Below are 55,393 nucleotides of genomic sequence, written 5' to 3' on the forward strand. Positions count from 1 at the left end.
CGCTGTCCGCCGGGTCCCGGCTCCTGGTCGTCGACCCGGGCAAGGCGCAGGAGGTGCCGCTCGGCGCCGTGCCCGACCTCGTCACCGGCCACGGCACTCGGGGCGAGGGCCGGCCACGGGCGGCAGCCCGGTGGACCGGCGTCTCGACAACCTCACCAGCGGTACCAGCGGCCGCGTCCACCGCCGGTGCCGGCGGAGCGCATGACGAAGCCGAGCAGCCAGATCACCAGAACGGCCACGGCGACCCACCACAGGACCTTGATGGCGAATCCCGCCCCGAAAAGGATCAGGGCGAGCAGGAGAACGAGGAGCAGAGGAACCATAGTTATCAACCTCCAACGGTACGGGTGCCCCGTAATTCGTCTTCCACGCTTTCGAGTTCCCGCACCTGTCGTCTTCAGCCCTGTGCGGCATGGCGCATTGTGCTCATTCGAGGGGTGCATTCATCTGTGGCCGTTCCACGGATGTTTGGGGCCGTGACAGCGGGTACCCGCAGGAACAAGGCCCATGACCGATAGAGGCCCAATGACTGACCCAAAAGAATCGACAGACACACCCGACGAGCCCGCCCTCACGGCACCGCAGGTTCTGCGCGCGGCCCACGAACAGTTCGCCGAACTGACGGGCCGGTGCCCCGAAGGCGTCTCCCGGTTCGAGAGGACCGAGGAGGGCTGGCTGCTGGAGGCCGAGGTGGTGGAGGTCGCCCGCGTCCCCGAGACGATGAGCGTCATGGCGCTCTACGAGGTGACCCTCGACCCCCGGGGCCTGCTCACCGGCTACCGCCGTGTGCGGCGCTACGAGCGCGGCAGGACCGATTCCCGCTGACGCCCGGCAGACCGCGCGGGCCCGTCCGGGCCGTCGGACGACGAGGGGAAGCTGTCCGAAATGAGCGTTGTCCCTGTACAGCAGGGCGGTGGCGCAGGCGGCACCAGCGGCCTGTACGACGTCCTGGAACTGGTTCTCGACCGCGGCCTGGTGATCGACGCGTTCGTGCGCGTCTCGCTCGTCGGCATCGAGATCCTGAAGATCGACGTACGTGTGGTGGTCGCCAGCGTCGACACCTATCTGCGCTTCGCCGAGGCCTGCAACCGCCTCGACCTGGAGGCCGGCCCGCACCGCAGCGCCGGCCTGCCCGACCTCGTCGGCGAGGTGACCGAGAGCGGCGCCCGCGGCAGGACCAAGGGCGCGCTCTCCGGAGCCGCGCAGACCGTCTCCGACGCGATCCACCAGGTGCGCGGCAAGGGCGAGGGCCAGACCAGCGGCGCCCGTCGCTCCACCGCCCCCGCCAAGAAGAAGGGGGAGGAGGAATGAGCACCTACGTCTACGGCATCACCCGGGCCGGCCGGCGCGAACTGCCCCAGGGGCTCACCGGCATCGGCGACCCGCCGTGCCCGGTCCGTACGGTGGACGGCGCGGGCCTGAGGGCGGTGGTCAGCGACTGCCCGCAGGAGCTGCGGCCCAAGCGCCGGGACCTGCTCGCCCACCAGCACGTCGTCACCGAGATCGGCCGGCGCGCGCCCGTACTGCCCATGCGCTTCGGCAGCGTCTCCGACAGCGACGAGGCGGTGCACCACGTGCTGTGCGAGCACTCCGGGCGGTACGAGGAGCAGCTGGAACAGCTCACCGGCCGCGTCGAGTACAACGTCAAGGCCGTGCACCGCGAGGACGCCGTGCTGCATCTGGTCCTCGCCGAGGACGCCGGGCTGCGCACGCTCGCCGAGGCCAACAGGGCCGCGGGCGGCGGCTCCTACGAACAGCGCCTGCACTTCGGGGAGACGGTCGCCCGGCGCGTGCGCGACCGTGAGGACCGCGACGCGGAGCTGGTGCGCGAGACGCTGGCGCCGCTGGCGGAGAAGGCCCGGACCGGGCCCGAACACGCCGGCTGCTTCCTGAACCTGTCCTTCCTCGTCGACGAGTCCGCCGCCGGGCGCCTGCTCACCGAGACCGGCAGGCTCGAGAAGGAACTCCCGCACCTGGCGCTGACCGTGCACGGTCCGCTGCCGCCCTACAGCTTCGTCGAATGATCGGCTTCGTCGGCTGGGTGCTCCGCCGCGTGCTCACCGAGGCGGAGCGCCTGTACTACGACCCCTCCCTGGTGCGGGGAGAACTCAAGGCGCTGGAGGAGGAGCTGACGGCGGGCCGGATCGGCGAGGAGGAGTTCGACCGGCGCGAGGACGCCCTCCTCGACCGCCTGGACGCGATACGACGACGGACCGACGGGAGCGGGGCGATATGAACGGCGGCTTCGGCGGCGGTATCAGCGAGCGAATGGCGCCGGTACGACCCGACGGTTCGGCCAACCTCGCCGACATCCTGGAGCGGGTGCTCGACAAGGGCGTGGTGATCGCCGGGGATATCCGGGTCAACCTGCTCGACATCGAACTACTCACCATCAAATTGCGCCTGCTCGTCGTCTCCGTCGACAAGGCGAAGGAAATGGGCATCGACTGGTGGGAGAACGACCCCGCCCTCTCCTCCGGCGCCCGAAGGAACCACGTGGACGGCCGGAAAGACAGCGGCGAATTGCCCGCGCCGGCCGCCCCGCAGGAAGAACCGCAGAAGAAAGGGAAGGAGGAGACCCGGTGAATGCCGCACCACAGACGTATCTGTACGCCTACGCCGTCACCCGTGACTCCGCCACGGTCACCGATGCCCTCGCAGACGCCCTCGAAACCGTCACCGGCGTCGCGGGCGAACCCGTGCGCGCCGTACCCCACCTGGGCCTGGTGGCGCTGGCCGGGGCCGTACCGGCGGCGGACTACGCCGAGGCGGAGCTGTCCGCGCACCTGGAGGACCTGCACTGGCTGGAGAAGGTCGCGCGCTCGCACCAAAGGGTGATCGACAGCGTGACCGCCGCCGGACCGTGCGTCCTGCCCCTGCGGCTGGCCACCGTCTTCCATGACGAGGCGGGCGTCCGCACCATGCTGGCGAACAGGAAGGCGCTGCTCTGCTCGGCCCTCGACCGTCTGGAGGGGCGGACCGAATGGGGCGTCAAGGTCTACGCCCTCAACCCCGAGGCGCCGCCCCCGGCGTCCGCCGCCCCCCGCCCCACGACCCCGCGCGCCGCCCCGTCCGGCCGCGACTACCTCCGGCGCCGCGTGGCCGAACGGCACGCGCACGAGGAGGGGGCGCGCCGGGTGGACGAGGCCGCGCGCGGCCTCCACGCCACCCTCGCCGCCCTGGCCGAGGAGACCCGCCTCTACCCGCCCCAGGACCCCGGGCTCTCCCGGCACCCGGGCCGCAACGTCCTCAACGCCGCCTACCTCGTGCGGCGCGACGGCGCCCCGCACTTCGCCTCGGCCGTCACCGGACTCGCCGAGCGCATCCCCGGCGACGGCATCCACGTGGAACTGACCGGACCGTGGGCCCCGTACTCCTTCGTCGGCGCGGGCGCCTCCCCCGGGGAGGCCACGTGACCGGCGCCGGGGACCGGCTCCCGGCCCGCGGCCCTGCCCTGGTCGACCTGCTCGACCGGCTGCTGGCGGGCGGCGTCGTGCTCACCGGCGACCTCACCCTGCGCATCGCCGACGTCGACCTCGTACGCATCGACCTGCACGCCCTCATCAGCTCGATCGATGCCGGCGTCGCCGCACCACGGCAGGAGGAGGCGGCATGACGCGGCGCATGGAACTGGACCGCGACACCGTCGAGCGCGACCTGGTCAGGCTGGTGCTCACCGTTGTCGAGCTGCTGCGCCAGCTGATGGAACGACAGGCCCTGCGCCGCGTCGAACAGGGCACCCTCACCGAGGAGCAGGAGGAGCGGATCGGCCTGACCCTGATGCTGCTCGCCGAGCGCATGCGGGAGCTGTGCGCCCGCTACGGCCTGGAGCCGGAGGATCTCAACCTCGACCTCGGGCCGCTCGGGCCGCTGCTGTGAGGCCGGCGGCGACACGAGGGCCGCGCCACCGCCGGCGCGGGTCTCACAGTTCCCAGCCGTACGTCGGCGAGGTCCGGGGCTGCGGTGCCGCGCCCCTCGCCTCGACGTCCTGCTCGGCGGTCCGCAGGAGCCGGCTGCCGAGGTCGCGCAGGGCCCGCCCCGCCGCGAACTCGTCGCCGATCACCGGCGCGTCCTCGTCCCCCGGGGCGCGCCGCGCGGCTCCCGTGGCGGTGAGCGAGGTGGTCCCGGTGTCGAGGACCGCCCGTGCCTCCGTCCTTCCGCCGTCGTCCTCGACGAGCTGAAGGCGGACCTTCCACTCCGTTGTGTGTGGCATCGCTCCTCCTGGGGCGGCCGTGCGTCCGGGTGCGGCGCCTAGTGCGTCAGGTGCACCGGCTCGTGCATGACCTCCTGGATCTCGTCGCCCGCCTTGTCGAGCAGCTGCTCGGCGAGGCCGTTCAGGGCGCGGGCGGCCGCGACCTCCTCGCCGACGCGCTGCTGGCGCCGGTCGGCGGGGTTGCGGTTGGCGGTGCCCTGGGAGCTCAGCTTCGAGCCGTCGTGCATGCGCAGCCGCACGTCCGCCTGGGTGGTGGCGTCGATCTCGCGGAACTCCATTTCGATGGTGCAGTCGACGATCTTCTCCATGGTGATCACCTACAGCCTGTCGATCGGTCAGCCTGCGGGGGTGGACGCCGCCAGATGGGCGGTGAACCAGTCGCGGGCGAGGTCCGAGACGGTGTCCAGCGTGCCCGGCTCCTCGAAGAGGTGGGTGGCGCCCGGCACGACGGCCAGCCGGTTCTCGCAGCGCAGTCGCTCCGCCGCCTGCCGGTTGAGGTCGAGGACGGTCTCGTCGTTGCCGCCCACGATGAGCAGGGTGGGGGCGGTGACCTCGGCCAGCCGGGGGCCGGCGAGGTCGGGGCGCCCGCCCCGGGAGACCACGGCGGCGACGGCGTCGTCCGTGCCGCCCGCGGCCGCCGCGTCGGCGGCGGCCCACAGGGCGGCGGCGGCACCCGTGCTCGCGCCGAAGTAGCAGACGGGCACGGTCTCACGGCGGCGCAGCCACCGCGTCACCTCGGTCAGCCGGCGGGCCAGGGGCTCGACGGCGAAGACGTTGGCCCGGTCGTTCTCCTCCAGCGGGGTGAGGAGGTCGAACAGGAGCGTGCCCAGCCCCGCCTCGTTCAGGGCCCGGGCGACGGCGCGGTTGCGGGGGCTGAGGCGGCTGCTGCCGCTGCCGTGGGCGAAGACCACGAGCCCGGGGGAGCCGGCCGGCACGGCCAGATCACCGGCGAGGACGGTCCGGCCGCCGTCCACGGGGATCTTCAGGGCGCCCGAGTGCGCCTCGCCGCCGCCGCTGCGGTGCTCGTCGGCGTTGCGGCGCAGCAGCTCCACGACCTCCTCGTCGGAGGTCTGGGAGAAGTCGCGGTACCACTCGCCGACCGCCGAGAAGAGGGCCGGGGTGCTCAGGCAGATGAGTTCGTCCACTTGCGTGCGGAACTCCGCCGCCGCGTCCGGGGGTGCCACCGGCACGGCGAGCACCACGCGCGCGGCGCCCTGGGCCCTGGCCACCTGGCAGGCGGCCGCCGCCGTGGCGCCGGTCGCTATGCCGTCGTCGACGACGACGGCCGTACGGCCCTTGAGCGGGATCCGGGGCTGCCCGGCGCGGAACGTCTCCGCGCGGCGTGCGAGCTCCGCCTCCTCGCTGCGCTCGACCTCGGCCAGATCGTCCTGGTCGACCCGGCTCATGCGCACGATGTCGTCGCGGATGACCCGTACCCCGCCCTCACCGATGGCGCCGAACCCCAGCTCGCGGTGGTACGGCACGCCCAGCTTGCGGACGAGGATCACGTCGAGGGGGGCGTCGAGCGCCCGGGCGACCTCGAAGGCCACCGGCACACCGCCGCGGGGCAGGCCGAGGACCACCGGATGCTCGCCGCGCAGATGCCCCAGCCGCTCGGCCAGGCGCCGACCGGCGTCGACTCGGTCGATGAACCGCATGATCCACCTCTGGCCCCGGGGCCCGGCTCCGGAGTGCCCCGGGGAGACCGGGGAAGCCGTGATTGCAAGGGGAAGCCGTAGTTCCAATATGACGGGATACGGGGGGATAGTCCACAGATGGCCTCCCCCGCGGCCGCGCCCCGCGGGATCCGGGCGGCGGGCCCCTCCGGACGGGCGGATTGGTTGACTGGTGTCGTGAACTGCATCTTCTGCGCCATCGCGGCGGGCGAGGCGCCCGGCCACCGGGTCCTGGAGGACGAGAGCACGGTGGCCTTCCTGGACGCCCGGCCGCTCTTCCCCGGGCATGTGCTGGTCGTGCCCAGGCTGCACGCCGAGACGCTCACCGACCTGCCGTCCGCCGAGGTGGGGCCGTTCTTCACCCGGGTCCAGCGGATCGCGGGCGCCGTGGAGCGGGGCATGGGGGCCGCCGGTTCGTTCGTCGCCGCCAACAACCGGATCAGCCAGTCCGTGCCGCACTTCCACGTGCACGTGGTGCCGCGCAACCACAAGGACGGGCTCCGCGGCTTCTTCTGGCCGCGCGGCCGCTACGCCTCGGACGAGGAGGCCGCGGCCGTCGCCGCGCGGGTCCGGGCCGCCCTGGCCGACGGACCGCAGGTCTAGACCGGCGGCATCCGACTGCACTTCGCGCGCCCTCCGGTGAGGCGCCCCGCGGCCCCGGGCAGACATCCGGTCATGCCCTTGCTCGTGGGAACCTCCGGGTGGCAGTACAAGGACTGGCGCGGCGACCTCTACCCCTCCGACGTGCCGCAACGGCTCTGGCTGGAGGAGTACGCCGGCCACTTCGCGACCGTGGAGAACAACAACGCCTTCTACCGGCTGCCCACGCCCGAGACGTTCGCCGACTGGCACGACCGCACCCCCGAGGGCTTCGTCATGGCCGTCAAGGCCAGCCGCTACCTCACCCACATCAAGCGGCTGCGCGACCCCGAGGAGCCCGTCCACCGGCTGCTGCGGCACGCCGCCGGCCTGGGGGACCGGCTGGGGCCCGTCCTGCTGCAGCTGCCGCCCACGCTGCGGGCCGACGCGGCCCTGCTGGACGCCGCGCTCGCCTGCTTCCCGCCCGGGGTGCGGGTGGCCGTCGAACCCCGCCACGCCTCCTGGTGGACGGACGAGGTCCGCGGTGTACTGGAGCACCGCCGCGCCGCACTGTGCTGGGCGGACCACGACTCGCGGCCCGTGACCCCGCTGTGGCGCACGGCCGACTGGGGCTACGTGCGCTTCCACGCCGGCCGGGCCCGGCCGTGGCCGCGCTACGGCCGCCAGGCGCTCACCACCTGGGCCCACCGGGTCGCCGACACCTGGCCCGACCGGGCGCGGGTGTACGCCTACTTCAACAACGACCCCGGCGGCGCGGCGGTCCACGACGCGGCCGCCTTCGCCCGCGCCGCGGGCCGGCTGGGACGCACCGTGAGCCGGACGCCGTCCCCGCGCGGCTGAGCCCTGCCGGCCTGCCACGGCCTGCGGCGCCCTGTCGTGAGTGCCAGGCTGGGAAGGGGTGGCAGCAGGGATGCGGGAACCGCCGTCACGGCAGGAAACGCGAGTGAAGGAGCAGCAGATGCCCAGGGGATCCAGCCCGAAGCGCGAGCGGCAGTACGAGCACATCAAGGACAGCGCCCGCGAGCGCGGCGAGAGCGAGAAGCGCGCCAAGGAGATCGCGGGCCGGACCGTCAACAAGGAGCGGGCCCGCGCCGGCGAGTCCAAGACCGCCAGCCGCACCTCGCTGCAGGACATGTCCTCCTCCCGGCGCGGCGGTCAGCGCTCGCACTCCGGCGCCCAGGGACCGACGAAGGACCAGCTGTACAACGAGGCCAGGCAGAAGAACATCCACGGCCGCTCCGACATGACGAAGGCGGAGCTGAAGAAGGCACTGGGCCGGGACTGAGCGCCCGCCGGCCCCCGCCTTCCCGGGGTTCGTTGTAGGAACCGCACAGGACCGCCCCCTCAGCGCTGAACAGGCCCCCACCAGCGCCGACGACGCGCCATCGGTGAGGATGAGCGGGTGCCCGAACTCCTGAACCCCGCGGACCCCGGCTTCGCGCGCGACCCGTACCCCTACTACGCGCGCCTGCGCTCCCAGGGCCCCGCGGCACGGGTGCCCCTGGCCAACGGCACGCACGCCTGGCTCGTCACCGGCTACGAGCAGGCCCGCGCCGTCCTCGCCGACCCGCGGTTCTCGAACGTACCGGCGGCCGGTGCGGGGCGCCCCAAGCCGGACTCCCCGGCCCAGCGCGCCCGTGGCTGCCTCGCCCGCCACATGCTCAACTCCGACGCCCCCGACCACGTCCGGCTGCGCCGGCTGACCACCGCCGCCTTCACCCCGCGCCGCGTCGACGCGCTGCGGCCGCGCATCGAGCGGCTGACCGACGAGCTGCTGGCGCCGCTGGCGTCCCGGGCGGCGGCCGGGGAGCCGGTCGACCTGGTGGACGCCTTCGCGTTCCCGCTGCCCGTACTCGTGATCGGCGAGGTGCTGGGCGTGCCGGAGGCCGACCGGGCGGACCTGCGCGAGTGGACCTACCGGGTCGGCTCGCCCACCGACGCGCTGGAGCGCGGCGCCGTCGACGAGGCGTGGACCCGGCTGCACGCCTACTTCACCGCCCTCATCGCCCACAAGCGCCGCGAGCCGGGCGAGGACCTCTTCAGCGCCCTGGTGCACGACGCGGGGGAAGCCACCGAGGGGGGACTGGACGACGGCGAACTGCTCGCCATGGCGTTCCTGCTGCTCTTCGCCGGCTACGAGACGACCATGAACCTGCTCGCCTCGGCCGCCCTGCTGCTGCTCACCCACCCCGACGAGCTCGCCGCCGCCCGCCGCGGCGGCGAGCGGCACTGGGAAGCCGTCGTCGAGGAGACGCTGCGGCACGCGAGCCCCCTGGAGGGGACGACCTGGCGGCGCACCACCGAGCGCGTCGACCTCGGCGGCGGCGCGGTCATACCGGCCGAGGACTCCGTCCTCGTCGTCCTGGCCGCCGCCAACCGCGACCCCGGCCGCTTCCCGTCCCCCGACGCCTTCCACCCCGCCCGCTACCTGGCGGGTGCCGAGCGCCCCGCCCCGCACCTGGCGTTCGGCCACGGCCCGCACTTCTGCCTCGGCTCCCGCCTGGCCCGCCTGGAGGCGGCCGTCGCCCTGCCGCGCCTGTTCGCCGCCCTCCCCGCACTGCGCCTCGCCGCCGATCCCGCCACCCTTCCCTACCGCCCGGGCCTGCTCGTGCGCGGCCCCCGCCGGCTGCCCGTGCGCTGACGCCGGCGGCCGCCGAACGGGGGAAGGTGAATCGCGCCCGGGCGGCGGCTGCCGGAAGGTGGGTGTGTGAAGGCCGCCCAGACCCCGCAGGAGCCCCCCGACGACCACGTCGTCGTCCTCTTCGGCGCCACCGGTGACCTCGCCCGGCGCAAGCTGCTCCCGGGGCTGTACCGCCTGGACCGGGCGGGCCTGATGCCGCGCCGGTTCCGGATCGTCGGCTCGGCACCGGCCGCGTCCGCCCTCACCGACGAGGAGTTCCGCGCCCACGCCAGGGACGCCGTCCGCGAGTTCGGCACGGGCGAGGCCACCGGCCCGCAGTGGGAGGCGTTCGAGGCCACGCTGAGCTTCGGCGCCGCCGACCCCGAGGACCCGCAGCCGCTGCTCGACGCCGTGGGCGCGGCGGAACGGGCCGTCGGCGGCGGCCCGCGCCGGCTGTGCCACCTCGCCGTGCCGCCCAGCGCCTTCGCCTCCGTCGTCGCGATGCTCGGCCGGACGGGCCTCGCGGACGGCGCCCGCGTCATCATCGAGAAGCCGTTCGGCACCGACCTGGCCTCCGCGCGCGCCCTCAACGAGACCGTCCACGCCGTCTTCGACGAGTCGCGGGTCTTCCGCATCGACCACTTCCTGGGCAAGGAGTCCGTCGACAACATCCTCGCCCTCCGCTTCGCCAACGGCCTCTTCGAACCCGTCTGGAACCGCGAGCACATCAGCCACGTCCAGATCGACGTCCCCGAGACCATCGGCATCGAGGGCCGCGCCGGCTTCTTCGAAGAGACCGGCACGTTCCGGGACATGGTCGTCACCCACCTCTTCCAGGTCCTGGGCTTCGTGGCCATGGAGCCGCCCGCCTCGCTCGGCGCCCAGGACCTGCGCGAGGAGAAGACCCGCGTCTTCCGGGCGATGGAGCCCCTCGACCCCGCCCACGTCGTCCGCGGCCAGTACGCCGGCTACCGGGCCGAGCCCGGCGTCGACCCGCACTCCGACACCGAGACCTTCGTCGCGCTGCGCACCGGGATCGACAACCCCCGCTGGGCCGGCGTGCCCTTCCACCTGCGCTCCGGCAAGTCCCTCGGGCAGCGCCGCCAGGTCGTCTCGCTGCACTTCAGACGGCCGCCCCTGGAGCTGTTCCCCGACCGCCCCCGCACCGGCCCCGCCGCGCACGGCAACGCGCTGGTGGTCGACTTCGACGACCCCGGCTGGATCGCCGCCCGCTTCCTGGTGAAGGAACCCGGCCCCGCCATGCGCCTGTGCCCCGCCAGGATGGACTTCCGGTACGCCGACTCCTTCCGGCAACAGCACGGGCTGGAGGGCTACGAACGCCTCATCCTGGACGCCATGCTCGGCGACCAGGCCCTCTTCACCCGCGCGGACGGCATCGAACGGCTCTGGGAGGTCTCCGACCCGCTGCTGCGCAACCCGCGCCCCGTGCAGCCGTACGCCGCCGGGTCGTGGGGCCCCGCAGCCGCCGAGGAGCTCATCGCGCCGCACCACTGGTACCTGCCGGACATGGCTGCCGATGATCCGGGAAGTGGGACACCATGACGCATCTCGGCCTTCCCGACGGCATTCGCGCCTGCCTGTTCGACATGGACGGCGTGCTGACCCAGACGGCCACCGTGCACGCGGCCGCCTGGAAGGAGACGTTCGACGCCTTCCTCCGGCGCCGCGACGGCGCGGACTTCCGGCCGTTCGACGCCGTCGCCGACTACGACGCGTACGTCGACGGAATGCCCCGCGCCGACGGGGTGCGCTCCTTCCTCGCCTCGCGCGGCATCCACCTGCCCGAGGGGGACGACGACGATCCACCGGAGCGGGACACCGTGCACGGCCTGGGCAACGCCAAGAACGCGCTCGTCCTGCAGAAGATCAAGGAGCTGGGGGTGCGGGCCTACCCCGGCTCGGTCCGCTACGCCGAGGCCGCACGGGCCGCCGGGCTGCGCCGCGCGGTGGTCTCCTCCAGCGCCAACTGCCACGACGTGCTGGTCGCGGCGGGCATCGAAGGCCTCCTCGAGGTGCGCGTCGACGGGGTGGTCGCGGCCGAGCGGCACCTGGCGGGCAAGCCCGCCCCGGACACCTTCCTCGCCGCCGCCCACGCCCTGGGCGTACCGCCCGACCGGGCCGCGGTGTTCGAGGACGCCCTGGCCGGCATGGAGGCGGGACGGGCCGGGAGGTTCGGCTTTGTCGTCGGGGTGAACCGGGCCGATCAGGCCGAGGCCCTGCGCCGGCACGGGGCGGACGTCGTCGTGGACGATCTCGCCGAGCTGCTGGAGGACGCCCCGTGATCACCCACCCGGCCTACCGCGTCGAGCCCTGGTGCCTGCGCGAGACGGAGCTCAACCTCGACGTGCTCTCCCAGAGCGAATCCGTCTTCGCGCTGTCCAACGGCCACGTCGGCTGGCGCGGCAACCTCGACGAGGGGGAGCCGCACGGCCTGCCCGGCTCCTACCTCAACGGCGTGTACGAGTTCCGGCCGCTGCCCTACGCGGAGGCCGGCTACGGCTACCCCGAGTCCGGCCAGACCGTCATCAACATCACCAACGGCAAGCTCATCCGCCTCCTGGTCGACGACGAGCCCTTCGACCTGCGCTACGGCAAGCTGCACAAGCACGAGCGGGTCCTGGACTTCCGCACCGGCCTGCTCCACCGCACCGCGGAGTGGACCTCGCCGAGCGGCCGCAGCGTACGGGTCCGCTCGAGCAGGCTGGTCTCCTTCTCCCAGCGCGCGGTGGCCGCCGTCGCCTACGAGGTCGAGTCGCTGGACGGCGACGTGCGCATCGTCATCCAGTCCGAGCTGGTCGCCAATGAACAGCTGCCCCGGACCGGGGGCGATCCCCGGGCGGCCGCGCTGCTGGAGTCGCCGCTGGCCAGCGAGGAGCACGCCGCGTACGGCCCGCGGATCCGGCTGCTGCACCGCACCCACCACAGCGGACTGCGCATGGGGGTGTCGGCGGCGCACGCGGTGGACGGCGGCGAGAAGACCGAGATGTCCTCCGAGAGCAGCGAGGACCTGGCCCGCTTCACCATCACCTCGCGGCTGTGCTCGGGCCAGCGGCTGCGGGTGGAGAAGTTCGTCGCGCACGGCTGGTCGGCGATGCGCTCGACGCCGGCCGTGCACGACCAGGTGGACGCGGCCCTGGCGGGGGCGGTCAGCACCGGCTGGGACGGCCTGGTCGACGAGCAGCGCCAGTACCTCGACGGGTTCTGGGCCCGGGCGGACGTGGAGGTGGACGGCGACGCGGAGATCCAGCAGGCCGCGCGGTTCGCCCTCTTCCACGTGCTGCAGGCCGGCGCCCGTGGAGAGGCCCGCGCCCTGCCGGCCAAGGGGCTGACCGGTCCGGGGTACGACGGCCACTGCTTCTGGGACACCGAGACGTTCGTCCTGCCCGTGCTGACCTACACCGCGCCCCAGGCGGTGGAGCAGGCCCTGCGCTGGCGGTACAACACCCTGCCCGCCGCCCGGGAACGCGCCCGGCAGCTGGGTCTGCAGGGCGCCGCCTTTCCCTGGCGGACCATCAACGGCGACGAGTGCTCCGGCTACTGGCCGGCCGGGACGGCGGCGTTCCACATCAACGCCGACATCGCCGACGCGGTCGTCCGCTACGTCCGCGCCACCTGCGACGACACCTTCGAGCGCGAGGTCGGGCTGCCGCTGCTGGTGGAGACCGCCCGGCTGTGGCGCTCCCTGGGCCACCACGACCACCACGGCGACTTCCACATCGACGGGGTGACCGGCCCGGACGAGTACAGCGCCATCTCGGACGACAACGTCTATACGAACCTGATGGCACAGCACAATCTGCGGGCCGCCGCGGCCATGGCCGAACGCCACCCGGAGCTCGCCGCGGCGCTCGACGTCGACGACGAGGAGACCGCCGCGTGGCGGGACGCGGCGACGCGCATGACCCTGCCCTACAACGAAGAGTTGCAGGTGCACGAGCAGTCCCAGGGCTTCACCCGCCACCAGCTGTGGGACTTCGCCCGCACCGGGGACGACCAGTACCCCCTGCTGCTGAACTTCCCCTACTTCGACCTCTACCGCAAACAGGTCGTCAAGCAGGCCGACCTCGTCCTCGCCATGTGCCTGCGCGGGGACGCCTTCACCGCCGAGGAGAAGGCCCGCAACTTCGCCTACTACGAACAGCTGACCGTGCGCGACTCCTCGCTGTCCGCCTGCGGCCAGGCCGTGATGGCCGCGGAGGTCGGCCACACCCGGCTGGCCTACGACTACTTGGGCGAGGCGGCGATGATGGACCTCTCCGACCTGGAGGGCAACACCCGCGACGGCATTCACATCGCCTCCCTCGCCGGCACCTGGTTCGCCCTGGTCATCGGCTTCGGCGGCATGCGCGAGGACGACGGCCTGATCGGCTTCACCCCCCGGCTCCCCGAGCAGCTGGGGCGGCTGGCGTTCACGGTCCAGTTCCGGGAGCAGCGGCTGCGGGTGGAGATCACCGGCCGGACGGCGAAGTACACCCTGCTGGACGGCGAGGTCCTGGAGATCCGGCACTGCGGCGAGCGGCTGAAGGTCACGGCCGGTTCGCCCGAGTCCCGCCAGGTCCCCGCCATCACCGCCGGCCACGCCCCCGACCAGCCGGCCGGCCGCGGCCCGTCGCGCCGGGGCCACACAGCCGGGCACGTGGAGGAGGCGGTCCGCTGAGGCGACCCTGCCGGGGAGGCGCGGGGGAGAGGGTGCGAGGATCGGTCGCCGCATCCGCCCGCGTCCCCGACAGGTGAGTACATGCCCCCGATCAACGTCCTGGCCCTGTGCGGAAGTCTGCGCGAGGGCTCGCTCAACTCCGCGGTGGCGCACACGGCCGCGGGCCTGTGCAGGCCCCCGGTCTCCCTGACGGTCCACGAGGGGCTGGGCGGCCTCCCCTTCTTCAACCCCGATGTGGAGCGGGACTGTCCGCCGCCGGAGGTGCTGGACTTCCGCGCGCGGCTCGCGGCCGCGGACGCCGTGCTCATCACGAGCCCCGAATACGCGCACGGCACGTCGGGCGTCCTGAAGAACGCCCTGGAGTGGGTGGTCGGCGGCGGCGAACTCGTGGACAAGCCCGTCGCCGTCGTCACGGCCTCTCCCTCGATGACCGGCGGGGACCGGGCCCAGGCGTGGCTGCGCGAGACCCTGGAGGTCATGAGCGCCCGGGTACTGCCGGCCGGACTGCGGATCGCCTGCGCCGGCGCCAAGATCACCGATGGCCGGGTGACGGACGAGGCGACCCTGGCCGAGCTCGGGACGCTCGTGGCGGAGCTGGCCCGGGCCGGTGCCGAGGCGCCCGCCGGGCTCAGTCGCGGTTGTTGAACCAGCCCCTGCGCCAGCCGTAGCCGCTGCTGCGCAGCCGCCGCTGCGCCTTGTGCAGCAGCGGGTGCCGGTCCCGCTGCTCGCTGGCGGCCCGGTCGAGCTCCTCCGCCAGGCGCTCGGTCCGCTTCTCCACGTCCAGTTCGTCCAGGATCCGGTCCATCTCGGCCAGCAGCGCCCCGTGCAGCTGCCACTGGCGCGGGTGCCGCCGGACGGACTCCAGCAGCAGGTGGGCCGCGCGGTCGCGGCTGGCCCGGCCGGCGGCGAGCTCCCGCACGAGCCGGTCCTCGGCCTCCTCGGCGTTGGCGCTCACCTGCGTGGTGATCAGCACGGCGAAGCTCTCGACGGCGCGCGCGAGGTGGCGGAAGACGTCCTGCAGGGACTCGGCCACCTCGTCGGGGAACATCGGTTCCTGCGTGCGTTCCTTGGCGAGGTCGGTCAGGGTGCGGCAGATCACCCGCAGGACCACCGCCGCGATCTCCAGCGCGTCGAGTCCGGTGCGCAGGACGACCCGGAAGAGCAGGCCCTCCTTGACCCGGGGATTGAGCCGGAGGCTGTCCTCGGCCTGCCGCAGCGAGGCGTCGACCTGGACGATGTCGTGGTCCAGCCGGCGCGCCTCGTGCAGCCGTGCCGCCGCCTCCGCGACCGGCGTGTGGCCGCACACCTCGTCGCCGACGCGCTGCAGCAGCTGCCCCATGCGGCGCGAGAGGTGCTCGATGGCCTGGCTCGCGGGCTGGACCCACACCGGAGGGACGAACAGCACGTCGAAGAGCAGCCCGACGATCGCGCCGATCAGGGTCTCCAGGACCCGGTCCCAGGCCGTTTCCGCCACCCGGGTCACCCCGAGCACGAGCATGGCGCTGATCGCCACCTCGGGGACGAATTCACCCGCGCGGACGAAGCGCCCGATGACCAGGGAAGCGAGGATGATCAACCCCAGGCTCCACCACGTGAGCCCCACCATGGCGCTGAACCCGATGGCGATCAGGACCCCCGCCACCACGGAATTGACTCTGCGGATGCCGGTGGTGAGGGTCGAGTAGAGCGTGACCTGGACGACGAGGAGCGCGGTCAGCGGCGCCGTGAGCGGCGCCGGCTCGTTGCTCAGCTGGAGGGCCACCACATAGGAGATCACCGCGGCCAGCGTGGAGCGGACCGCCTGCACCACGGCGGGTTCCCGGTGGCGTCGTACCAGGGTCGTCAGAGGGTCGGTGATATCGGGCACCTTGTGCCTCTTCCCGTACCAGGAGTTTCAATCACCTCATAGGTTTCAGGCATGATCGATCATGAAGTGGTACGGGTGTTCACCGGTCCGCACGGCACGGGCGGCAACCCGCTCGGCATCGTCGGGGACGGCGGCGCCGTCCCCGACGGGCCGGCCCGTCAGCGGCTGGCGGCGGAACTGGGCTTCAGCGAGACGGTGTTCGTCGACGACGCCTCCCACGGCGGCGTGGACATCTACACCCCCAGCGCCCGGCTGCCGTTCGCCGGCCATCCGCTGGTCGGCCTCGCGTCGTGGCTGCGCCGGCAGGGGCGGCCCGTGAGCGTGCTGCGCCCGCCGGCGGGCGAGGTGCCTACGTGGCAGGAGGGGGAGACGACCTGGATACGGGGCCGGGCGGAGTGGGCCACCGGCCGGCGCACCGAGCAGTACGCCACGGTCGCCGAGGTCGAGGCGCTGCCCGCGCCGCCGCCGGGGGAGGGCTGGCTGTACGCCTGGGCCTGGGAGGACGAGGCGGCGGGACGGGTACGGGCCCGGGGCTTTCCACGGCGGGGCGACGCCATCGTCGAGGACGAGGCCACCGGCGCCGCGGCCATCGTGCTGACCGCCCGGCTCGGCCGTTCCCTGACCATCCGCCAGGGGGTGGGCTCGCGGATCCTGACGCGCTTCCACACCGACGGCACGGTCGACCTCGGCGGCCGCGTGGAGGCGGTGACGACGGCCCGCTGAACCGGCCGCGGCCAGGACGCCGCCGACCCGGCCGCACGGCGAACGAGCCCCCACGGTCCGCGTCGAGGAGGAAACCGAAGACCGAGGGGGCATTGAAACGGGGCGGACAGCGCCACTCGATCGTGCCGTCCACCCCCACGAGCGCCACGGTGTGCAGATCACCGATGACGCCGTGGTCCTCGAGCGGCGGGCAGGGGCCCTGCCGGGGGAGGGGTGCCGTGCTCCATGGCTGTCGTCTCCACGCTAAGCCCGCACGATCACCCCCACCACCCGGGGCCCGGCCGCTACTCCTCGGCGCCGGCGGTCAGCCGCAGGCGCACCTCCAGCTCGTGCTCGCCGGGCACCGTGCCCAGGCTCTCCACCCCGAAGGCCGCCGCCAACTCCTCCCTGACCTGGCGCACGGGATCGGCCGCCCCGAAGAGGTCGGCGGTGACGGCCATCACCGGCTGCGTACGGACGGCCTCCGGCTGCGGGTTACGGGTGCGCGCGTCGACGACCATGGACCAGATCGTGGGCCCCGCACCGGGGGCCGCGGCCCGGGTCTCGCTGCGGGCCGGACCGGTGCCTTCCGGGAAGGCCGCCTCCAGCGCCGCGAACACCGCGTGCGCGTCCTCATGGCCGCATCCCGTCAGATGCACACTGACATGGTCCGCACTCTCGGCCCCGCTCATCACCCGGTGCTCCTCTGCCGTCAGGGGGCGCTGCCGCGCCGGCTCTCGATCCGACGGTACGCACGTGCCGCGTCCCCGGCGCGACGGCGAGGGCCATCCGTGGACCGGGGCACCCCCCCCGGCCGGACGCCGCCGGGAGCGGCCCCGACCGTTCGGGAGCGGTCTTGACCGCCGGGGAAGCGCAGTGGACCCTCAAGTGGAGTGCGGAGCAAGGGAGTTGACGCCCGGGCCCCGCGCTCGCTGCCCGTACGCCCCGTCGACGGCCGCCGGAGAGGACACCCGATGAGGATCGCGTTCATGGGCTACGGCGAGATGGGTGCCGCGGTACTGGCCGGGATCGCCGCCGAACACGAGCCGACCGTGGTCGTCACCCACCCGGCCCGCTTCGGCGGCCTGCACGAACCGCACGTGGCCAAGCTCGCCGTCGAGCTGGGGCTGCCCCTGGTGGAAGCCCGCGACGCGGGCGAGGCGCAGGTGGTCGCGGCGGTCCGCGGCGCCCGCCCCGACGTGCTGATGTCCGCGAACTGGCGGACCGTCATACCCGAGGCCGTCCTGGCGGTCCCCGCGCTGCACCCGCTCAACGTCCACGACGCGCTGCTCCCCGGCTACGCCGGCTTCGGCGCGGTCAACTGGGCGATCCGCAACGGCGAGCGCGAGACCGGCCTGACCGTGCACGTGATGGAGCCCGAGCTGGACACCGGGCCCGTCCTGTGGCAGGTGACCGTGCCCATCGCCCCGCAGGACACCGCGACCACCGTCCAGCGGCGCCTGCTGGACGCGTACCCCGAGGCCGTGCTGACCGCCCTGGCCCGCGCGGAGGCGGGGATCAAGCCGGTGCCGCAGCACGCGGGCGGGGCCTCGTTCTACCACCGCATCACCGAGGCGGACACGCGCATCGACTGGAGGCTGCCGACCGGACGGCTCCTCGACCTCGTCCGTGCGCACAGCGATCCGTTCGCCAACGCGTGGTGCACCCTCGGCGGGACGAAGCTCTACGTCAAGCGGGCCGCCCGGCCCTCCCGGCCGCACCGGGGATCGCCGGGGCGGGTCGTCAGGCGCACCGACGGCGGGGTCACCGTGGTCTGCGGGCACAGCTGGGAGGCGGGCTCGGACGGGGTCGTCCTGCTGGAGGTCCAGCCGGAGAACGGGAGCCCGCTGCCCGCGGCCGACGTCCTGCGTCCGGGCAACCGCCTGGAGTGAGCGCATCTCAAAGAGATTCTTTGAGATGATGACGGAATTCATTATTCGACTTATAGAGCAAAGCTCGGTAGCTTCGACGGAGTCCGATCTCCCGACCCGATGGGCGGTGTTTCCGTTGATGGGCGAACGCCGGGCGGCAACTCCCTGGAAGTTCATGGCCGCGACCGCGATCCTGTGGGGATCGGCCTTTCCGGCGATCCGGATCGCGCTGGAGGGCTACTCGCCGACGGCCATGGCCGTCCTGCGCCTCGTCTTCGCCGTCGTCCTCCTGCTCCCGTTCCTGGCCACCGGGCGCATCAGCCGCCTCCGCCGGGGCGACCTCGTGCGCATGGCGGGATTCGGCCTCACCGGCATGACCGCCTATCAGCTGCTGCTCTACGCGGGCGAACGGCACGTCGAGGGCGGAACGGCCGCCATGCTCGTGGCCACCTCGCCGGTCTTCGCCACCGCCCTCGGCATGCTGGTGCTGCGCGAACGCCCCGGCGCCTGGGGAGTCGCCGGCCTCCTGGTGGCCCTCGGCGGTGCGCTCGTGGTCGCCATGGCCGGCGGCGGAGGCGGCGGTTCGCAGACGGGCATGGTCATGATCGTGCTGGCGGCGGCCGCCCAGGCCACCTCGTTCATCCTGCAAAAGCCCCTGCTGCGCCGCTACTCCGGCATGGACTGCATCTTCTACGGCAGCCTGTTCGGCCTCCTGCCGCTGCTGTTCTTCGCCCCCGACGCCGCCTCCCACCTGGTGGCGGCCGGCTGGCAGCAGACCGCCGCCGTGGTGTGGCTGGGCCTGGGCTGCACGGTCCTGGCCTTCTGCACCTGGTCCCGCGTCCTGGAGGCCGCCTCCGCCTCGACGAGTTCCCTCGTCCTGTACGCGGTGCCCGTCGCGGCCCTGGCCCTGGACGCGGTGCTCCTCGGCACCCTGCCGGCCCCCATGGCGGTCCTGGGCGGCCTGATCGTGCTCGCCGGCGTCGGCATAGCCGCCGTCCGCCGGCCCGCCCCGCGCCCGTGCTCCGCGGACGAGGCCCCTGCCCCCGCTCCCGCCGACGAGCCGCCCGCGGACCCGCGGACCGGCACGGAGCCGCGGGAGTACGCGACCGCGGGATCCCGCAGGTAGCACGCCCTCCGCCGGGCGCCTCAGCCCACGGCCTTGAGGCGCCAGGCCTGGTTCTTCCCGCCGAGACAGGTCCACTGCTGCAGAGGCGTCCTGATCGGGGGCAGCGTCGCCGCCCCGGCCAGCCCTGGGGCCAGCACCAGTGGGCTTCCACCAGGTGGCCCGATGTTCCGCCGCCGCCCGCGCTCCTAACGTCGACCCCGTCCGTTCTTCTTGATCCAATCGATCCGAAGGAGCACGATGCGAGGCGTCACGCCCCCACTCGCGTTCGGCCTGAGCCTGGCCGGCCTGATGGCAGGAACGGTCCCCGCGACCGCCGCGCCCTCCCCGGCCCCCCGCCCGCTGCGGGCCTACGAGCAGCAGAGCCTCACCTGGGGAGCGTGCCCGCCGGCACAGGAGGAGCTGAACGCCGCGGGGGCGCAGTGCGCACAGGTGACCGTCCCCCTCGACTACTTAGCGCCCGGCGGCCGGACGATCCGCATCGCCGTCTCGCGCATCAAGGCCACGTCCAAGGCCGACCGGCGCGGCATCCTGCTGTCCAACCCCGGCGGCCCCGGCGGCAGCGGACTCGCCAACACCCTGGCCCTGCGCCCCGCGCTGAAGCGGGAGGCGGAACACTTCGACCTCATCGGCTTCGACCCCCGGTTCCTCGGCGAGAGCTCCCCGGTCGCCTGCGCCCCGGCGCCCCCGCCCGCACCACCCGGCCCGACGACGTCCCCCCGCGAGGACTTCGAGGCCTCCGTGCGGGCCGCGCGGGACACCGCGCGCCGCTGCCGGGACCACGGCGACAACGCGACGCTCCTGCCACACGCCTCCACCCGCAACGTCGCCCGCGACATGGACGTCATCCGCGCCGCTCTGGGCGAGCGCACACTGTCCTACTACGGCGTCTCCTACGGCGCCGACCTGGGCGCCGTCTACACCCAGATGTTCCCGCGCCGCACCGACCGCATGGTCATCGACTCCTCCACCGACCCGTCGGCCACGCAGTACGAACTGTTCCAGCGCTCCGGCAGGCCCGCCGAGGAAGCGCTGGACGAATGGGCCGCGTGGACCGCCCGGCGCCACGACACCTACCGCCTCGGCCGCACCCCCGCACAGGTACGGGCCACCGTCCAGGGGCTGCTCGACCACGCCGAGCGGCAGCCCGTCACCGTCGGCGGGCTCCGGCTCACCGCCCCCGTGCTGCGGATGCTGCTCAAGCAGCCCGTCCAGCACGCGGAGAACGACCCGGCCCTGGCCGGCATCGTCCGCGACCTCGCCGACGCCGCCGCCGGGAAGACCGCCCCGCCCGGCCCCGAACTCGCCGCCATGCTGCGGCTGCTCGCCTCACCCGGCCTGGCCGACAGCATGGTGGGCGGGGCGCTCTTCATGTGCGGCGACGGCGGCTGGCCCGCGGGCGGCTGGCCCAAGGACCCCGAGACGTACTGGAAGAACAGCGAGCGCAGCCGCGCCACCCAGCCCGTGTTCGGCCCCTACGTCAACGGCATGATCGCCCCGTGCGCGTTCTGGCCCGGCGAGCCCCGCGAGGCGGGCACCGCCGTCGCCAACGACGTACCCGTCCTGATGCTCCAGGCCCGCCGCGACAACAACGTCCCCTACGACGGCGCCCTCGCCCTGCACCGCAAGCTCACCGGCTCGCGCCTGATCACGGCGGACATCCGCTCCCACGGCGTCTACGGACGCGCCCTCGACGGCCACCGGCCCGTCCCCTGCGCGGACCGGGCCGTCAACGACTACCTGCGCACCGGAACCCTCCCCGCCCAGGATCTCACCTGCCCCCGCACGGAGGCCGCCCGATGAGCGCCGCCGGACCGACGGTCACCAGGCGGACCGGCCTCGCTGCCGCCGCCGCGGCCCTCCTGACGGCAACGGCCCCCGCCGCCGCGGCCACGGCCGCCGCGCCCTCCCCCGACGACCGGCTGCAGCGCGACGTGGACGCGATCCGGGCGACCGGTGTCACCGGCGTACTGGCCGAAGTGCAGACCGCACAGGGACGCACCACCGCACGCGCCGGGGCGGCGGACGTGAGCACCGGCCGGCCGGTGCCCTGGGACGCGTACTACCGGCTCGGCAGCGACACCAAGACCTTCACCGCCGTGGTCGCCCTCCAGCTCGTCGGCGAAGGCCGGCTCGCCCTGACCGACACCGTCGAGCGATGGCTCCCCGGAGCCGTGCGCGGCAACGGCAACGACGGCAGAAGGATCACCGTCGCCAACCTGCTGCGCCAGACCAGCGGCCTGAACGACTACGTCGCCGTCTCGGTCTCGCCGGACGACTTCACGCCCGAGGGCTACCGCAAGGGACGGTTCCGCACCACGGCACCACGGGAACAGCTCACCGCCGCGCTGAGCAGGCCTCCCCTGTGGACCCCGGACGCCGAGGACCCGGCAGGGGAACGCCGCTGGGGCTACTCCAACACCAACTACGTCGTCGCGGGCCTGATCATCGAACAGGTGACGGGCCACCCCTGGGCCCAGGAGATCCACGAGCGCGTCATCGAGCCGCTCGGCCTGCGCAACACCCTCGTCCCGGGAACCTCCTGCCACGTCCCTGCGCCCACCGCGGCCGCGTACACCCACTTCCCCGGCAGCCCACGCCCGACCGACACCACCGTCGCGGGCGGCGGCGGAGCGGACGGCGGCATCATCAGCACCACCCACGACCACGGCGTCTTCCTGCGCGCCCTGATGAGCGGCAAGCTGCTGCGCCCGGCCCAGTCGGCCGCGATGCGGCAGACCGTACCGGCCGACGACTGGATCCCCGCGCCGGGCGTCCGCTACGGACTGGGCATCGCCTGGCGGCCGACGACGGGCGACGGCGGCGGCATCTGGTTCCACGGCGGAACCCACCTCGGCGTGGTCTCCGAGAGCGGCGTGACCGCGGACGGCAGCCGTGCCGCGACGTCCGCCGCCTTCACCCTGCAGACCGACCCCGCCCCGCAGGAAGCCCAGGCCAAAGCCGCCCTCCGGCTGGTCGACAACGCCCTGCGGCCGGGCGGCGCCGGCTAGTCGACGAGCGCCCCGCAGGAGATGTTCACCGTCGCGGCGGTCATGCTCCCGGCCAGGTCCGAGGCGGCGAACACCGCCACGTTGCCCACGTCGGCCAGGGTCGCCGCGCGGTGGAGCATGGCCGCCTCCTCGATCCCGGCGACGATCTCCGCGCGTCCGGGGAAGTCCTCGGGCAGGCTCTCGGGGATGCCGCCCGTCTTGAGCGTCACGAAGCGGATGCCGTGCGGCCCGAGCTCGCAGGCCCACTGCCGGCGCAGCCCCTCGACGGCGTCCAGGGCGACCACGAACCCGCCCAGCCCCGGCACGGCCTCCGGTCCCGAGCCGCCGAACGCCAGGATCACCCCCGACGACCGCTTGACCATGTGCCGCGCGGCCGCCCTGGTCGTCAGGAACTGCGTCCGCACCGCGTGCTCGATCGGCCGGCTGAAGTCCTCGGCCGAGATGGTGGCCAGCGGTTCCTGGACGTCGCCGTAGGAGATGAGATTGAACGAGATGTCGACGCGCCCTGTCTGTTCGGCCACCGCGTCGACGAACGCGTCGACGGCCTCCTCGTCGAGCGCGTCGATGCGGGCCGTCTCGGCCAGGCCGCCGGAGGAACGGATGTCGTCGGCGACCCTGTCGAGCTTGGCGTGGGTGCGTCCGGCCAGGAAGACGGCGGCCCCCTCGGCGGCGAACGCACGGGCCACGGCGCCGCCGACGCGGCCTCCCGCTCCGTAGACCACGGCGACCTTGTTCTCGAGCAACATGCCCCTTGCCTACAGGTCGACGGCCCGCGGGGCGGTGCCGACACGCACGGGAGGCGTTCACTCGCGCGGCTGAGGTAGTGCCGCGCGCGTTCGGGAAGGAAGGGTTTCATGTTCAAGAACACCAAGGCCTTCAGCGGCTTCTCCGTGGACGACATCGACGAGGCCAAGCGCTTTTACGGGGAAACATTGGGGCTGGAGGTGTCCGAGAAATACGGCTTGCTGACCCTGCGCCTGGGCAGCGGCGCCGACGTGCTGATCTATCCGAAGGCCGACCACACCCCGGCGTCCTTCACGATCCTCAACTTCCCCGTGGACGACATCGAGGCGGCCGTCGACGAACTGGGCCGGCGCGGGGTGGCCTTCGAGCGCTACCCCGGCCTGGAAGCGGACGACAAGGGCATCTTCCGCGGCGGCGGCCCCTATATCGCCTGGTTCACCGACCCCGCCGGGAACGTCATCTCCGTGCTGCAGGAGAGGTAGCGCCACTGTCCGCCCGGCACGGAACACCAGGTCAGGGGCGATTGTCAGACCCTGCTGACAGACTCTTCCCATGAGATGGGCAGTGGCCGAGACGGGCGACGGGAGCGTGCGCCTGTGCCCGCTGGACGAGCAGGGGCAGGCAGCCGGAGCGGCCGTGACCGAGCCGTCGCTGGCCGCCGCGGTGCGGGCCCGGCCCGAGGCCGGGCGATGGGTCTGGCGGTCCACGGCCCCGGTCTACGGACGGCTGCTCGACGCCGGCGTGCGCGTCGAGCGGTGCTACGACGTGGAGGCCGCCGAGGCGCTGCTCATCGGCCATGAACAGGGCCAGTCCGGCCAGCCCCGCTCGCTCGCGGCCGCGTGGGCGCGGCTGCGCGGGCTGCCCGTGCCGGCGGACCCGCCGGTGCGCACGGCCGACGCCCAGCCCTCGCTGTTCGAGCCCGGCCCGGTGCCGCTGCCGCCCGGCACCGACGCGCTGGAGGCCCTCGTCGAGGTCCACGCGGCCCAGCTGGCCCGCACGCGCAGCGCGGAGCACCCCGGCCGGATGCGGCTGCTGACCGCCGCCGAGTCGGCGGGGATGCTCGTCGCGGCCGAGATGGGGCGCTCCGGCGTCCCCTGGCGCGCCGACGTGCACCGGCGGTTGCTGGACGAGCTGCTGGGGGAGCGCTATCCGGGCGGCCAGGAGACGCGACGCCTGGCCGAGCTGGCCGACGAGGCGTCACGGGCGTTCGGCGAGGGCGTGCGCGTACGGCCCGACCTCCCCGCCGACATCGTCCGGGCCTTCGCACGCGAGGGCATCGCCCTGTCCTCCACGCGCGCCTGGGAGCTCAAGGAGCTCGATCACCCCGCCGTCCCGGCGCTGCTGGAGTACAAGAAGCTCTACCGCCTGCACACCGCCCACGGCTGGGCCTGGCTGCAGTCCTGGGTGCGCGACGGCCGCTTCCGGCCCGAGTATCTGCCCGGCGGCACGGTGACGGGCCGGTGGACCACCAACGGCGGCGGGGCCCTGCAGATCCCCCGCGTGATCCGGCGCGCGGTCGTCGCCGACCCGGGCTGGTGCCTGGTCGTCGCGGACGCCGACCAGATGGAGCCGCGCGTGCTGGCCGCCGTCTCCCGCGACCCGGGGCTGATGGACGTCGCCGGCAGCGGCCGCGACCTGTACGGCGATCTGGCCGAGCGCGTCTTCTCCGGCGACCGCGACCGGGCCAAACTCGCCATGCTCGGGGCGATCTACGGCCAGACCTCGGGCGACGGCCTCAAGCACATGGCGGATCTGCGCCGCCGCTTCCCCAGGGCGATCGCCTACGTCGACGACGCGGCCCGCGCGGGGGAGGAGGGCCGGCTCGTGCGGACCTGGCTCGGCCGCACCTGCCCGCCCTCGTCCACCGCCGTCGACGACGAGGCGGGCCTGCCCCAGGAGGAGCCGGCCCCCTGGGGCAGCACGGCGAGCGCGCGGGCGCGGGGACGGTTCACGCGCAACTTCGTCATCCAGGGCAGCGCCGCCGACTGGGCGCTGATCGTGCTCGCCTCGCTGCGCCAGGCGATCGCCGGCCTCGACGCCGAGCTGGTGTTCTTCCAGCACGACGAGGTGATCGTCCACTGCCCCGAGGAGGAGGCGCCCCAGGTCGTGGAGGCCATCCGCACGGCGGGGGACCGCGCCGGGCGCATCGCCTTCGGCGACACGCCCGTGCGGTTCCCGTTCACCACGGCCGTGGTGAAGTGCTACGCGGAAGCGAAGGCGTAACGATTCGCCCCGGGTGCGGCGCCGGCGCGGCCGGGCTCAGGCCGCCGCGACCGGCTCCGCGCCCCGGCGCAGCAGGTTCTTGTCCGGCTTGCCGGCCTCCGTCAGCGGCAGCGCCTCGGCGAAGGTGATGCGCACGGGCTCGTACATCGCGCCCCGCTCCTTGCGCACCAGCGCGCGCAGCGCCTGCTCGTCCACACCGCTGCCGGCCCGGGCCACGACGACCGCGTGGACCTGTTCCATGCGGTCGGCGTCCCGGACGCCGAAGACGGCGCTCTGCTGGATGTCCGGGTGCGAGTTGAGCAGGTCCTCCAGCTCGGAGGTGTAGACGTGGCCGCCCACCACGATGATCATGTCCTTGAGCCGGTCGACGACCGTCAGGAAGCCCTCGTCGTCCAGGTATCCGATGTCGCCGGTGTGCAGCCAGCCGTCGCGCAGCACCTGCGCGGTCAGCTCGGGCTGCTTCCAGTAGCCCTGCATGAGCAGCGCCGAGCGGACGCAGATCTCGCCGTGCTCGCCGGTGGCCACGTCCCGGCCCTCCTCGTCGCGGACGGCCACCTCGACGCCCGGCAGCACCTGGCCCGCCGAGCGCAGGCGGTCCAGCCGCCGCGGGTCGTGCTGATCGGCCGACAGCACGCTGATGCCGCCCACCTCGCTCTGCCCGTAGAACTGCACCAGCACGGGCCCCAGCCGGCGCACCGCGTCGGCGATGCGGGCCGGGGACGCCTGGCAGCCCCCGTACATCAGGCAGCGCAGGCTGGAGGTGTCGGTGCTCGCGGCGCCCGGGTGGTCCAGGAGCCGGTACAGCAGGGGCGGCAGGAGGAAGGTGTCGGTGATGCGCTCGCGCTCGATGGCGGCGAGCACGGCGGCGGGCTCGAAGTCCTCCAGCAGCACCACGGCGCCGCCCGCGCGGAGGGTGACGTCGGCGAACATGCCGGCGATGTGGGCGAGCGTGGTGCACACCAGCTGGCGGCGCTCGTGGGGCTGCGCCTGCGGGTCCGGATCGCCCAGGGTGATGCCGTTGACCTGCTCGAAGGAGGTGCATATCCCCTTCGGGTGGCCGGTGGTGCCGCCGGTGTGGCGGATGCTGCACACGTCGTGCGGGCGCGCCGCGCCCGGCACGGGTTCGGCCGGCTGACCGGCGGCCAGCTCCAGCAGGTCGCTGCCGGTCTTGGCGGGGCCCAGGACGAGGAGGGCGTCCACCGGGGCCTGCGCGGTGACCTCGGCGGCGCGCTCGTACAGGCCCGGGTCGACGATCAGGGCGCGCGTCTCGACGTCGCGGACGATGGCGGCCTGCGCCTCGGCCGACAGCTTGTTGTAGAGGTGGTTGACGCGGCAGCCGATGAGGTTGGCCGCGTAGCGGGCGGCGATGGTCTCCGGCAGATTGCCGCTCAGCAGCGTGACGGTCTGTTCGCGGCCGAGCCCCAGGGAGCTCAGCGCCCGCGCCATCCGGTAGACGAGTGAGCGGAACTCGCCTGCGGTGACGCGCCGTTCGTGGTGGACTAACACCTCGCGCTCCGGGGCGGTCCCCAGGGCGTCGAGGATGTCCTCGACGTAGGTGCGGAAGGTGTGCGGGGCGGCGTGCATGTGCATCCTCCTGGCGGGGCGCGACGGCCCTATGGTTACCTTGGGCAATCATATGTAGAGCGCACCTATTGGATCAACGCACCCACCGGCCACGCCTACGCCTTTGGCCGACAACGGACCTGAGTCCGTCGGCCGCCGCGTCGTACTGCTCGGCTACCACCGGTACCAGCGGCCTCCGCCGGAGCGCATGACGAATCCGAGCAGCCACAGGATCAGCACGATGATCGCGATCCACCACAGCACCTTCAGGGCGAATCCTGCGCCGAAGAGGATGAGCACGAGGAGCAGGACGAGAAGGAGTGGAAGCACGGAGAACACCTCCCTGAATCCACTGCCCGCGCAGGGGCAGCGTGCCTCACCTCCAGTGTCACCTCCCCAAGCGTCCGGCGCCCGCCCCAGGGCCCTCGCGCACGCGGCGGTCATTTCCCGCCACGTGCCGTGAGCGAAGCGGTGCGACGCGATGCGCACCGGTACCGGGTCGTTCAGGAAGCCGAAGTCCGGCCCATGACGGCGGCGAAGGTCACCGGGTCGGTGTCGAATCCACGGACCCCGCCGTGGAACGTCCAGGCGCCGGAGGCGTCCCGGACGAACTCCGCGACGGTCGCGGCCGTCGCACCGGCGACGCCGGAGAAGTCGTCCCGCGCCAGCTCGTCATAGCCCTCGGTGATCCGGACGCCGGTGTTCGCGATGTCGCCGAACGCCAGCCTGCCGCCGCCCTGCTGGACGGCCACGCCGATGACGACGCGGACGTACGCGGGCGCCAGCCGGTCGAGTTCGAGGGTCATGACCTCGTCGTAGCCCAGCCCCTGACCGGTGCGGCTGTCCCTGTTGAGGGTGATCGTCCCGTCGGGGGAGCGGCTGTCGAAGTGCACGAGGTAGGCGGGCGTGCCGTCCGCCGCCCCGGCGACGTAGGTGGCGGCGATGATGTCGAGGTCGTGAGCGGGCGCCCCGGCGGGACTCGGATCCCACTTGAGCGCCACTTCGACCTTTGCGATCCCCTTGTTCAGACTGCTCACCGGGCTCCCCTTCCCTCTGGACACCGGCCACCCATGGTGCCACGGCCATCGCATCGCGGCGGTTGTTCCGGCGGGCGGTTTCGACGCTGACCGAAGGCTGATGACCACGTGCCGCCGGCGCTCCACTATCCGAGGGAGTCCCTGGCCGCGGCCGAGCAGGACTCCTTCCGGGAGGAGAGAGCGTTGCAGATCCGTCTCGTACCGGCCGGGGTCACCGCGGGCATCGCGGTGTACGACCGGCAGACCGGCGCCTTCACCGAGCAGTTCAACAGCCGCGTGCGGTTCCGCTCGGCCTCGGTGGTCAAGCTGCTGATAGCCCTCGACCACCTGTGGCCGCACGAGCCCGCCGAGCCCGTTGCCGCCGACGACCGGGAGCGGCTCGACGTCATGCTGCGCAGCAGCGACGACGACGCGGCCAGCCACTTCTGGACGCACAACGGCGAGAGCTCGATCATCGAGCGGATGACGGCCCGGCTGGGGCTGGCCGACACCGCCCCGCCGCCGTCGCGGTACCCCGGGTACTGGGGCTACACGAGCCTGTCGGCCGCCGACACGGTGCGGATCTACCGCTACGTCCTCGAGGCGGCACCGGCGCCCGTCCGCGACGTCATCATGGACAATCTACGCGCCGCGACCCGCCGCGGCACGGACGGATTCGACCAGGGCTTCGGCATAGCGGCCGTCTTCGAGCACCCCCGGGCCGTCAAACAGGGCTGGTCCGGCTTCCCTTCCCCGGACGGTGCCGGCGCCGGCCGCCCACGGGTGGCCGCGGCCGACGGCGTGGACCTCGCCCGCGAGGCGCTGCACACCACCGGCACCGTCGGCGCGGACGACCGCGCCGTCGTCGCCGTCCTCACCCTCCACCCGCAGGGCACCCCCTACGACAAGGCCCGCGCCGACCTGGACCGCCTCACCCGCCGGCTGCACGTCCCCGGCGCCGTCCGCACCCCCGGCAACCGTCCTCCGGACGCGCCCACTTGCTGACAGGCGGGAGCGGCCGGACGTCCCGGAACCCGGCCGCACCGCGGCAGTCGTGCCCTGCCCCTTGCTCACTGATTACCCCTCGGTAATGATCTACGGAGCAGACCGACGGGGGTGGCGGGTGCGCGAACGGAGACTCATGAAGCACAGCAGGCGCGGCTTTCTCACCTACCTCGTCGCGGCGCCGACGCTGGCGGTGGCCACGCGGATCGGCCTGGACGGAGCCGGACCGGCCGCGCACGCGGCGGCGGACGGCCTGCCCCAGGTCGCCGACCTCGTCGACCTCGGCGACCTGCTGACCCTCGCCGGAGCGCCCACGGCCCACATGCTGGTGCTGCGGGTCGGCGAGGACGGCGTGGTCTCCTTCCGGCTGCCGAGGGAGGAAGTGGGGCAGGGCCTGACGACGGCGGTGGCGATGCTGGTCGCCGAGGAGCTGGACGTACCGCTCGGACAGGTGAAGGTGCAGCTGGAGGACGCCCGGCCCGAGTTGCTGTTCGGACAGTTCACCGGCAGCTCCAACTCGATCCGGTCGCTGTACGACCCGGTCCGCCACACCGCTGCCGCCGCCCGGGCACGGCTGGTGCGGGCGGCGGCGCGGCAGTGGGGCACGGACGCGGGCGGACTGCGGACGCGGGACGGCAGCGTCGTGGCACCGGACGGGCGGACGGCCTCGTACGGGTCGCTGGCGGCGGCCGCCGCGGCGCCCGGGCTCGGTCCGGTGGCCGCCACGCCGAAGCCGGAGTCCGCGCACACCCTCGTGGGCACCCCCACCTCCCGGATCGACGCCCGGGCCATGGTGACGGGGGCGCAGCAGTACACCCTGGACCTGGACGTGCCCGGCGCCAAGCCGTGCATGGTGCGCCGGCCGCCGACGCTGGGCGGCACGGTGCGGACGGTGAACAACAAGGCCGCCGTCCTGCGGATGCCCGGCGTCCTGGACGTCGTCGTGATCCCCACCGGCGTGGCGGTCGTGGCCGAGACCTTCGGCCAGGCCCTCGACGCGAAGAACGCCCTCGACGTGAGCTGGGGCGCCGGGACGATCGACGGCCTCGGCGACGAGGACATCCGGGCCAGGCTCCGGGCGGCGGCCGCCCGTCCCGCGCTCCCGCCGGTGCCGGGCGGCCAGCTGGACGCGGAGTTCGAGTTCGCCTTCGTCAGCCACGCGCCGCTGGAGACCAACTCGGCCGTCGCCGACGTACGGCCCGACCGGGCGACCGTCTGGTCCGCGCTGAAGTCACCGATCGTCGCCCAGCAGACGATCGCCGCGGAGCTCGGCCTTCCCGTGGACAAGGTCACCGTCCATGTGGTGCAGGCGGGCGGCTCGTTCGGCCGAAGGCTGTTCTTCGACGCGGCGCTGGAGGCCGCCCGGGTCTCCCGGGCCTGCGGGCGGCCCGTGCGGCTGATGTGGTCGCGGATCGACGACATGCGGCACGGCAGGATGCGGCCCGCCACCCACCACCGGCTGCGCGCCACCTACGCGCTGGGCCGGGTGATCGGCTTCGAGCACCGGGTGGCCGCCGTCGAGACCGACTTCCGGCACGGCCTCGGCGAGATCATCACCGCGACCGCGACGAAGCTGCCCGGCGGCCTGGTCAACGCGGGCTTCGCACAGGTCCTCTTCCACACCACCGTCAAGACCCCGTACCACTTCGGCCTCACCACGCACACCCTGACCGAGGTCCCGCTGAAGATGCCCACCGCGTCCTGGCGGTCGGTGTACTCCGCCAACACGCGCGGGGCCGAGGAGGTCGTCGTCGACGAGCTGGCCGCCGCCCTGGGCAAGGACCCGGTGGCCTTCCGCCGGGCGTCCCTGAAGAACCCCGCCCAGCGGGCCGTCCTCGACAAGGCGGCGGAGGAGGGGCGGTGGGGCCGGCCGATGCCCGCCGGGTGCGCGCAAGGCATCGGCTTCCACGAGGAGTACAAGTCCCGCACGGCCTGCCTGGTCGAGATCGACGCGAGGGACCCGAAGAAGCCGAGGGTCACCAAGGCCGTGATCGTGGCCGACGTCGGCCGCCCGGTCAACCCCCGCGGGCTCGAGGCGCAGCTGCTCGGCGGGCTGACGGACGCCATCTCCACGACGCTGACGGCAGGACTCCACATCGACCGGGGGCTGCCGCTGGAGGGCAGCTACTCGCAGTTCCACTACGCCCGCCAGAAGGACTCCCCGCCCGAGGTGCGGATCTTCGTCCTGCCCGCCACCGGTGAGCCGGGCGGAGCGGGCGAACTCGGCGTCCCGGCCGCGGTCGGCGCCATCGCCAACGCCTACGCCCGCGCCACCGGGACCCGGCCCCGGCGCTTCCCCGTCACCTTCGACGTCGACTTCACCCCCTACCCCCGCTAGCCCAGGAGCCTCGCCGTGCCGTCCCACACCTTCACCGTCAACGGCAAGCCCGTCACCGTCGACGCCCCCGGCGACCTGCCCCTGCTGTGGGCCCTGCGTGACCTGCTCGGCATCCGCGGCCCCAAGTACGGCTGCGGCGTCGACGTCTGCAAGGCCTGCACCAGCCACCTGGACGGGGAAGCGGTCCGGCCGTGCGTCGTGCCCGTCTCCGAAGCCGCCGGCCGTGAGGTCACCACCATCGAGGGCCTGGCCGACGGCGACCGGCTGCACCCCGTCCAGGAGGCCTGGCTGGAACAGGACGTGGCCCAGTGCGGCTTCTGCCAGCCGGGGCAGATCATGGCCGCCGTGGCCCTGCTCAAGCGCACGAAGAACCCGACGGACGCCGACATCGACGCCATCGCCAACGTCTGCCGGTGCGGTACGTACTTCCGCATCCGCGAGGCGATCCGCAGCGCGGCGGCGAAGATGGCCTGACCCGCCCGGTCCGGCCGACCCGCACCGCCGCCGCGCCGGCGGTGCGGGGTGCGCGGCCGTCTCAGGTCGACTGCGCCTGCTCGTACAGGCTCTTGGCCTCGTCGCCGAAGTACGGGCCGAACATCCTGTTCGGCAGGAAGGTGTAGCCGAAGCTGTTCACCGAGGCCTGCAGCCCGGTGCCGGTGGCCTCGTCGAAGGACGTGAACCAGGGGCCGCCGCTCGAGCCGCCGGTCATGTTGCAGCCCAGGCCGTGGTCCTTGGTGAGGAGGAAGTCCTTGGAGGACGTCCCGCTGCAGTGGATGAGCTTGGTGCCGTCGTAGGGGCTGGCGGCGGGGAACCCGAAGGCGTACATGGCCTTGTTGTAGCCGCCGTTGAACTGCAGGCCCTGCGCGCCCACGACGTCGGTGAGCCTCTTGCCGTCCAGGGGACCGACGACCGCGGCCCCGACGTCGAAGTTCATCTCCTCGCCGGAGGACCACTGGGCGGTCGCCATCGTCTTGGTGGCGGCCCAGGTGCCGTGGGGCTTCTGGCCGTCGTGGTAGCCGGGGACGAACACCCAGTTGGTGTGCCAGTTGCCCTTGTACTTGACGCAGTGCCCGGCGGTGAGCACCGTGCTGCCGTTCTTGCTGGTGACGGCGTCGCCCGAGCAGGAAGCGGTGCGGTTGTCCATGGTGAAGAACACCCGGCCGGAGGTCCGGGTGACGGCGCCGCCGCCGGTCCACGGGCCGCCGGCCTGGGGGAAGGACCTGGCGTCCGCCGAGGGGGCGGTGGGCGCGACCGTGGTCTCCCGCGCGCCGGGCCGGGGGCCGGGAAGGGCGCCGGCGTCGGCGTCGGCGGCCGGGAGATCGAGCGGGGCGGCCGTGCGCATGCGTTCGGGGGTCCAGAAGGCGGCGGCCTTCTGCTGCGCCGCGGCCGATGCCGCCGCGGTGTGCACGGCCGGTGGCGCGGGGGCCGTGGCGGCGCCGGTGGCGGTGGCCTGAACGCCCGTCAGGGCCAGCGTTCCGGCGGTCAGCAGGATGCCGGTGGTCGTACGGCGGGGACGTCTCACGCGTACTCCTTCTGCCGTGGCCGCGCACGGGACCGGAAAGGCCCGCGCGGGCCGTGTGGGGGCCGGGCCGCTCGGTCGGCGGTCCGGGCAGACGAGTGGAGCGGATTGACGGTGCGTGAGGCAGAGTGCCACGGGAAGCGGTGCATTGACAGGGGCGCGTCAAGGGCGGGGTTGCGCCACGGACCCGTATGCGCCAGGAGAGGCGCCGCCGCGGCGCCCCGGCCCAGGGGTGGGGCCAAGGGGCACCGCGGCGGCTTTTCGTCACGCCGCGGGGAGCTTGGCGGCGAGGATGTCCACCGGGCGGATGTCCGGAGCCTGCGTCAGCAGTCGCGGCGCCTGCGCCATGAGCGCGGCGGCGATCTTCCCTTCCAGGTGGGCCCGGCGGTCGTCGTCGCTGCCGAACGCGTCGAAGATGCCGAAGGTCGTCGGCCCCAGGCCCAGCGCGAACCAGACCGTGGTGCCCGCCTCCTCCTCGGCGAGGGCGAGGGCGCCGGTCAGCAGCTCCCGCACCTCCTGGACGTGCTCCGGGCGGGCTTCGATGCGGGCGAGCAGGCCGACGGTGGTCGAGGGCGTGGTGGTCATTCGGGTGATCTCCTTCGTTCGCCGATCGGGTTTCTCCGTCGATCGGGTGTGATCAATCTATGAACCACCTGCAGGAGCCCCCCAGTGGCGGATGCGACAGATCGCTTACCGTTTCCGACATGAAGATCTCTGTGCTGGTCGTGGACGGCACCTTCGACTCCGGGCTGGCCTCGGTGCTCGACGTCCTGCAGACCGCCAACGAGCTGCGCGAGGAGCTGCCGCAGCCCCCGCCGGCGTGGCAGGTGAGCTGCGTCAGCCCGCACGGACCGGTGCGCACGGCCGCCGGGCACGTCGTCGCGGCCGTCGCGCCCGAGGCGGCCCCGGCCCCCGATCTGCTCGTCGTCCCCGGCGTCGGCCACAAGCGGCCCGAACCCCTCCTGCAGTGGGTCACCTCGCCCGAACGCAAGCCCGTGCAGGACGTGGTGCGCCAGGCCCGCGCCGACGGGGTCCCCCTGGCCGCCGCCTGTACCGGAACGTTCCTGCTCGCCGAGACCGGCGTCCTGGACGGGCTGCCGGCCACCACGAGCTGGTGGCTGGCACCCCCGTTCCGGCTGCGCTACCCCCAGGTCGCCCTGGACGAGACGCACATGCTCACCCACGCCCCCGGCGTCACCACCGCCGGAGCCGCCATGGCCCACCTGGACCTGGCCCTGTCCCTGGTGCGGGAGTCCAGCCCCGCCCTCGCCGACCTCACCGCCCGCTACCTGCTCATCGACACCCGCCCCACCCAGGCGAGTTACGCCGTCCCCAGCCACCTCGCCCGCACCGACCCGGCCGTCAGCGCGTTCGAACGCTGGGTCCGCGACCACCTCGACCAGCCCCTGCGCATCGCCGACGCCGCCCGCGCCCAGGGCACGAGCGAACGCACCCTGCAGCGCGCCGTGGACCGCGTCCTCGGCATCTCCCCCCTGCGCTTCGCCCAGCGCATCCGCCTGGAACAGGCGGCACACCTGCTGCGCACCACGGACCTGCCGACGGACGCCGTGGCCCGGAGCGTGGGCTACGAGAACGCCACCACGCTCACCACGCTGCTGCGCGAGCGCCTGGACACCACGCCCGGCCGGCTGCGCCGCCAGGCCCTCGGCCGGACGTGACGCCGGTGGAGAGGAGGACCCTGATCGTCGGGGCGGGCATGGCCGGGCTGTACGCCGCCCGTGAACTGCACCGGGCCGGCCACGAGGTGACCGTGCTGGAGGCCCGGGACCGCCTCGGCGGCCGGCTGTGGACCGAGGAGTGGGAGGGCACCCGCATCGATCTGGGCGCGTCCTGGATCCACGGCGTCAAGGGCAATCCGGTCACCGACCTGGCCGAGGAGGCCGGGGCCGCCACGCTCGTGTACAACGCCGGCACCCTCGACTACGGCAACCGCACCGGCACAGTCGCCTACGCCGCCGACGGCCGCCGCCTGACCCGCTACGAAACGGAGGAGCGCGAAGCCGACCAGGAAGCGGCGGGCGAGCGACTGTTCGAGCGTGCGGGGCGGGCGGGCGCGGACGAATCCGCGGCGACGGCGCTGCGGAGCGTGCTGAACGCCGGCGGTCTGACCGCCGACCGCGCCCGGCGCGCCTTCGCGGCGCACAGCCGCATGGTGGAGGACGACTGGGGTGCCGGCATCGAGGAGATCTCGCTGCAGGGCATGGTCTCCGGTGAGGGCTTCGAGGGCGACGAGGTCGTCTTCCCCGACGGCTACGGCCGGCTGGCCGACCACCTTGCCCGGGGGCTGGACGTGCGGCTCGGCCACAGGGTCACGCACGTCGAGCACGGCGACAGTGGGAAGGTCACCGTCCGCACCGACGGCCAGGGCGCCTTCACCGCCGGCCGCGTCCTGCTCACCCTGCCCCTCGGGGTGCTCAAGGCCGGCGACGTCGCCTTCACACCCGAGCTCCCCGGGGCCAAGCGGGGCGTGGTCGAACGCCTGGGCATGGGCGTGTACGACAAGCTCTACCTGCGGTTCCCGGACGTCTTCTGGGACGACAAGGAGGTCATCCGCCAGGAGGGCACCCCGCACGGCGCCTTCGCCAACTGGTACAACCTCCGTCACCTCGTGGGCGCCCCGGTGCTGGCCGCCCTCAACGGCGGCCCCGTCGCCCGCCGGATGGAGGGGCTGGACGACGCCGCGACCGTCCGCGAGGCCATGGCGGTCCTGCGCGGGATCTACGGCGACCGCGTGCCCGATCCCCTCGCGCACCGGCTGACCCGCTGGGCCGCCGATCCCTGGGCCCGCGGTGCGTATTCCTTCCCCGCAACCGGCTCCCGGCCCGGCGACCACGACGCCCTGGCCGCACCCGTGGGCGACCGCCTGTACTTCGCGGGGGAGGCCACCACCGGCGACTACTGCAGCACCGTCCACGGCGCCCTGCTGTCGGGCCTGCGCGAGGCCCGCCGCATTCTCGGCACGTAGACCCGGGCCGGCCGCGTCAGTCCGTTCTGCCGATCCCGTCGAGTCTGTCGAGCCACGCCAGCTGAATCGACTCCAGGATGCGCAGGTTGCAGCGGGCGGGGTCGTCGCTGAAGGCGCTCAGCGCGGCGGCCCGGTCACGGATCTCCGTGAAGTCGACGGTGAGGGGCTCGGCGGCAGGGTACTGCGCGGCCAGATCGGCCGCGATCTGCTCGATGTCGGTCCATCGCATGGGCCGAGTGTGTCCGAACCGGCCCACGGGGTCCAGAGCCGCCGTTCATCCCACGGCCCCGTCGCCGATACCGGCCGATTCCTTGCGGTGCGCGCGGCGCCCTGACCCCCGTCCAGGGCGCCGCGCACGCTTTCGGGCCCTTCGGGTCCGCTAGTCCCCGGAGCCGATCAGACGGACGGCGTTCAGGGCGGCCGCCAGGGCACGGTCGTCGCCGTCCTCGGAGGCGGCGGCCACGTCCAGGGCGGTGTCCGCGAACTTGATCACGTGCGCGTCGCCGTGGTCCGCGGCCAGTTCGAACACCTCCTCGGCCGTGACCGACGAGGCGTCCGGCGGGGGCAGCGGCGTGTCGGCCGCGTAGATGGAGGTGATGGCCGCGGTCGCCGTCCACGCCACCGCGAGCGAGGGCGACCACAACTCCCGGGGCAGGGCGGGCAGGGTGCGCAGCACCGCGTTGGGGGCCGTGGCGGCGTGCACCAGCATGACGCCGTCCCCGTGGCCGTAGGCGGCGTAGTTGAGGGTGGCGGCCCGGACGAGCTCGCCCAGGCGCTCGCGGGCGGCCTCGGGGTCCTGCGGTACGCCCAGTGAGCCGGTGGTCTCCAGCCAGCCGGGGGTGCCGGACAACTGGGCGTAGCCGCGCAGGGGGGTGACGTCGCGTTCGGCGATGCGGGGGAGTGCGGCCAGGGCATCGGCGGGCTCGGCCCGGCCGGACGGGGTGAGGGAGAACGGCAGGAGGGTGTGGCGGGCGGCCCAGTAGCCCAGGGCGTGGGCCAGTTCCGACAGGCGCGCGGCGTCCTCGCCGTCGGTGGTGAGGGCGCGTACGGCGTGGCCCACGCGGATGGCGGGGTGGGTGGCGGCGCCGGCGATGCCCGGCAGGAGCCGCGGCCACCACTGGGCGAGGACCTCGCGCCAGGGCTGCCGGCTTATCAGCCGGGAGAAGTAGGCGGTCCAGTCGGTGACCCGCGCGGTGTCGCCGAGCGCCTCGTGCCAGTTCGCCTCGGTGATCCGCGTCCGCGGCGGGGGGACCTCCTCGAGCCTGGTCTCGTAGGTGTCGAGCCAGCGGTGGACGGCGCCCGCCCGGCCCCGGTGGATCAGTGCCTCGACGGCCATCGGGCCGTGGTTGCTGAGGTATTCCCTGAATTCGGGGCCGCGGCCGTGCAGCCGGTGCAGAGCTTCGTCGAGTGTTCCGCTCGTCGTGTCCATGCCCCGAGGCTAGATCGCCGTCCTGCCGGGGCGTAACGGTCCTGGGCCCTACTCCGGAGGTCGTACGGCGGGGTGGGCGGTGCCCCTGAGGGGCTCACACATGTGGGTGTATTACCGGTACCGGCGAATGTGACCCGGTTGAGCGGGAATAGCCAGTATGCGGGGCTGGTCCGCTGTGCCGTTCCGGCCGGTTCCGGCATGAGACAGGGAGCGATGGCATGACCACATCTTCCGCGAACCCCTCACCGGCCGAGGACTCCTGCCCCGCAGGGCCGGACGGCGACCGTGTGCACGAGTGGGCGGTGGACCACCTGCCCGCCCTGAACTTCGACCCGCTCCTGCACCGCCTGCTGCGCGAGGAGCCGGTCGCCCGGATCCGCCTGCGCTACGGCGAGGGCGAGGCCTGGCTGGTGACGCGGTACGAGGACGTCAAGACGGTCGCCTCGGAGCCCTCCCTCAGCCGTGCCCTGACCGTCGACCGCCCCGTCACCAGCATGACCCCGCACGTGGTGGCGCCGGCCGGCGGCATCGGGCGCACCGACCCGCCCGACCACACGCGGCTGCGGCGGCTGGTGGCGCAGACCTTCGGGCGCAAGCGGGTGGCGGCCCTGCGCGCACGGGCCCAGGAGCTCGCGGAGGAGATGACCGAACGGATGGCGCGGCAGGGTCCGCCCGCCGACCTGACCGAGTGTCTGACCAGCCCGCTGCCCGCCCAGTTGATCGGCGATCTGCTGGGCGTGCCCGCCGACGACGTCGGCGTGCTGCAGGGCTGGCGGGGCGTCATCCTCTCCAGCAACCACTCGCAGGAGGAGTCCGACGCGGTCAAGCGTGAGATCGCCGGCTACTTCCGCGAGCTGGCCCGGCACCGGGCCGATCACCCCGGCGACGACCTGTTCAGCGCCCTGGTCGCGGCCCACGGCGAGGGGGAGCTCAGCCTCCCCGAACTGATCTCGCTGGCCGTCATGCTCGTCCTCAACGGCATGGACGCGGTGCGCAACCAGGTCTCCAACATGGTCTACGCGCTGCTGACCCACCCCGACCAGCTGGCCCGGCTGCGCGCCGAGCCGGCGCTGCTGCCGCAGGCCGTGGAGGAGCTGCTGCGCTACATCCCGCACCGCAACGGCGTCGGCCTGCCCCGCGTCGCCACCCAGGACCTGGACATCGCCGGGAAGACGATCCGCAGCGGCGAGGTGGTCTACGTCTCCTACCTGGCCGCCAACCGGGACTCCTCCGTCTTCAAGGACCCCGACCGGCTCGACCTCGGCCGGGACGAGGCGCCCAACCTGTCCTTCGGCCACGGCGCGCACTACTGCGTGGGCGCGCTGCTGACCAGGATGGAGGCGGAGGTGATGCTCTCCACCCTGCTGGAGCGCTTCCCGGGCCTGCGGCTGGCGGTCGGTGAGGAGGAGATGCGCTGGCGGCGCGGCTCCATCAACCGGGGTCCGGAGTCGCTTCCCGTGGCGTGGTGACGGGCGGGGCCTGCTGCCACTGCGCCAGGGCCACCAGCTCCTCGGCGGTGACGCCCTCGGGGACCGGCACCGGCGGCGGTGTGCGCAGGGGCGGCTGCCAGCCCGCCTCCCGGTCCCAGGTGCGCACGATCCTGGCGGGCGCGCCGGCGACCACGGCGTGGTCGGGGACCTCGCCCCGTACGACCGCTCCCGCCGCGACCACCACGTTGCGGCCCAGCCGGGCGCCGGGCAGGATCACCGCTCCCGTGCCGATCCAGCTCCCGGGGCCGATCTCCACCGGCTCGCTGCGGGGCCACTGCTTGCCTATGGGCACGTCGGGGTCGTCGTAGCTGTGGTTCGTGGTCGTCACGTAGACGCCCGGGCCGAAGAAGCAGTCGTCGCCGATCGTCAGCGGCGCGTCCGCGATCACATGGCTGCCCCGGCCGAGGACGACGCCGTTGCCGAGCCGCAGGAGCGGATCCGGCCCGAGGTCGAGGTCGGGCATCATCCCGGCGGTGAGCGTCACGTCCCGGGCGATGATGCAGTGCTCGCCCAGCTCGATCCACGGCTCGCCGAAGACCGTGCCCTGGGGGAAGGCGAGGCGGGTGCCGGCGCCGAGGCGGCGGAAGCGGTACGGGCCGGGGCGCCCGGCGGTCACCGCACCGGCCTCCCGCACCCAGTGCGCCCCGCGGTGCACGGCCCGTGAGACGGCACGCCGCCGCCAGGCCGTGAGGGATGAGAACAGGTTCTGCTGCGTCGGCACCCCCTCACGGTACTCAGCGCACCCCCGGCCGCCCCTCGCCCGGGCTGTGATCTTCGACCCACTGGACCGGGACGGCGGGACGGGACGGGACGCGAGCGCGCGGCCCGGGCGCGACCGGTGCATGGGCGGGCCTGCGGATGGCGAGAATCCCGCGCACCGTCCTCGGCACCCGCCCGCCTCCCGCAGCGCCCCTGGCTGCGGAAACGGCGCGGCGGGGCGCCGGGGCCGGCCGCGCTCGTCAACCTGAGGAGACACCGTCATGCCGCGCACCTCATCCTTCCGGGTAAGTCCTGCCCTCACCGGCGGGGCGGTGGCCACCGCGCTCGCCGCGACGGCGCTGCTCGCGCCCGCGGGGGAGGCCGCGCCCGCCGCGGCCGCGGACTATCTGCAGTTCACCAAGGACACGCCCGCCCACTCCCGGCTGACCGTCTTCCGCGACCACCGGCCGGTCGCCGAATACCGCGCCGGCTCGGGGACCAGCGAGCAGGAGTGCGAGCGCGGGCGGGGCTGGCTCCCCGACGGGACGTACACGCTCGGCCGCCACCACACCGCGTACAACGGCAACCTCGTCAAGGGCTACGCCATCGAGCTCGGCGACAAGCGCTGCCACGACGGCACCTTGCGCACCGAGCTGTTCATCCACAGCGAGATGACCCGGGACGGCGGCAGCGGCGGACCTGAGAACCAGCGCTGGGACGGGGAGAGCGACTACACCTCCCACGGCTGCGTCAAGCTGCGCCCGCAGGACATCAAGGAGCTCTACCGCAGTCTCGACCGGGACGGCTGGCCGGCCACCCTGAAGGTCGTGCACGGCTGAGAGCCGGTCCCGTCGGCCCGTCCGGTCCCTCCGGTCCGGTGAAAGACCGGACGGGACCGCGTCGGGCCCGCACCGCCGCCGACCGGCGCGTATACGGTGGCCCCTGCTGCCCTCGACACCGTGCGTGCTGGAGGAGTCACCATGACCGTGGACTTCGACCTCGGCCCGGCGGCCGGCCGGATGGCGGGCCTGCTGGAAGCGGTCCCCGCCGACCGGCTCACCGCGCCCACGCCGTGCGAGGACTACCGCCTCGGCGACCTGATCGAGCACATCGGCGGCCTCGCCCTCGCCTTCACCGCCGCGGCCGCCAAGAGCGGGCTGCCCCCGGGCGGCCCCGAGGGCCCCTCCGGCGACGCCTCCCGCCTGGACGAGGACTGGCGCACCCTCTTCCCCGCCCGGCTCGCCGCCCTCGCCGACGCCTGGCGCGACCCGGCCGCCTGGGAGGGCCTCACGCGGGCCGGCGGCGTCGAGCTGCCCGGGGACGTGGCCGCCAGGGTGGCCCTGAACGAGCTGGTCGTCCACGGCTGGGACGTCGCCCGGGCCAGCGGACAGCCCTACGACTGCGGCGAGCGGGAACTGCTGGCGTGCCTGGAGTTCGTCTCGCAGTTCGCCCCCGGGCCGGGGCGGGAGCCCGCTCCCGAGGGTCTCTTCGCCGCTGCCGTCGACGTCCCCGCCGACGCCCCGCTCATCGACCGGGTCGTCGGCCTCACGGGCCGCGACCCCTCATGGCGTGGAAACCACCCGTCGCGACCGTAAATCCTGGCCGTCGGCCACGCCCCCCTCCTACGATTGCCGCAACCGGGGGAGAGGCGGGGGCCATGGCACGCGGAACTGCCGAGCTGGGGCGGGGAATCGAGAACGCCGTCGGGTGGACCATCAGGAACCTCGACGGGGTCGTCGCCCTGGGCGCGGCCCTGATCATCGGCCTCCTGGACGTCTTCGACCAGCAAATCGACGACAACGTCACCTCGGGGGCCACCCTCCTGGTCCTGGCCGCCCTCGTCTTCGGCACGCTGACCGAACGGCGGCGCCGCGTCGTCGACATCCGCACCGCCATGACCGGGACGCGGCACGCCCTCGAAGACCTCACCATGGTCCGCTCCCTGTCCGGCGCCGAGCTCGAACAGGCCCTGGACAGAGCGCGGCAGAACACCGACCGCTGGGTGTTCAAGGGCGGCACCGGCACCTACCTGCGGGCGGTGACCCTGCCCTTCTGCGTCCAGGAGGCGCAGCGCCAGCGCCGCTCGCTCACCATGAAGATAGACATCGTCAACCCGGCCGACGAACAGGCGTGCGCGGCCTACGCGCGCTTCCGCCAGACCTTCGCCCACCGGCTGCATGTCACCCCTCCCGAGGCCTGGAGCGCCGAGCGGACCCGCAAGGAGTCGTTCGCCACGGTGCTGGCCGCCTGCTGGTACCAGCAAAGGCTGGACACCCTGGAGATCGACGTCTATCTGTCGTCGGTGGTGCCCACCCTCCGCTTCGACCTGTCCAACTCGTGCCTGATCATCACCCAGGACGACCCCCAGCGCGTCAACCTGCTGGTGGAACGGGACCGGCCGCTGTACGACTACTACGTCACCGAGCTCCACCAGAGCCGGGAACAGGCCCATTCCCTCGAACTGAGCCGCACCGAACCGCTGAGCGAGGAGCCGACGGTCGACGAGGTCCTCCGGCTCTTCGAAGGACTCGCCCTGCCGCTCCCTGCGGCCTTCACCGACCGGGACGTCGGCGACATCATCGACAAGGCCCTGCACGCGGAGAATCCCTACCGGAGGTGAACCCCCGAGTGCGCAGCCCCGTGGACTACGGACTGATCGAACGAGCCATGGCCGAAGCCGAGGCCGGGGGCGGCGCGGTCACCGCGCTGTTCGAAGCGGCCGCCTCGGCCCTCGAGGAGATCGCCTCCGGGCGGCGCCGGCTGCGCGCCGTCCGCCACCCGCTGGGCTTCCTGTGCCTTCCCGTGCAGCGCGAGGAGGACCGCGGCGTCTGCGTGCACGTCTTCGACGCCGAGGCGCCGGGCCGGGCGGCGGGTCTGACCACCTCGCGGGTGCACGCGCACAGCTGGGATCTGGCCAGCTGTGTGCTGTACGGGCGGGTGGGCAATCTACGGGTCCGGGTGCGCGACCGGCCGCACGAGCCCACCCACCGCGTGTACGAAGTGCGCAGCGACGCCTCGGCCGTGGACGTGCTCCTGCCGACGCCGCGCCTGGTGCGGTGCGAGCCGGGACCGGAGGAGACCAGCGTCGGCGGCGAGATCTACACCCTGCCCGCGGGCGACTTCCACGCCACCGTCGTGCCGCCCGGCACGGCCGCCGCCACCCTGCTGCTGGGGCGTACCCTGCCCGGGCGCTGCGACCTGAGCCTGGGACCGGTGCATGGCGCCCCGCACCGGGTGGTACGACAGACTTGCGATGCGGCGCAGACCGCACGGACGGCTCGTACTGTCCTCAGGAGGATCGATGGACGCCCTTCCCCGTGACGGCGCACCGCAGGATCCGGTCCCTTCGGGGCGGTACGCGGCCGAGAGCGCGGTGGCGGTCGGCGCCGCCCGCGCCGCGGGCGCGCTGGTGCGCTCGCGCTTCCACGACGACTACGGCGTGCGGGCCAAGGGCGGGCGCGGCGACGTCGTCACCGATCTCGACCTGCTGGCCGAGCGTCTGATCGTGGAGCGCGTGCGGGAGCACTTCCCGCACGACCGGATCCTCGCCGAGGAGGCGGGCGCGGTCCCCGGCCCGCGGGCGGGCGCGCCGCACCGCACCTGGCTGGTGGACCCGCTCGACGGCAGCAACAACGTCGTCATCGGGCTGCCGGCCTACGTCGTCGGGATCGCCCTGTGCGTCGACGGGCGGCCCGTGGTCGGTGTCGTGCACGACCCGGTGACCGACCGGACCTGGACCGCGACGGCGGGCGGCGGCGCGTACGGGCCGGGCGGCCGGCTGAGCGGCCCGTCCCGGGCGCCGTCCGCCGCCGGGCCGCTGCTCGCCTGGACCCAGGGGCACACGGTCGCCCGCCGGGACGCCGTGCTGCGTGAGTTGAAGGCGACGCTGGACGTACGGTGCCGGCGGCTGCTGCAGCTGTGGGCGCCCCTGCTGGCGTGGGCCATGCTGGCCCGCGGCGACATCGACGGCTTCGTCGGCTACCGCGCCGAGGGCATCGACCTGCCCGCGGGCGTGCTGCTGGCGGCCGAGGCGGGCCTGGAGGTCCGGTCCCTGGACGGCGGCCCCTTCCTCGGCAGCGTCGACGGTCCCGAGGCCGACCGCAGCTTCGTCGCCGGCCGCCCGCAGGACATCCCCTACCTCCTCGACCTGGTGGCGCACCGGGCCGGGCGCGGGCCGAGGAGCGCGCTCAACGGACACCCCTGACCGTGCCCTCCGCGGCCCTCAGCCGGTGGCGGCGAGCGCCGCGACGGACGCGAGCAGGGCCCCGGCCGCCAGCACCGCGCCCGTGCCCATGAACCGCTTCAGCGACACCCGCACCCCTTGGGCGTGACAGCGCTCGAACCACAGGAGCGTGGCCAGGGACGCCCAGGGCGTCACCACCGGGCCCACGTTGGTGCCGATGAGCAGGGCCAGCAGCTGCCGGTGATTGTCCTCCGGCACCGCCGACTCCCCGGCCAGATAGACCGGCAGGTTGTTGAGCACGTTCGACAGGCCCCCGCCGACCCCCGCGGCCCGGAACATCCCCAGCAGCCCGCCGTCCGGGCCCACCGCCGAGGACAGCAGCTCGTGCAGGCCGTTGACGTTCACCGTCTCCACCACCAGGAACAGCCCCGGCACCAGCACCAGTAGCCGCCAGGGGACCAGGGACAGCCGCAGCACCGACCTGCGGCGCACCGCGAAGGCCGCGACGACCAGGACCATGGCCGCCGCCGACGCCGTCCACAGGGGAACGGCGTCGACCAGGATGGCCAGCAGGAAGCCCGCGCAGGCGACGGCGCACACCCGGAACAGCACCCGGTCCGCGGGACGGTGGAGCGACGGCGGAACGTAATCGTCCGCGCCCCGTTCGCGGCGGCGCCAGTAGAACAGCCACAGACAGCCCATCGTCACGGCGACGGCGGCCAGCTGGGCCGCCCACATCTTCCCCGCCAGGCCCAGGGGGGAGAGCGCGACGCGGTCCGCCGCCAGCAGGTTCGTCAGGTTCGACACCGGCAGCAGCAGACTCGCCGTATTGGCCAGCCACACCGTCGTCATCGCCAGCGGCACCGCGGCGATCCCCACCCGCGACGCCAGCGCCAGCATCACCGGCGTCAGCAGCACCGCCGTCGTATCGAGGTTGAGCGTGATCGTCGTGGCCGAGGCGAACACCACGCACAACACGAACAGTCGCGGGTAACTCCCGCCCCCGGCGCGGGCCACCCCCGACGCCACCACGTCGAACACCTCGGCGCGGCTGGTGAGTTCCGCCAGCACGATCACCGTGCCCAGGAACGCCAGCAGCGGTGCGATCCGCACCATCGCGTCCCCGGCCGGAGCGGTGGGCAGCAGCCCCGTGGCGAGGAACAACAGACCGCAGGCCAGCACCCCCGCGGCCAGCCAGTCCAGAACATGCAGACGTCGTAAGGCGCGCACGGGCAAGAGCATCGCACACCATTCGCACGAATACAGTGACTGCGCGTGAGGCGGTTCCTAGGATGGGGACCATGGTCGCTCGCCAGGAACTCGACGCACAGCACCGGCCGTTGGACTTCTTCATCAGCTACTCACCGGCCGACGAGCGATGGGCGTCGTGGATCGCCTGGACGCTGGAGGAAGCCGGCTACCGCACCGTCATCCAGGCCTGGGACTTCGTCCCCGGCACGAACTTCGTCGACTTCATGGACCGCGGAGTCAGCGAATCCGCCGCCGTCATCGCCGTCCTCTCCCGCAACTACGAACGCTCCCGCTACGGACGGATGGAGTGGCAGGCCGCACTGCGCGCCGACCCCGACGCCCCCGAACGCCGGCTGATCACCGTCCGCGTCGAGGACATCCCGGTCGAAGGACTGCTCGCCACGATCACCTACGTCGACCTCGTCGGCATCCAGGACACCGTCGCCGCCCGCGACCTGCTCCTGACCCGCGTCGGCCACGCGCTCGACGGCAGGGCCCGCCCCACCCGGGGCCCGGGATTCCCCGGCTTCCCCCACTCCGCCGGCCACCCCGGCGACCCCGTGCGCAGCGTCCCGCACCCGCCCGGCCGGCAGCCCGGCAGCCCCGGCTGGGCCGGACGCCGCCGCCCCGCCGCACCGCCCGACTACCCCCAGGCCACCGAGGGCCACCACACCAGGGAAGCCGTCAGCGTCCTCCACCTGGCCGGGCCCAGCTTCGGCAGGGGCGCCGACCCCGCCGAACTCCAGGCCGCCATCTGGGGCGACCTCGTCGAACTCACCGACGCCGGCGCACCCGCACCCGACCTCCTCGTCGTCACCGGAGACCTCACCGCCTCCGGCAGCCCGCGCGAGTGCGACCAGGCGCTGACCTTCCTGACCGGGCTGCGCTCCCGCCTCGGCCTCGCCGCCGACCGCCTCGCCGTCGTACCCGGCGGCCAGGACGTCAGCCAGGCCGCCTGCCGCGCCTACTTCAACAACTGCGAAGCCGACGAGATGCAGCCCCGGCCGCCCTACTGGCCCAAGTGGCGCCACTACGCCCGCCTGTTCCAGGAGCTCTACCAAGGACTGGACGTCGTCTTCGACGGCGACCAGCCCTGGAGCCTGTTCCCCGTCCCCGCCCTGCGCACGGTCGTCGCCGGCCTCAACTCCTCGATGGCCTACAGCCACCGCCCCGACGACCAGTACGGCATGGTCGGACCCGAACAGGCCGCCTGGTTCGCCCAGGCACTGCGCTCCTACGAACGGGAGGGCTGGCTGCGCCTGGGCGCCCTGCGCCACCCCCTCGACACCCGCCGCCCGCTCGACGGCGAACCCGGCCCCGACCAGGCACCCGCCCCCGCCGAGCGGACCAGACGCCCCGCCGGCCCCGGCCGCACCCTCGGCTACGACCCGGCCCGCGGCACCGGCGCAGCCCCGGGCGCCGGACGCCGCACCGGCACCGCCCCCTTACGCGACACCGACGTCCTGGCCCGGCTCACCGCACCCCGGCTCAACCTGCTGCTGCACGGCCCCACCGCCGAACCACGGGCCGCAGCGGACCGGCCCACCGCCTTCGCACTGCCGCTGGCCACCCGGGAACTGCCCGTCCTCGGCGCCGCGGCCCCCGGCCTGCACCAGCTGCTCCACCTCACCCGCGACGGGCTCACCCGCTGGCCGCAGAGCCCCGAGGGCACACCGCGCCGGTACGCCCTCGCCTGGCCCGGCACCCACCGCGCCTTCGGCCCGCCCCAGCCGCCCTCGCCCGCCCCGGGCACCGAGGACCCCGCCACCGCGCCCGGCGCCCCCGACCCCCTCGACGCGTCCGGCCGCACCGGCACGCCCGCGACCGACCCCGCCGGCCCCGGCGCGGAGGCCCGCGCCGTCCAGGGCCCCCTCGACGCCCTCATCGCCCGCGTCGCCGAGGTCTGCCGCATCCGCCACGACGGCGTCCACCTGCGCCGCATCCCCGGCGACCCGCCCGGCCTGCTCGTCACCTGGACCGAGGCCGGCTTCGTACGCCAGCAACGCGTCGGCGTGTGCTCCGGCACCCCCGGCGCGGAGGACATCGACCGCTTCATCGACCGCGTCCACGCCTCCGACACCGAACCCGACGCCGAACTCGTCCACGACGGCCCGCCGCCCGCCCGCGCCCTGCGCGAGCACGCCCGCCGCCGGGGCGTCCTCGTGCGCAGCTTCACCGAATTCCAGGGCCTGCTCGACCTGCGCGGCTACGTCGCCGCCCAGACCGAACGCCTGAGCACCGACCCCCAGTACCAGCCCGGCCTCTACCTCCCCCAGCGCTACCGCGAGCTGGAGCGCCCCGGAGGCGTGGAGCGCGACGGCCTCGTCGACGACGTCCTGCGCCTCCTCGACGCCGACCACGGCCGCTTCCTGCTGCTCCTGGGCGACTTCGGGCACGGCAAGACCTTCGCGCTGCGCGAGCTGGCCCGCCGCCTGCCCGCGGAACTTCCCCACCTCGTGCCCCTGCTGATCCAGCTCAGCTCCCTCGACAAGGCCCACACCCTCGACGGACTCGTCGCCGCCCACCTCGCCGGCCACGGCGTCGACACCATCGACCTGCGCGCCTTCCGCTACATGCTCCGGCAGGGCCGGATCGTCCTGCTCTTCGACGGATTCGACGAACTGGTCAACCAGGTCAGCTACGACCGCGCCGCCGACCACCTGCAGGTGCTGCTCGACGCCGCCGTCGACAGCGCCAAGATCGTCGTCAGCAGCCGCACCCAGCACTTCCGCTCCCAGGCCCAGGTGCTGACCGCCCTCGGCGAACGCGTCGGGCTGCTCCCGCAGCGCCGGGTCCTCGCCGTCCAGGAGTTCACGCCGCAGCAGATCCGCTCGTACCTGGTCAACCGCTACGGCGACGAACACGCCGCGGACCGCCGGGTCCGCCTGCTGGAAGGCATCCCGGACCTGCTCGCCCTGTGCCGCAACCCCCGCCTGCTCAGCTTCGTCGCCGACCTCGACCACGACCGGCTGCGCGCCGTCGCCGGCGCCGGCCGCGCCCTGAGCCCCGCCGGACTGTACGAGGAGGTCTTCTCCTCCTGGCTGCGGTTCGAGGAGCGGCGCGGCCAGGGCGGCCCCGGCAGCACCCCCGGACTGAGCCTGGACCAGCTGTGGCGGGCCGTCACCATCCTCGCCCTGCGCCTGTGGGAGAGCGGCGAGAGCGCCCTGCGGCTCGACGAGCTCAACGACGTCGCCGACGCGCTGAACGAGCTGGTGGACACCCGGCTCTCCGTGCCGCAGACCGCGCACGCGGTCGGCTCCGGCAGCCTGCTGGTGCGCACCGACGACGGCCTCTTCCGCTTCATCCACGGATCCGTGGCCGAATGGCTGGTGGCACGCGAGGCCGGGGCCCGCCTCGACCGCGGCGACCAGGGCGAGGCCGACCTGCTGGCCCGCCGCCCCCTGAGCCAGCTGGCCGTCGAGTTCCTGTGCGACCTCGCCGACCACCGCACCTGCCAGCAGTGGGCGGAGCGGGTCCTGGCGGGCGAGAGCGCGGACACGGGCGGCGCGCGCGACGGCGGCGAGACCGCCCGCGCCAACGCGGTGAAGATCCTCAGCCGGCTCAGGGTGCCCGCCCACACGGACCTGCGCGGCGCCGTCCTGGCCGGCGAGGACCTCTCCTACCGCGACTTCTCCGGCGTCGACCTGACCCGCGCCGACCTCACCGACGCCGGCCTCGTCGGAGCCGACTTCTCCGGCGCCGTCCTGCGCGACGCCCGCCTGGCCGGCGCCCGCCTGGACAACGCCGACCTCAGCGGCGCCGACCTGCGGGGCGCCGACCTGCGCCGGGCCCGCCTGATCCGCACCGACCTGCGCGGCGCCCAGGTCACCGGCAGCAGCTGGCACCGCTCGGCCCTCATCAACGCGGTGGCCGACCCGGCCACCCTGGACACCCCCGAGCTGCGCGCCGCGGCCGTCGCCCCCGGCCTGTCCGCCGAACCCGGCTTCCGCCCCTCCGCGGTCGGCGTCCCCTACGGCTTCGACATGCGCACGAGCCGGCTGCCGGAACCGGTCTCCTACAGCCCCGCCGGCGAACTCCTCGCGCTCGGCAGCGAGGACGGCGGCGTCCTGGTCTGCGACGCCGCCACCGGCACGGCCCTGCGCACCCTGCAGGGCCACATGGGCCGCGTCTACGCCGTGAAGTTCCGCGGCGGGGTCCTCGCCACGGGCGGGGCCGACGGCACCGTACGGCTGTGGGACCCCGTCTCCGGAGCCTGCCGCCACCGGCTGGAGGTCCACCCCGACGGCGTGTGGCCGGTCTCCCTCGACGCCTCCGGCACCCGCCTGGCCACCGGCGACGCCGACGGCACCGTCACCCTGTGGGACGTCGCCGACGGCACGGTCGCCCACCGCCTGCCCGGCCACCGGGCGCCCGTCTACACCGCGGTGTTCAGCCCCGACGGCACGCTCCTGGCCACCGGCGACGCCGTCGCCGCCGTACGGCTGTGGGACACCCGTACGGGCCGGCTCCTCGGTGAGCTCGAGGGCCACCGGGGAGCGGTCTACCGCGCCCGCTTCAGCCCGGACGGGACTTTGCTCGCCACCGGCGACATGGGCGAGGACGACCGGGGCACCGTCCGGATCTGGGACGTCGCCGGGCGGCGGCTGCGCCACACGTGCACCGGCCACCCGGGCCGCGTCTACACCCTGGACTTCCACCCCGGCGGCGCCCTGCTCGCCAGCGGCGACACCGAGGGCCGCGTCCTGCTGTGGGACCCGCTCACCGGAGAGCCGGCCGCCGCGCCCCTGACCGGCGGCGGAGCCGTGTACCAAGTGGTGTTCGACCCCGAGGGCGGCATGCTGGCGGCGGGCGGCAGCGACGGGTCGGTGCGGCTCTGGCGGATCTCCCCGCCCCCGCCGCCGGCCTCCGCCCCCGCCGCCGTGAGCTGGTCGGCCGTCCCCCTGCGCCAGCAGCCCGCGGACCACCAGGGGTCCGTCTGGGCCTGCCGGTTCCGGCCCCGCGGCGGCATCGGCGCCCCCGAGTCCGGCCCGCTGCTGGTGTCGGCGGGCAACGACGGGTCGGTGCGGCTGTGGGACACCACCACCGGCCGCGGCAGGCGCATCCTGCGCGGTCACGGACGCAAGGTCGTCAGCCTCGCCTTCAGCGCGGACGGCGCGCAGCTGGCGGCGTGCGGCAACGACGGCGCCGTCCGGCTGTGGGAGCCCGCCACCGGCCGCCGCGTACGCGAGCTCACCGGTCACAACGACCGCCTGGTCTCCGCCGTGTTCGCCCCCGGCGGGCCCCTGCTGGCCACATCGAGCAGCGACGGCGACGTCTATGTGTGGAACGCCGCCAGCGGCGAGTACCAGCGGGAGATCGACGCCGAGACCGACCACGTGTGGGCCGAGGCCTTCAGCGCCGACGGGCAGATCCTCGCCACCGCCAACGACGACGACACCGTACGCCTGTGGTACCGCAGCACCGGGGCGCACGTCACCACCCTCGCCAAGCACCGCGGCCGGGTGCGGTCCCTGTCGTTCACGGCGGACGGCGGCGGCCTGGCCACCGGCTGCGACGACAAGTGTGTACGCCTGTGGAACCTCGTCGACAGCCGTCTGGTCGCCGAACTCGAAGGCCATGCCGACCGGGTGTACGCCGTCGTCCACGGCCCCGGCGACGCCTGGCTGGCCAGCGCCTCCTGGGACGGCCAGGCCATCGTCTGGCAGGACGGCGGGCCCCGGCACCGCCTGCGCGGCCACACGGGCCGGCTGTGGGCCGCCGCGGCCCACCCCGTCCGTCCCCTGCTGGCCACCGCGGGCGACGACCGGACCATCGGCCTGTGGGACCCGCTGAGCGGCGGCCGGACGGGCCTGCTGACCGGCCACACCGGCCGGATCCTCGCCCTCGCCTTCAGCCCGGACGGCTCCCTGCTCGCCAGCGGCGGCGAGGACGGCACCGTCCGCCTGTGGACGGTGCCGCCCGAGGGCCCGCCGACCGAGCGCGCCACCCTGATCGGCGTCCCCGGCGGCTGGGCGGCCCTGACGCCCTCGGGCGGCTACAAATTCGACGGCGACATCGCGGGCGAGTTCTGGCACGTCGTGGGCATGTGCCGGTTCGAGCCCGGCGAACTCGACGACCACGTACCGGGTGTGAGGAGGCTGGCGCTGGACGACACCCTCTGAGAGCCGAGCGCTCATCCGTGCGGGTGATAAATGGCTGCGCGGCCACAGTGAACGGCGACGGCCGCGCTCCCGGGGCGCGACGATGCCGGGGGGCCGGGGCCGTACGCAGGGTCCCGGTACTGCCCGTCCCATCCGTGGAGGTGTCCGTGTACGCAACCGAGCTGGCAGCCAAAGCGCTCGAACCTACCGCCGAAGAGGAGCGCCTGGCCGAGGACTACGTCACCGTCCTCGGTTCTCTCTCCGCCATGGAGCAGGCCTTGCGCGAAGGCGCCTGGCACCGCCTGCGCGACGAAGTCGACCAGCTCATGAGCGCCGCCGAGGACATGTGGGCCGGCCTCCCGGCCCCCGAGGAGGACGGGGAGAGCACCGCGGACGAGCCGGACAGCGACAAGATCCGGCAATTGGTCGCCGTCTACGCCCAGCCCTACGCGGTCGGCCGCGCCCTGTACCCGACCACCGTCATCGAGGACGCTCAGGTCCGGGCCGCGGTGGAGGAGGAGAACGCGGCGGCCGGCTGACCCCGCGGCGCGCCCGGCCGCGGGGCCCGGCCCCGCGGTCGGCCCCCTCACCGGTCAGGCCTCGGCGAGTCTGCCGACGGGCGTGGCGTGGTCGGAGGCGTAGCGGGGGGCTTCGCGCATCCAGTCGAAGTGTCCGCCCACCCAGGTGTGCAGGCACTGCGCCAGGGAGAGCGTGGCCTCACGAGGGCACAGCGGCGTGCCCGGCACCGGCAGGCGGATGGCCCGCCGTTGCTGGGGGCCGGGTCCGCCGAGCGCGCGGTCGTGGGTGTCGAAGTCCAGGGCGTCGCACAGGCCGGGCAGGCGCGCCCGCAGATGGTGGAACTCCGCGGCCCGCCGGACCACTTCGGCGCTGACCTGGCCGATGGCCTGCCGCTCGGAGAGCCCGTGGTGATCGCGCAGGATGATGACGGCGTTGTAGGTGTCGCCGACGGCATCCTCCTTGTCGTGGGAGACCAGGTCGTTGCCGAGCACGGTCAGATCGCAGGCCAGGGTCTGCAGGCGCCTGATGTCGGACTGCCGGTACACGCCCGCGGGAACCTCGAAGCCGCCGGAGACCTCGTACATGTCCAGGACGGGCGTCAGCCCGATGGAGGCCCGGCGGATCCGCAGGTAGGAGCCGATGGAGGCGGGTGTGGTGCCCCGGTGCCGGTCGACGGCCTCGGCGAGGTTGGCCCACAGGTAGTCCATCCAGTGCCCGGCCGCCCGGTGGCGCCACTGCCATGACATCCGGGCGCTGCTGTCGGCCCACAGGTCGGCCAGCATGGCCACCGCCGGAACGGACCGGTCGTGCAGGCCGGGCGGGATGTCCGGATCCAGGATGTCCGCCATGCGCTGGATGAAGGGGGCCGCCTGGGCGGGGGCGTCGAAGAAGAGCTCTTCGACAAGGTTGTCGAAGTAGAAGAAGAAGCACATCTGGTCGACGGCGAGGTCGTACCCGCTGCCCCGTGCGTCGGGGGCGGTGTAGCCGACCAGCTTGCCGGGTTCGGCGGCGCGTATCCGCTGCCAGCGGACCGGGTCGTCGGTCACCCGGTACCGGTCTCCCCATCGGAGTTCCCGGGCGTACGCCCGGCCGATGTCTGGGTTGACCGCATGCGGGAAGTCGACGGGAATGATCACATCTTGGGGCATGGCCACCTCCTGGGCCCGCGGCCCTCCTGGTGGGAGTCACGGCAACGCTGCGATGCAAGGCATTCCCCTCCCGGTGATCGTGACGGTGCGCTGTCACAATGTGCCGTGCACCGGCGGGGTGGCAACGGGTGCGTCCGGCGATGATCGAGGCGCCCGGCAGACGCGTGCGCGCCGGGCAGGGGAGACGGTTCGGCGCGCGGTGCGAGCGGGCACGGAAGCGGCCGGACCGCTCGGCTCCCGAGGCGGCCGGTCCGGGGACCGGCCGCCGGTCCGGGCTCCGAACGGTCTCGATCCGGCGCCGTACTGGATCACAGCTCTCCGCTCCCCCTGCCCACAGAGCCCGCACGTCGTACCGGAGCGCGAGGGGACTTCCTCGGTCCTGCTCCCGCCCCGGTCCTGGCAAGGTGTGTGCCCGTTCCATAAAGGAACTAAAGCGAACCCGGCACGGCCGAAGGTGTATTGGAGTGAGGGGCGCACTCCGTCCCGGCTGCATAGTCGTCCGCCCTAGTCCACGCGCCCCTGAGCGCGCAGGTCAGGGCGCGACTCCGAAACCCTCGTGCGAGGGGTGAACCGACCGGGGAACGCGGCGGGTTCGGCGCCCGGTACGGTGATCGGCGTCCGGGGGAATGGCGCCGCGACACGCCCCCGCCGACCGGAGGGGCGGGAGGCCGCAGCGGCCGGGGAGACGAAGGTGGACATGGCGAACACACAAGCGCAGGATCCGGCACGTACGGACGATGGTCCCCGAAGCGGCCGCCCGCCGCGGCACGTCGCCGTCATCGGGGGCAGCCTCGCGGGACTTCTCGCCGCGCACGTGCTCGGCTCCCACGCCGACACGGTGACCGTCATCGAACGCGACCGCTATCCCGAGGGCCCCGACCACCGTGCCGGCCTGCCCCAGGACCGGCACACCCATGTGATGCTGGAGAGCGGCCAGCGCGCGCTCGAGGCGCTGCTGCCGGGCATCGGGGCGGAGATGCTCGCGCACGGATCACCACGCGTGGGCATGCCGAGCGACATCGTGCAGTGGCAGGCGGGCCGCTGGTTCCGCCGCACCGAGGCCACCGCGCACATCCTCACCGCCTCCCGGCCGCTGACCGACCATCTCGTACGGCGCCGCGTGCTGGCCGGCCCCCGCATCGAGACGCTGCAGGGCACCGAGGTGACCGGGCTCCTCGGGGACGCCACCCGGGTACGGGGCGTCCGGCTGCGCGAGCGCGGGGCCGCGGCGTCGCGCCGGGAGGAGCGCGTCCTGGAGGCCGACCTCGTCCTGGACGCCACGGGCCGGTCGTCCCGCGCCGGCGCCTGGCTGACCGCGATCGGGGCCGAACCGCCGCGGGAGGAGAGCCTCGAGACCGGCCTCGCCTACGCGACGCGGTTCTACCGCACCCGCGACGACGCCGGGGACGCGCCGTTCCAGGGCGTCTACATCGTGCCGAACCCCACCCAGCCGCGCGGCGGGATCATGCTGCCCATGGAGGGCGGCCGCTGGTCCGTCATCCTCTCCGGCCTGCGCGGTTCGGAGCCGCCCACCGACGAGGCCGGGTTCATGGACTTCGCCACCGGCCTTCCCCACCCCGTGCTCCACGACTGGCTGCGGAAGGCCGAACCGGTCTCCGCCATCCACGGCTTCCGCAAGACCGGCAACCTGCGCCGCCGCTACGACCTGCCGGGCCGCCGCCCGGCGGGATTCCTCGCCACGGGCGAGGCCCTGTGCGCCTTCAACCCCGTCTACGGCCAGGGCATGTCCGTCGCCGCGCTCAGCGCCGTCGCCCTGCGGGACGCCCTGGAGGACACCCGCCGCACGCCCACGACGCGCCGTGTGCAGCACGCCCTGTTCGCCGCGGCCCGGCAGGCCTGGGACATCTCGGCGGGGGCGGACAAGAACATGCCCGGCGCCATGGGCAACGTCCTGCGGCCCCGGGCCGTCGACCGGCCCGCCGACTGGTATCTGCAGCGCGTCCAGGAGCGCGCCAGCGGCGACCCCGTCGTCGGCAGGGCGTTCCGGGCCGTACTGAACCTGACCGCCCCGGCCGTCTCCCTGTTCGAGCCGTCCGTCGCCAGGGCCGTCCTCTTCGGCCCGGCTCCCCAGGGCCTGACGGAACCGCCGATGGAGCCGGAGGCGGCCGCGCTCTGACGGTCCGTCGCCGCGGTCAGTGCACGGAGGCGAGGTAGGCGTCGGCCACGGCGGGGTCCAGCAGCCACTCGCCCTGGGAGGGGTCGGCGTAGACCGCGGCGAAGCGGCGGGCGACCTGCTCGTTCTCCGCCGCGGCGGCCAGCACGCGCTGGAGGTGTCCGGGCAGCGGCCCCAGCATCGCGGCGGAGAAGGCGGTGGCGTGCCGGGCGTGCTGCCAGAACGCCTCGAACGTCCCGTGCATCCACGGCGCGTCGAAGGGCGCGTCGCCGCGCTCGTCGATGGCGCGCAGGTAGACGGCCGCGCAGCGGGCGGCGTTGTTGGCGCCCTGCCCGGTGACCGGGTCGTTGAGGACGAGCGCGTCCGCCATCCCCAGGACCTCGCCACCGCCCTCGAGGCGGGCGACGGGGTGGCGGACGACGGGCGTCACGGCACCGTAGAGCGTGCAGGTCTTGTCGGTCGGTTCCGCTTCCGCGCACAGCGCGTGCTCCCAGGGCGCGTACTCCCGCAGCAGGCGGAGCGAGCGTTCCAGGTGGTCGTGGGGCGCCGGGCGGTCCTGCCAGCAGTCGAAGGGGCCGCCCGCCACGGCTTCCCACAGCAGGATGGTGCAGGTCCCGCTCGTCGTGAGGGCCGGCTGCAGGAACGCCTCGCCCACGCCGGGCACGATCACGATGCGGGTGTGCA

The 55,393-nt window shown here is 73.8% G+C and carries 55 protein-coding genes and 1 pseudogene (1 of these 56 cut by a window edge); 37 read left to right on the forward strand and 19 right to left on the reverse strand.

The window, feature by feature from the left end:
• Window positions 1-152: 152 nt before the first annotated feature.
• The gene (locus tag AB0G59_RS03585) at window positions 153-323 is read right to left on the reverse strand and encodes a hydrophobic protein (protein WP_071966292.1); all 171 of its coding nucleotides are present in this window, start codon (window positions 321-323) and stop codon (window positions 153-155) included.
• 202 nt (window positions 324-525) lie between these two features.
• Here AB0G59_RS03585 and gvpO point away from each other — a divergent pair, with 202 nt between their 5' ends.
• From gvpO to AB0G59_RS03625, 8 genes are read left to right on the forward strand one after another with little or no spacing between them, the layout of a single operon-like run.
• Window positions 526-825: a gas vesicle protein gene (gvpO, locus tag AB0G59_RS03590; protein WP_071966293.1), complete on the forward strand. Its 300-nt coding sequence runs from the start codon at window positions 526-528 to the stop codon at window positions 823-825.
• Window positions 826-885: 60 nt separating this feature from the next.
• The gene (locus tag AB0G59_RS03595) at window positions 886-1,311 is read left to right on the forward strand and encodes a gas vesicle structural protein GvpA (protein ID WP_360907603.1); all 426 of its coding nucleotides are present in this window, start codon (window positions 886-888) and stop codon (window positions 1,309-1,311) included.
• Window positions 1,308-2,024 carry a GvpL/GvpF family gas vesicle protein gene (locus tag AB0G59_RS03600; RefSeq protein WP_360907605.1) on the forward strand — a complete coding sequence of 239 codons (717 nt, stop codon included), beginning with the start codon at window positions 1,308-1,310 and terminating at the stop codon, window positions 2,022-2,024. The genes AB0G59_RS03595 and AB0G59_RS03600 overlap by 4 nt, the downstream gene beginning before the upstream one ends.
• Window positions 2,021-2,236 (forward strand): gas vesicle protein GvpG, encoded by a 216-nt coding sequence (locus AB0G59_RS03605; protein WP_360907607.1) that lies wholly within the window; start codon window positions 2,021-2,023, stop codon window positions 2,234-2,236. The genes AB0G59_RS03600 and AB0G59_RS03605 overlap by 4 nt, the downstream gene beginning before the upstream one ends.
• A 32-nt stretch (window positions 2,237-2,268) precedes the next feature.
• Window positions 2,269-2,586, forward strand: coding sequence for a gas vesicle protein (locus tag AB0G59_RS03610; RefSeq protein WP_360908598.1), 318 nt, complete (start codon window positions 2,269-2,271; stop codon window positions 2,584-2,586).
• On the forward strand, window positions 2,583-3,416 hold the full coding sequence (locus AB0G59_RS03615) for a GvpL/GvpF family gas vesicle protein (RefSeq protein ID WP_360907609.1): 834 nt from the start codon (window positions 2,583-2,585) through the stop codon (window positions 3,414-3,416). Before AB0G59_RS03610 ends, AB0G59_RS03615 begins: the two co-directional genes overlap by 4 nt.
• Window positions 3,413-3,616, forward strand: a complete 204-nt coding sequence (locus AB0G59_RS03620) for a gas vesicle protein (RefSeq protein ID WP_360907611.1) — start codon at window positions 3,413-3,415, stop codon at window positions 3,614-3,616. The genes AB0G59_RS03615 and AB0G59_RS03620 overlap by 4 nt, the downstream gene beginning before the upstream one ends.
• A complete protein-coding gene (locus AB0G59_RS03625; RefSeq protein WP_071966298.1) occupies window positions 3,613-3,879 on the forward strand; it encodes a gas vesicle protein K in 267 nt (88 codons plus the stop codon). The genes AB0G59_RS03620 and AB0G59_RS03625 overlap by 4 nt, the downstream gene beginning before the upstream one ends.
• Before the next feature lie 43 nt (window positions 3,880-3,922).
• Here AB0G59_RS03625 and AB0G59_RS03630 read toward each other — a convergent pair whose 3' ends face one another.
• Genes AB0G59_RS03630 through AB0G59_RS03640 form a run of 3 tightly spaced genes read right to left on the reverse strand, consistent with a single transcriptional unit; the run spans window position 3,923 to window position 5,871 of the window.
• Window positions 3,923-4,213, reverse strand: coding sequence for a dsRBD fold-containing protein (locus AB0G59_RS03630; RefSeq protein WP_360907613.1), 291 nt, complete (start codon window positions 4,211-4,213; stop codon window positions 3,923-3,925).
• 38 nt (window positions 4,214-4,251) lie between these two features.
• Window positions 4,252-4,521, reverse strand: a complete 270-nt coding sequence (locus tag AB0G59_RS03635) for a DUF1876 domain-containing protein (RefSeq protein ID WP_360907615.1) — start codon at window positions 4,519-4,521, stop codon at window positions 4,252-4,254.
• 27 nt (window positions 4,522-4,548) lie between these two features.
• Window positions 4,549-5,871, reverse strand: coding sequence for a phosphoribosyltransferase family protein (locus tag AB0G59_RS03640; RefSeq protein ID WP_360907617.1), 1,323 nt, complete (start codon window positions 5,869-5,871; stop codon window positions 4,549-4,551).
• A 195-nt stretch (window positions 5,872-6,066) separates the two neighbouring features.
• Here AB0G59_RS03640 and AB0G59_RS03645 point away from each other — a divergent pair, with 195 nt between their 5' ends.
• The 8 genes from AB0G59_RS03645 (at window position 6,067) to AB0G59_RS03680 (ending at window position 14,432) form a co-directional block, all read left to right on the forward strand.
• The gene (locus AB0G59_RS03645; protein WP_360907619.1) at window positions 6,067-6,492 is read left to right on the forward strand and encodes an HIT domain-containing protein; all 426 of its coding nucleotides are present in this window, start codon (window positions 6,067-6,069) and stop codon (window positions 6,490-6,492) included.
• A gap of 72 nt (window positions 6,493-6,564) precedes the next feature.
• A complete protein-coding gene (locus tag AB0G59_RS03650; protein ID WP_360907621.1) occupies window positions 6,565-7,329 on the forward strand; it encodes a DUF72 domain-containing protein in 765 nt (254 codons plus the stop codon).
• Between the two features lie 118 nt (window positions 7,330-7,447).
• On the forward strand, window positions 7,448-7,774 hold the full coding sequence (locus tag AB0G59_RS03655; RefSeq protein ID WP_360907623.1) for a plasmid stabilization protein: 327 nt from the start codon (window positions 7,448-7,450) through the stop codon (window positions 7,772-7,774).
• 117 nt (window positions 7,775-7,891) lie between these two features.
• Complete coding sequence (locus tag AB0G59_RS03660) at window positions 7,892-9,130, forward strand: cytochrome P450 (RefSeq protein WP_360907625.1); 1,239 nt, start codon at window positions 7,892-7,894, stop codon at window positions 9,128-9,130.
• A gap of 66 nt (window positions 9,131-9,196) precedes the next feature.
• Entirely contained in the window at window positions 9,197-10,672 is a 1,476-nt protein-coding gene (zwf, locus tag AB0G59_RS03665; RefSeq protein ID WP_360907627.1) for a glucose-6-phosphate dehydrogenase, read from the forward strand.
• Window positions 10,669-11,412 carry a beta-phosphoglucomutase family hydrolase gene (locus tag AB0G59_RS03670; protein WP_360907629.1) on the forward strand — a complete coding sequence of 248 codons (744 nt, stop codon included), beginning with the start codon at window positions 10,669-10,671 and terminating at the stop codon, window positions 11,410-11,412. The genes zwf and AB0G59_RS03670 overlap by 4 nt, the downstream gene beginning before the upstream one ends.
• Window positions 11,409-13,787, forward strand: a complete 2,379-nt coding sequence (locus tag AB0G59_RS03675; RefSeq protein WP_360907631.1) for a glycosyl hydrolase family 65 protein — start codon at window positions 11,409-11,411, stop codon at window positions 13,785-13,787. The genes AB0G59_RS03670 and AB0G59_RS03675 overlap by 4 nt, the downstream gene beginning before the upstream one ends.
• 81 nt (window positions 13,788-13,868) lie before the next feature.
• Window positions 13,869-14,432 (forward strand): NAD(P)H-dependent oxidoreductase, encoded by a 564-nt coding sequence (locus AB0G59_RS03680; protein WP_360907633.1) that lies wholly within the window; start codon window positions 13,869-13,871, stop codon window positions 14,430-14,432.
• On the opposite strand, the gene AB0G59_RS03685 is transcribed toward AB0G59_RS03680, so the two are convergent.
• Entirely contained in the window at window positions 14,416-15,654 is a 1,239-nt protein-coding gene (locus AB0G59_RS03685) for an FUSC family protein (protein ID WP_360907635.1), read from the reverse strand. The genes AB0G59_RS03680 and AB0G59_RS03685 overlap by 17 nt on opposite strands.
• 51 nt (window positions 15,655-15,705) lie before the next feature.
• Between AB0G59_RS03685 and AB0G59_RS03690 the strand changes: the two genes are divergently transcribed.
• Window positions 15,706-16,377, forward strand: coding sequence for a PhzF family phenazine biosynthesis protein (locus AB0G59_RS03690; RefSeq protein WP_360907637.1), 672 nt, complete (start codon window positions 15,706-15,708; stop codon window positions 16,375-16,377).
• A 31-nt stretch (window positions 16,378-16,408) separates the two neighbouring features.
• Here the strand turns inward: AB0G59_RS03690 and AB0G59_RS03695 are convergent.
• Both AB0G59_RS03695 and AB0G59_RS03700 read right to left on the reverse strand, forming a co-directional pair.
• A pseudogene (locus AB0G59_RS03695) lies at window positions 16,409-16,555 on the reverse strand (trehalase-like domain-containing protein); the annotation flags it as partial.
• Window positions 16,556-16,661: 106 nt separating this feature from the next.
• Window positions 16,662-17,048, reverse strand: coding sequence for a hypothetical protein (locus AB0G59_RS03700; RefSeq protein ID WP_360907639.1), 387 nt, complete (start codon window positions 17,046-17,048; stop codon window positions 16,662-16,664).
• A 282-nt stretch (window positions 17,049-17,330) separates the two neighbouring features.
• Between AB0G59_RS03700 and AB0G59_RS03705 the strand changes: the two genes are divergently transcribed.
• The 4 genes from AB0G59_RS03705 to AB0G59_RS03720 all read left to right on the forward strand — a co-directional run bounded on the left by AB0G59_RS03705 (window position 17,331) and on the right by AB0G59_RS03720 (window position 22,361).
• Window positions 17,331-18,248, forward strand: a complete 918-nt coding sequence (locus AB0G59_RS03705) for a methionyl-tRNA formyltransferase (protein ID WP_360907641.1) — start codon at window positions 17,331-17,333, stop codon at window positions 18,246-18,248.
• A gap of 154 nt (window positions 18,249-18,402) precedes the next feature.
• On the forward strand, window positions 18,403-19,353 hold the full coding sequence (locus tag AB0G59_RS03710) for a DMT family transporter (RefSeq protein ID WP_360907643.1): 951 nt from the start codon (window positions 18,403-18,405) through the stop codon (window positions 19,351-19,353).
• Window positions 19,354-19,590: 237 nt separating this feature from the next.
• A complete protein-coding gene (locus AB0G59_RS03715) occupies window positions 19,591-21,153 on the forward strand; it encodes an alpha/beta hydrolase (RefSeq protein WP_360907646.1) in 1,563 nt (520 codons plus the stop codon).
• Complete coding sequence (locus AB0G59_RS03720) at window positions 21,150-22,361, forward strand: serine hydrolase domain-containing protein (protein WP_360907648.1); 1,212 nt, start codon at window positions 21,150-21,152, stop codon at window positions 22,359-22,361. The genes AB0G59_RS03715 and AB0G59_RS03720 overlap by 4 nt, the downstream gene beginning before the upstream one ends.
• Here the strand turns inward: AB0G59_RS03720 and AB0G59_RS03725 are convergent.
• Window positions 22,358-23,107 carry an SDR family oxidoreductase gene (locus AB0G59_RS03725; protein ID WP_360907650.1) on the reverse strand — a complete coding sequence of 250 codons (750 nt, stop codon included), beginning with the start codon at window positions 23,105-23,107 and terminating at the stop codon, window positions 22,358-22,360. The genes AB0G59_RS03720 and AB0G59_RS03725 overlap by 4 nt on opposite strands.
• 108 nt (window positions 23,108-23,215) lie before the next feature.
• On the opposite strand from AB0G59_RS03725, the gene AB0G59_RS03730 reads away from it, so the two are divergent.
• On the forward strand, window positions 23,216-23,587 hold the full coding sequence (locus AB0G59_RS03730) for a VOC family protein (protein WP_360907652.1): 372 nt from the start codon (window positions 23,216-23,218) through the stop codon (window positions 23,585-23,587).
• Window positions 23,588-23,657: 70 nt separating this feature from the next.
• Window positions 23,658-25,328 carry a bifunctional 3'-5' exonuclease/DNA polymerase gene (locus AB0G59_RS03735; RefSeq protein ID WP_360907654.1) on the forward strand — a complete coding sequence of 557 codons (1,671 nt, stop codon included), beginning with the start codon at window positions 23,658-23,660 and terminating at the stop codon, window positions 25,326-25,328.
• Between the two features lie 36 nt (window positions 25,329-25,364).
• Here AB0G59_RS03735 and AB0G59_RS03740 read toward each other — a convergent pair whose 3' ends face one another.
• The 3 genes from AB0G59_RS03740 to AB0G59_RS03750 all read right to left on the reverse strand — a co-directional run bounded on the left by AB0G59_RS03740 (window position 25,365) and on the right by AB0G59_RS03750 (window position 27,982).
• On the reverse strand, window positions 25,365-26,912 hold the full coding sequence (locus AB0G59_RS03740; protein WP_360907656.1) for an AMP-binding protein: 1,548 nt from the start codon (window positions 26,910-26,912) through the stop codon (window positions 25,365-25,367).
• 153 nt (window positions 26,913-27,065) lie between these two features.
• The gene (locus AB0G59_RS03745) at window positions 27,066-27,221 is read right to left on the reverse strand and encodes a hydrophobic protein (RefSeq protein WP_360907658.1); all 156 of its coding nucleotides are present in this window, start codon (window positions 27,219-27,221) and stop codon (window positions 27,066-27,068) included.
• Between the two features lie 173 nt (window positions 27,222-27,394).
• Window positions 27,395-27,982: a TerD family protein gene (locus AB0G59_RS03750; RefSeq protein ID WP_360907660.1), complete on the reverse strand. Its 588-nt coding sequence runs from the start codon at window positions 27,980-27,982 to the stop codon at window positions 27,395-27,397.
• 54 nt (window positions 27,983-28,036) lie between these two features.
• Between AB0G59_RS03750 and AB0G59_RS03755 the strand changes: the two genes are divergently transcribed.
• The 3 genes from AB0G59_RS03755 to AB0G59_RS03765 all read left to right on the forward strand — a co-directional run bounded on the left by AB0G59_RS03755 (window position 28,037) and on the right by AB0G59_RS03765 (window position 31,724).
• Window positions 28,037-28,912: a hypothetical protein gene (locus AB0G59_RS03755; protein ID WP_360907662.1), complete on the forward strand. Its 876-nt coding sequence runs from the start codon at window positions 28,037-28,039 to the stop codon at window positions 28,910-28,912.
• Window positions 28,913-29,048: 136 nt separating this feature from the next.
• Complete coding sequence (locus AB0G59_RS03760) at window positions 29,049-31,250, forward strand: molybdopterin cofactor-binding domain-containing protein (RefSeq protein ID WP_360907664.1); 2,202 nt, start codon at window positions 29,049-29,051, stop codon at window positions 31,248-31,250.
• A gap of 15 nt (window positions 31,251-31,265) precedes the next feature.
• The gene (locus tag AB0G59_RS03765; protein WP_071966324.1) at window positions 31,266-31,724 is read left to right on the forward strand and encodes a (2Fe-2S)-binding protein; all 459 of its coding nucleotides are present in this window, start codon (window positions 31,266-31,268) and stop codon (window positions 31,722-31,724) included.
• A gap of 61 nt (window positions 31,725-31,785) precedes the next feature.
• On the opposite strand, the gene AB0G59_RS03770 is transcribed toward AB0G59_RS03765, so the two are convergent.
• Both AB0G59_RS03770 and AB0G59_RS03775 read right to left on the reverse strand, forming a co-directional pair.
• Window positions 31,786-32,772, reverse strand: coding sequence for a peptidase (locus AB0G59_RS03770; RefSeq protein ID WP_360907667.1), 987 nt, complete (start codon window positions 32,770-32,772; stop codon window positions 31,786-31,788).
• 261 nt (window positions 32,773-33,033) lie between these two features.
• Window positions 33,034-33,354, reverse strand: a complete 321-nt coding sequence (locus AB0G59_RS03775) for an antibiotic biosynthesis monooxygenase (RefSeq protein WP_360907669.1) — start codon at window positions 33,352-33,354, stop codon at window positions 33,034-33,036.
• A gap of 119 nt (window positions 33,355-33,473) precedes the next feature.
• On the opposite strand from AB0G59_RS03775, the gene AB0G59_RS03780 reads away from it, so the two are divergent.
• On the forward strand, window positions 33,474-34,448 hold the full coding sequence (locus AB0G59_RS03780) for a helix-turn-helix domain-containing protein (RefSeq protein WP_360907671.1): 975 nt from the start codon (window positions 33,474-33,476) through the stop codon (window positions 34,446-34,448).
• A gap of 5 nt (window positions 34,449-34,453) precedes the next feature.
• A complete protein-coding gene (locus tag AB0G59_RS03785) occupies window positions 34,454-35,755 on the forward strand; it encodes an NAD(P)/FAD-dependent oxidoreductase (protein WP_360907673.1) in 1,302 nt (433 codons plus the stop codon).
• A 16-nt stretch (window positions 35,756-35,771) separates the two neighbouring features.
• On the opposite strand, the gene iscX is transcribed toward AB0G59_RS03785, so the two are convergent.
• Together iscX and AB0G59_RS03795 are read right to left on the reverse strand one after the other, a co-directional pair.
• Entirely contained in the window at window positions 35,772-35,984 is a 213-nt protein-coding gene (gene iscX / locus AB0G59_RS03790) for a Fe-S cluster assembly protein IscX (protein WP_360907675.1), read from the reverse strand.
• Between the two features lie 150 nt (window positions 35,985-36,134).
• Window positions 36,135-37,184 (reverse strand): questin oxidase family protein, encoded by a 1,050-nt coding sequence (locus AB0G59_RS03795; protein WP_360907677.1) that lies wholly within the window; start codon window positions 37,182-37,184, stop codon window positions 36,135-36,137.
• Window positions 37,185-37,402: 218 nt separating this feature from the next.
• Between AB0G59_RS03795 and AB0G59_RS03800 the strand changes: the two genes are divergently transcribed.
• Window positions 37,403-38,653, forward strand: a complete 1,251-nt coding sequence (locus AB0G59_RS03800; RefSeq protein WP_360907680.1) for a cytochrome P450 — start codon at window positions 37,403-37,405, stop codon at window positions 38,651-38,653.
• On the opposite strand, the gene AB0G59_RS03805 is transcribed toward AB0G59_RS03800, so the two are convergent.
• Window positions 38,616-39,395 (reverse strand): acyltransferase, encoded by a 780-nt coding sequence (locus AB0G59_RS03805; RefSeq protein ID WP_071966333.1) that lies wholly within the window; start codon window positions 39,393-39,395, stop codon window positions 38,616-38,618. The genes AB0G59_RS03800 and AB0G59_RS03805 overlap by 38 nt on opposite strands.
• A gap of 259 nt (window positions 39,396-39,654) precedes the next feature.
• Here AB0G59_RS03805 and AB0G59_RS03810 point away from each other — a divergent pair, with 259 nt between their 5' ends.
• From AB0G59_RS03810 to AB0G59_RS03830, 5 genes are all read left to right on the forward strand, one after another.
• Window positions 39,655-40,212, forward strand: a complete 558-nt coding sequence (locus tag AB0G59_RS03810) for a L,D-transpeptidase (protein ID WP_360907682.1) — start codon at window positions 39,655-39,657, stop codon at window positions 40,210-40,212.
• Window positions 40,213-40,353: 141 nt separating this feature from the next.
• A complete protein-coding gene (locus AB0G59_RS03815) occupies window positions 40,354-40,968 on the forward strand; it encodes a TIGR03086 family metal-binding protein (protein WP_360907684.1) in 615 nt (204 codons plus the stop codon).
• Window positions 40,969-41,030: 62 nt separating this feature from the next.
• On the forward strand, window positions 41,031-41,993 hold the full coding sequence (locus AB0G59_RS03820; protein WP_360907686.1) for a hypothetical protein: 963 nt from the start codon (window positions 41,031-41,033) through the stop codon (window positions 41,991-41,993).
• 8 nt (window positions 41,994-42,001) lie between these two features.
• Window positions 42,002-42,694 carry a hypothetical protein gene (locus AB0G59_RS03825; RefSeq protein ID WP_360907689.1) on the forward strand — a complete coding sequence of 231 codons (693 nt, stop codon included), beginning with the start codon at window positions 42,002-42,004 and terminating at the stop codon, window positions 42,692-42,694.
• Entirely contained in the window at window positions 42,675-43,577 is a 903-nt protein-coding gene (locus AB0G59_RS03830) for an inositol monophosphatase (protein ID WP_360907691.1), read from the forward strand. The genes AB0G59_RS03825 and AB0G59_RS03830 overlap by 20 nt, the downstream gene beginning before the upstream one ends.
• Before the next feature lie 18 nt (window positions 43,578-43,595).
• Here the strand turns inward: AB0G59_RS03830 and AB0G59_RS03835 are convergent, their stop codons facing one another.
• The gene (locus tag AB0G59_RS03835) at window positions 43,596-44,786 is read right to left on the reverse strand and encodes an SLC13 family permease (RefSeq protein WP_360907693.1); all 1,191 of its coding nucleotides are present in this window, start codon (window positions 44,784-44,786) and stop codon (window positions 43,596-43,598) included.
• Between the two features lie 71 nt (window positions 44,787-44,857).
• Between AB0G59_RS03835 and AB0G59_RS03840 the strand changes: the two genes are divergently transcribed.
• Both AB0G59_RS03840 and AB0G59_RS03845 read left to right on the forward strand, forming a co-directional pair.
• Window positions 44,858-50,929, forward strand: coding sequence for a TIR domain-containing protein (locus AB0G59_RS03840; protein ID WP_360907695.1), 6,072 nt, complete (start codon window positions 44,858-44,860; stop codon window positions 50,927-50,929).
• Window positions 50,930-51,075: 146 nt separating this feature from the next.
• The gene (locus tag AB0G59_RS03845; RefSeq protein WP_071966339.1) at window positions 51,076-51,447 is read left to right on the forward strand and encodes a hypothetical protein; all 372 of its coding nucleotides are present in this window, start codon (window positions 51,076-51,078) and stop codon (window positions 51,445-51,447) included.
• A gap of 54 nt (window positions 51,448-51,501) precedes the next feature.
• Here AB0G59_RS03845 and AB0G59_RS03850 read toward each other — a convergent pair whose 3' ends face one another.
• A complete protein-coding gene (locus AB0G59_RS03850) occupies window positions 51,502-52,575 on the reverse strand; it encodes a terpene synthase family protein (RefSeq protein ID WP_360907698.1) in 1,074 nt (357 codons plus the stop codon).
• A 697-nt stretch (window positions 52,576-53,272) separates the two neighbouring features.
• Between AB0G59_RS03850 and AB0G59_RS03855 the strand changes: the two genes are divergently transcribed.
• Window positions 53,273-54,712 carry an FAD-dependent monooxygenase gene (locus AB0G59_RS03855; protein ID WP_360907700.1) on the forward strand — a complete coding sequence of 480 codons (1,440 nt, stop codon included), beginning with the start codon at window positions 53,273-53,275 and terminating at the stop codon, window positions 54,710-54,712.
• A 16-nt stretch (window positions 54,713-54,728) separates the two neighbouring features.
• On the opposite strand, the gene AB0G59_RS03860 is transcribed toward AB0G59_RS03855, so the two are convergent.
• Window positions 54,729-55,393, reverse strand: partial view of a styrene monooxygenase/indole monooxygenase family protein gene (locus AB0G59_RS03860; protein ID WP_360907702.1) — the 3' portion only. The gene runs 559 nt beyond the window's last position; the window shows 665 of its 1,224 coding nt (coding positions 560-1,224); the start codon falls outside the window, past its right edge; it ends in the stop codon at window positions 54,729-54,731.

The organism is Streptomyces sp. NPDC021096 (assembly GCF_040641275.1).
Classification (GTDB): Bacteria; Actinomycetota; Actinomycetes; order Streptomycetales; family Streptomycetaceae; genus Streptomyces.

Coding starts and splice junctions, on each gene's coding strand:
- AB0G59_RS03705 (WP_360907641.1), top strand. CDS start 17,331: ATGAGGATCGCGTTCATGGGCTACGGCGAGATGGGTGCCGCGGTACTG.
- AB0G59_RS03740 (WP_360907656.1), bottom strand. CDS start 26,912: ATGCACGCCGCCCCGCACACCTTCCGCACCTACGTCGAGGACATCCTC.
- AB0G59_RS03630 (WP_360907613.1), bottom strand. CDS start 4,213: ATGCCACACACAACGGAGTGGAAGGTCCGCCTTCAGCTCGTCGAGGAC.
- AB0G59_RS03640 (WP_360907617.1), bottom strand. CDS start 5,871: ATGCGGTTCATCGACCGAGTCGACGCCGGTCGGCGCCTGGCCGAGCGG.
- AB0G59_RS03585 (WP_071966292.1), bottom strand. CDS start 323: ATGGTTCCTCTGCTCCTCGTTCTCCTGCTCGCCCTGATCCTTTTCGGG.
- AB0G59_RS03720 (WP_360907648.1), top strand. CDS start 21,150: ATGAGCGCCGCCGGACCGACGGTCACCAGGCGGACCGGCCTCGCTGCC.
- AB0G59_RS03775 (WP_360907669.1), bottom strand. CDS start 33,354: ATGACCACCACGCCCTCGACCACCGTCGGCCTGCTCGCCCGCATCGAA.
- AB0G59_RS03730 (WP_360907652.1), top strand. CDS start 23,216: ATGTTCAAGAACACCAAGGCCTTCAGCGGCTTCTCCGTGGACGACATC.
- AB0G59_RS03815 (WP_360907684.1), top strand. CDS start 40,354: ATGACCGTGGACTTCGACCTCGGCCCGGCGGCCGGCCGGATGGCGGGC.
- AB0G59_RS03690 (WP_360907637.1), top strand. CDS start 15,706: ATGATCGATCATGAAGTGGTACGGGTGTTCACCGGTCCGCACGGCACG.
- AB0G59_RS03840 (WP_360907695.1), top strand. CDS start 44,858: ATGGTCGCTCGCCAGGAACTCGACGCACAGCACCGGCCGTTGGACTTC.
- AB0G59_RS03635 (WP_360907615.1), bottom strand. CDS start 4,521: ATGGAGAAGATCGTCGACTGCACCATCGAAATGGAGTTCCGCGAGATC.
- AB0G59_RS03725 (WP_360907650.1), bottom strand. CDS start 23,107: ATGTTGCTCGAGAACAAGGTCGCCGTGGTCTACGGAGCGGGAGGCCGC.
- AB0G59_RS03680 (WP_360907633.1), top strand. CDS start 13,869: ATGCCCCCGATCAACGTCCTGGCCCTGTGCGGAAGTCTGCGCGAGGGC.
- AB0G59_RS03670 (WP_360907629.1), top strand. CDS start 10,669: ATGACGCATCTCGGCCTTCCCGACGGCATTCGCGCCTGCCTGTTCGAC.
- AB0G59_RS03595 (WP_360907603.1), top strand. CDS start 886: ATGAGCGTTGTCCCTGTACAGCAGGGCGGTGGCGCAGGCGGCACCAGC.
- AB0G59_RS03855 (WP_360907700.1), top strand. CDS start 53,273: ATGGCGAACACACAAGCGCAGGATCCGGCACGTACGGACGATGGTCCC.
- AB0G59_RS03850 (WP_360907698.1), bottom strand. CDS start 52,575: ATGCCCCAAGATGTGATCATTCCCGTCGACTTCCCGCATGCGGTCAAC.
- AB0G59_RS03795 (WP_360907677.1), bottom strand. CDS start 37,184: ATGGACACGACGAGCGGAACACTCGACGAAGCTCTGCACCGGCTGCAC.
- AB0G59_RS03800 (WP_360907680.1), top strand. CDS start 37,403: ATGACCACATCTTCCGCGAACCCCTCACCGGCCGAGGACTCCTGCCCC.
- gvpO (WP_071966293.1), top strand. CDS start 526: ATGACTGACCCAAAAGAATCGACAGACACACCCGACGAGCCCGCCCTC.
- AB0G59_RS03610 (WP_360908598.1), top strand. CDS start 2,269: ATGGCGCCGGTACGACCCGACGGTTCGGCCAACCTCGCCGACATCCTG.
- AB0G59_RS03750 (WP_360907660.1), bottom strand. CDS start 27,982: ATGCGATGGCCGTGGCACCATGGGTGGCCGGTGTCCAGAGGGAAGGGG.
- AB0G59_RS03715 (WP_360907646.1), top strand. CDS start 19,591: ATGCGAGGCGTCACGCCCCCACTCGCGTTCGGCCTGAGCCTGGCCGGC.
- AB0G59_RS03830 (WP_360907691.1), top strand. CDS start 42,675: ATGGACGCCCTTCCCCGTGACGGCGCACCGCAGGATCCGGTCCCTTCG.
- AB0G59_RS03600 (WP_360907605.1), top strand. CDS start 1,308: ATGAGCACCTACGTCTACGGCATCACCCGGGCCGGCCGGCGCGAACTG.
- AB0G59_RS03700 (WP_360907639.1), bottom strand. CDS start 17,048: ATGAGCGGGGCCGAGAGTGCGGACCATGTCAGTGTGCATCTGACGGGA.
- AB0G59_RS03810 (WP_360907682.1), top strand. CDS start 39,655: ATGCCGCGCACCTCATCCTTCCGGGTAAGTCCTGCCCTCACCGGCGGG.
- AB0G59_RS03760 (WP_360907664.1), top strand. CDS start 29,049: ATGAAGCACAGCAGGCGCGGCTTTCTCACCTACCTCGTCGCGGCGCCG.
- iscX (WP_360907675.1), bottom strand. CDS start 35,984: ATGCGATGGACCGACATCGAGCAGATCGCGGCCGATCTGGCCGCGCAG.
- AB0G59_RS03605 (WP_360907607.1), top strand. CDS start 2,021: ATGATCGGCTTCGTCGGCTGGGTGCTCCGCCGCGTGCTCACCGAGGCG.
- AB0G59_RS03650 (WP_360907621.1), top strand. CDS start 6,565: ATGCCCTTGCTCGTGGGAACCTCCGGGTGGCAGTACAAGGACTGGCGC.
- AB0G59_RS03820 (WP_360907686.1), top strand. CDS start 41,031: ATGGCACGCGGAACTGCCGAGCTGGGGCGGGGAATCGAGAACGCCGTC.
- AB0G59_RS03655 (WP_360907623.1), top strand. CDS start 7,448: ATGCCCAGGGGATCCAGCCCGAAGCGCGAGCGGCAGTACGAGCACATC.
- AB0G59_RS03735 (WP_360907654.1), top strand. CDS start 23,658: ATGAGATGGGCAGTGGCCGAGACGGGCGACGGGAGCGTGCGCCTGTGC.
- AB0G59_RS03710 (WP_360907643.1), top strand. CDS start 18,403: ATGGCCGCGACCGCGATCCTGTGGGGATCGGCCTTTCCGGCGATCCGG.
- AB0G59_RS03625 (WP_071966298.1), top strand. CDS start 3,613: ATGACGCGGCGCATGGAACTGGACCGCGACACCGTCGAGCGCGACCTG.
- AB0G59_RS03780 (WP_360907671.1), top strand. CDS start 33,474: ATGAAGATCTCTGTGCTGGTCGTGGACGGCACCTTCGACTCCGGGCTG.